We start from the raw sequence: 54,323 nt of genomic DNA on the forward strand, positions 1-54,323 counted from the left end.
TCAAACTTTTCCTTAGCCATTGCTTAGGCGCCCTTTTGAAATGAGGGGTCGCTTGCCGACCCGGTTTCCTCTGCGCCGGCGGATTATTTGGTTTGCCGGCAAAAATCAACCCGTTCCTGCTTGACAGGGGCGGTTTTCGCGCGCCTCAGCCAGCCGGTTGCGTCTCTGCCGCAGCCGCGTCTGCGCCGGCGCTGGATTCCGCCGCTGCACGCGGGGCAAACCAGCCTTCCGCCTCGTGCTGCTCGGCCATCCACTCCTCGACCTTGTCGGCGATATTGATGGCAAGGCCCTGGATCTGCTCCTGCTTGGTGCGGGCATGGCCGGAGCCCAGCACCGCGCTTTCGCCGGTGGTGCTTTCGAAGATCTGCATCTGGTGCTTCTTGGCGAGGAATTTCTTCTGCGCCACGTCATAGACAAAAACGTTCACCACCACCGCGCTTTTGGGGGAGAACAGCACCGGCACGCCGGGGGGGGCCAGCATGAAACCTTCGAGCGTCACCGCGACGTCGTACTGCTGGGCGCCGTCATAGCGGCGCAGGCGGGTGTTCAGCGCGTTTTCGATCGGCGCAGTCCATTCGCTGTGCTCGGCGTCGCGCGACAGCGGCCATTGCAGCGCTTTCTCGGTGTAGACATGGGTGACGCGGGCCTGGAAGGCGCCCAGATCCTCCGGCGCTTCGTTCAGCTGGGTTTCGCCGCAGGCGGCGAGCAGGGCCAAAGAGGCAAGCACGGAAAGTACGCGGATCATGGAAGTCCCCCAAGAGAAAGTCGGTCCCGCCCAGATAGCCGGGGGCGGCGGCCAGGGTAAAGAGGCGGAAACAGCAACCCCCGCGCGGGTGGCGCGGGGGGCACAGGCAGGCGGCAGGTTTCTGCTGCCTTACTTGAACTTGTAATTGCGCGGGAAGCCGTGCGGCGGGCGCTTGCCCACCCCGGCGCGCTTGCCGAGCCACTGGGTGAGGTCGGCCTCGTGGCGGGTCTTGCCGCCGCCCATTTCCCAGCGCAGGCCGTCATCCCAGTTGAAGGTGGTGATGTCGGAGAGGCCGCCGTCCAGTTCCAGCGAGCCCTGCTTGCCGCGGGCCATGTTGTACTTTTGCAGGCGCACGCCCTTACCGCGGGTCAGCTCGGGCATTTCCTCGACCGCGAAGACCAGGAACTTGCCGTTCTCGGAGACGATGGCGACGTGGTCGCCCTCCACCGGGATGCAGATCTTGGCGCGGTCGTCGTCCTTGACGTTCAGCACCTGCTTGCCGCTGCGGGTCTGGGCAACGATTTCCTTCTCGGCGCAGATGAAGCCGTTGCCGGCATCCGAGGCCACCAGCAGGCGGCCGTCGGGGTTGTGGATCATCAGGTCGACGATTTCAGCCTCATTCGGGAGGTCCACCATCAGGCGCAGGGGTTCGCCCATGCCGCGCCCGCCGGGCAGATTGGCGGCCGACAGGGTGTAGAAACGGCCGTTGGAACCGAACACCAGCAGGCGGTCGGTGGTTTCCGCGTGGAAGATGAAGCGGGGGCCGTCGCCGTCCTTGAACTTCAGCTCGCGGTTCAGGTCGATGTGGCCGGTCATCGCCCGGATCCAGCCCATCTGGGAGCAGACCACGGTGATCGGCTCGCGGTCGATCATTGCCTCCAGCGGCACGTCTTCCACTTCGCCAGCCTCAGCAAACAACGTGCGGCGCGCGCCGCCGGCGTAGTCCTTGCCAAACTGCTTCTTGGTGTCCTTCAGCTGCTCGGAAATGCGGGACCATTGCAGGTCCTCGGAGGCCAGCAGTTCGACCAGCCCGGCGCGTTCCTCGCGCAGGGCGTCGCGTTCGCGGGTCAGCTCGATTTCTTCCAGCTTGCGCAAAGACCGCAGGCGCATGTTGAGGATCGCCTCAGCCTGGACCTCGGTCAGCTCACCCGTGCCGGGGGCCGGGGTGACATATTCAGCCTCGGTGAAGGCGCGGGGATGGTCCTTGCTCCAATCCTCGCGGATCAGGGCGGCCTTCGGGTCCTCGTCATAGCGGATGATGTCGATCACCCGGTCGAGGTTCAGGAAGGCAATGATGAAGCCTTCGAGCACCTCCAGCCGGTGGTCGATCTTTTCCATCCGGTGGCGCGAGCGGCGCTGCAGCACGTCGCGGCGGTGGTCGAGGAAGGCGCGCAGCACCTCCTTCATTGAGCAGACCTTGGGGGTCACACCGTCGATCAGCACGTTCATGTTGAGGCTGAAGCGGATTTCCAGGTCCGAATTGCGGAACATCATGTTCATCAGAACCTCGGGGTCCACGTTCTTGGACTTGGGTTCCAGGATGATGCGGATGTCGTCCGCCGATTCGTCGCGCACATCGGCGAGGATCGGAACCTTCTTGGTCTGGATCAGCTCAGCGATCTTCTCGATCAGCTTGGACTTCTGGACCTGATAGGGGATCTCAGTGACCACGATCTGCCACTGGCCGCGGCCCAGGTCCTCGACCTCATGCTTGCAGCGCAGGCGGAAGGAGCCGCGCCCGGTGCTGTAGGCCTTGGCTATGTTTTCCTTGGGCTCGACGATAATGCCGCCGGTGGGGAAGTCCGGGCCGGGCACGTAGTTCAAGAGCGTGTCGTCGCGCGCATCCGGCGTCTTGATCAGATGCAGGCAGGCGTCGATCAGCTCGGCAATGTTGTGGGGCGGGATGTTGGTCGCCATGCCCACCGCGATGCCGGCGGCGCCGTTGGCCAGGATGTTCGGGAAGGTCGCGGGCAGCACGGCCGGCTCAGTCAGGCGGCCGTCGTAGTTGTCGCGGAAATCAACCGAATCTTCGTTGAGGCCTTCCAGCATCGCCTCGGCCACGAAGGTCATCCGCGCCTCGGTGTAGCGCGAGGCCGCCGGGTTGTCGCCGTCGATGTTGCCGAAGTTGCCCTGGCCGTCGACCAGCGGGTAGCGGACGTTGAAGTCCTGCGCCAGGCGCGCCATCGCGTCATAGATCGCGGCGTCGCCGTGGGGGTGGAAGTCACCCATGGTGTCGCCGGAAATCTTGGCTGACTTGAGGAAGCCGCCGGTGGAGCTGAGGCGCAGGCGGTTCATCGCATAGAGGATGCGCCGGTGCACCGGCTTCAGCCCGTCACGCGCGTCGGGCAGCGCCCGGTGCATGATGGTGCTGAGCGCATAGGTCAGATAGCGCTCGCCAATGGCGCGGCGCAGCGGTTCCAGGATTTCACCCTGTTCGGGGGCAGACGGCATGTCGGGATCTTCTACCAGGTCGGTCATGCATCGGTGATACTTCCGCCGCCGGAATTGGTAAAGCGGGCGCACGCGAAATTCGCACAGTGCAGCGGCGCGCCCACGGGGTTCGGGGGAAGCTTGGGGGAGAATAAGCCGGACTCTCCCCTGTTTCCCCGCCGTTAACTTGCCCTAGATAGAAAGGAACCAGGCAGCCGCGCCGCGCGTTTCTTTTTCAAACCAATGCAATTCAGTGCAGCTGCCCGTGTGGTGGTACTAGGGGGACCGGTTATGTCGCGTTTTATTTTTGTGTCTTTCGCTTTTCTGGGCTGGGGCTTTTACGAACTCAGCGGGGGTGCAGATTTTGAGCCGCGCCAGGAGCGCTCTGAAGCGCTGGAAATTGCCAAAGCAGCATTTTCCGCACCGGATGAAACCCGGCAGGCCAACCGCAGCAGCCGGGCCGGCGAAGACGCCAAATCCCTGATCCGAAACGTGACTTTCCAGCCTGCAGGCAGCGCGCAAGAGGCCGCCCGGCCTGCGCGCCCTGCAGCCGACCCGCAGCTGCGCTCGCGGGTGGCGCTGCGGCAGATCACCCAGGCACGCCTGGCCATCAGTGACAGCACAAACGTGTTTCCGGCAGTTGCAGACCAGGGCGCCCAACTGCAGCTGGCATCGCTGGAGGGCGGCCTTTCCAGCATTCAGACAGCCGCTGCCGGAACTGAGGTTCAAAACGATGCGTCCGAACCTGCGGGCGCAGCCCTGGCCGAGCCGCAGCCTGAACCGGAGAAGGACATCCGCCGAATCAGAGCGTCCCGCGTGAACATGCGGCAGGGGCCGGGCACCAATTACCCGGTGATTGCGCGTCTGCTGGGCGGTGACGAGGTTGTCGTGTTCGAGGACAGCGGCACCGGCTGGCTGCACCTGCGCGCGCCCGGCAAGGGCAAGGTGGGCTGGATTGCCGCTTCCCTGGTGAGCAAGAAACGCCCATAACTGGTCCCGGAGACTTCCGGGCAGAGGGGCACTCTCTTGAAGAAAACGATTCTGATTACAGGCTGTTCCTCCGGGATCGGCCTGGATGCGGCCCGCGGCATGCGGGAGCGCGGCTGGCGGGTGTTTGCCTCCTGCCGGCAGCAGCGCGACTGCGACCGGATGCGCGCCGAAGGGTTTGAGAGCCCGCGCATTGATTACACCGACCCGGAAAGCATCACCGCCGGCCTGGGTGAAGTGCTGGAGGCCACCGGTGGCACCCTGGATGCGCTATTCAACAACGGTGCGCACGGGCTGCCGGGCGCAGTGGAGGATCTGCCGACCGAAGGCCTGCGTGCGATCTTCGAGGCCAACTTCTTTGGCTGGCATGAGCTGACCCGGCAGGTGATTCCGGTGATGCGCAAACAGGGGCACGGGCGGATCGTGCAGAACTCCTCAATCCTGGGGTTTGTGACCTTCCCCTGGCGCGGCGCCTATGTGGCGACGAAATACGCGCTGGAGGGGCTGACGGACACCTTGCGAATAGAGCTGAAGGGCACCGGCATCCACATGGTGCTGATCGAGCCGGGACCGGTGACGTCGAAGATCCGGGAAAAGTCGATCCCGCATTTCGAGCGGTTCATCGACTGGAAAATGTCGCCGCTGCGCGATCTGTACGAATCCCGCCTGCTGAAGCGGCTCTATGAGGGCAGCAACGGCCCGGACCGGTTCGAACTGCCGGCCTCCGCCGTCACCGCCAAGCTGGCGCATGCCTGCGAATCCCGCCGCCCGCATCCGCGCTATTACGTCACCACCCCAACCCATATCGCGGGCTTTCTGCGGCGCATCCTGCCGACCCGGGCAATTGACCGCATCCTTGTGCGGCTCGGATAGGGTCGCCATCTGCGCGCGCGCAGGCTAGATGGGAGCGACAGAATTGATGGGCCTTTGGGGGACAGGATGAGCGATCCGCTGTATTATCTGGGACTGGCAGCCGTGGCGGCCGTGGTTGTGGCGCTGGTCATCGGCATCGGCGGCTTTGGCAAGGGCGGCGAGTTTAATCGGCGCAATGCGAACAAGATGATGCGGCTGCGCATCCTGTTTCAGTTCATTGCAGTGGTGATCCTGCTGGCCTACGTCTATCTGCGCAGCCAGGGAGGATAAGTGGCGATGGTCGTTCTGAACAAGATTTACACCCGCACCGGCGACAAGGGCGAGACCGCGCTGGGAAACGGCGAGCGGGTGGCCAAGCATTCGGCGCGGGTCAATGCCTATGGCACCTCGGACGAGCTGAACTCCTTTGTCGGCGTCGCGCGGCTGGAAGCCGACGGCGAGATGGATGCGGCGCTGGCGCGCATCCAGAATGACCTGTTCGACCTGGGTGCCGACCTGTGCCGGCCCGAGATGGAAAAGGACGCCGAGGCCGAATACCCGCCGCTGCGCATTGCGGTGGCGCAGGTCGAGCGGCTGGAAGCCGAGATCGACGTGATGAACAAGGAACTGGAGGCGCTGCGCAGCTTCATCCTGCCGGGCGGATCCAAGCTGGCGGCGCATCTGCATGTCTGCCGCACCGTGGCGCGGCGCGCCGAACGGCTGGCCACCGACCTCAGCACGGCTGAGGACGTGAACCCGGCGGCGGTGAAATACCTGAACCGCCTGTCGGATTGGTTTTTTGTTGCCGCCCGCACCGCCAACAACGGCGGCAAGGACGACGTGCTGTGGGTGCCCGGCGCCAACCGCTGAGGCGACCTGCCCCGGTTTGCCCGGTCTGATTCGCCCCTTGGCGCCGGATTTTTGCGAATCCGGCGCCAAACGCGTCATGCGGGACTCCCGCGCCCTGCCGTCGCGGCAGGCGGATTTCCCACCGGAAACATTCTTGCAAAAATGATGTTCCAAATGAGCAAACGCGACGTCGGCGTGCGCTAACGTGACGATTTTGCCCTGTTGCAGGCGCACACCAGCCGGTATCAACGCTGCGAGAGCATAGAGGGGGAGTCGCCCTGGGGCGGCTTGCCGTTTGTTAAGGAGAGAACGCAAAATGAAGGTACTCGTGCCTGTCAAACGCGTGATTGACTACAACGTGAAGGTCCGCGTCAAAGCGGACGGCAGCGGTGTCGATCTCGCCAACGTGAAAATGTCGATGAACCCCTTCGACGAAATCGCTGTCGAAGAAGCCATCCGCCTGAAAGAAGCCGGCAAGGCTGATGAGGTGGTTGCGGTTTCGATCGGCGTCAAGCAGGCTCAGGAAACCCTGCGCACCGCCCTGGCGATGGGTGCAGACCGCGCCATCCTGGTGGTTGCTGCCGACGACGTGCACACCGACATCGAGCCGCTGGCCGTTGCGAAAATCCTGGCCAAAGTGGTCGAGGAAGAGCAGCCGGGCGTCGTGCTCTGCGGCAAGCAGGCAATCGACAACGACATGAACGCAACCGGCCAGATGCTGTCGGCGCTGCTGGGCTGGTCCCAGGGCACCTTTGCATCCGAACTGGACATCGAAGGCGGCAACGCCAAGGTGACCCGTGAGGTCGACGGCGGCCTGCAGACCATCTCCGTGAAGATGCCCGCCATCATCACCGTGGACCTGCGCCTGAACGAGCCGCGCTATGCGTCGCTGCCGAACATCATGAAGGCGAAGAAAAAGCCGCTGGACGAGAAAACCGCCGCCGACTACGGCGTCGACGTCACCCCGCGTCTGGAAATCGTCAAGACCGAAGAGCCGCCGGCACGTGCCGCAGGCATCGTGGTCGGCTCTGTCGACGAGCTGGTTGAGAAACTCAAAGAAGCGGGGGCTGTGTAATGGCTGTTCTTCTCCTTGCTGAAGTGACCGACGGCGCGCTGGCGCTGGACGCGACCGCAAAAGCCGTTGCCGCTGCCTCCAAGCTGGGCGACGTGACCGTTCTGGCCGCTGGCGCCTCTGCTGCTGCGGCTGGCGAAGAAGCCGCCAAGATCGCAGGCGTTGCCAAGGTTCTGGTTGCAGAGGACGCATCCCTGGGCCACCGCCTGGCGGAGCCGACCGCGGCGCTGATCGCTGGCCTGGCGTCCGACTATGAGCACATCGTTGCTCCGGCCACCACCGACGCCAAGAATGTTCTGCCGCGCGTTGCAGCACTGCTGGACGTGATGGTGATCTCGGACGTCTCCGGCGTTGTCGACGGCAACACCTTCGAGCGCCCGATCTATGCCGGCAACGCGATCCAGACCGTGAAGTCCAGCGACGCCAAGAAAGTCGTCTCCTTCCGCACCGCGTCCTTTGACGCAGCTGGCGAAGGCGGTTCCGCTTCCGTGGAAACCATCTCGGCAGCCGCAAACCCGGGCCTGTCCGAGTGGGTTGAAGACAAGGTTGCCGCCAGCGACCGTCCCGAGCTGACCTCGGCCGGCATCGTTGTCTCCGGCGGCCGCGGCGTTGGCTCCGAGGAAGACTTCAAACTGATCGAGAACCTGGCCGACAAGCTGGGCGCCGCTGTTGGCGCCTCCCGCGCGGCTGTCGACTCGGGCTATGCCCCGAACGACTGGCAGGTGGGTCAGACCGGCAAGGTTGTTGCACCGGACCTGTATGTCGCTGTCGGCATCTCCGGCGCCATTCAGCACTTGGCCGGTATGAAGGACTCCAAGGTCATCGTGGCGATCAACAAGGACGAAGAAGCACCGATCTTCCAGGTTGCGGACTTTGGCCTGGTTGCCGACCTGTTCGAAGCCGTCCCGGCCCTGACCGAAAAACTGGGCTGAGCCCAGCCGGACAGCTGACCAATAGGAAGGCCCGCCAATTGGCGGGCCTTTTTCCGTTCTGATGGTAAGGGGGATTTGACGCTCAGGCGCGCAGCAGCGGTTCCAGGTCGCCGGCCAGCGCCTCTGCGATTTTCATGTGCTCCTTGGGGCCGATCATGTGGCGGGCAGCCGGCAGCTCCATCGGGCCGAAGATCATGCCGGAAATATCCTGCGCCGCGGCAGCGGAGGATGCCTTGATCTCGAGGATGCCCTGCACCTTGGGGCGCAGCGCCTCAGCCATGGCGCGGTCGACCAGCACCGGCTCCTCCGGGAAGCCGGCCTCGGCGTCGAGCGCATAGCGCAGCCACAACAGCAGGACACGGCCGTCCAGTTCATCGACCAGCCTGGTCATCCGGTCGATCCAGCTGCGCTGCAGCTGTTCGCGGACCTGCTCAAACCGCTGCGCGGAGATCTCTCGCAGGGAGCACAGCAGGTGCTTGTTGAAGTGGAACTCGGTGAAGTCGACCTCAGGATACAGGGTCTTGAGCGCTGGCTGGGCGGCAAGGAAGCGGTCGTTGCGGCGCGGATGCACCCGGTAATAGGGGTTGGAGATATTCTGCGCGCCCAGCATCTGCACCACAGTCAGCCGGGCGTTGCGGGCAACGCCGATCAGGCTGTCGTCATGCGCGAAACTGTCCAGCCCCGCGTTCACGCTGCCCAGGTTGACGCAATCCATGCCCAGCCGGGCCTGCAGCGAGTCGACAAAGGGAAATTCAACGAATCGCCCATAGACTTCGGTTCCGCCAAGGAAAGCGACATAAGGGTCATCCAGGGACCGTCGCGGCCCCCGCACCAGCAGTCTGGATTGACCATATCTGACTGGTTCCCCCGCAAGCGCCCCCGCGCTTTTGAGTTCATAGCTCATACTACCACCAAATTTTTCACCCGAGACTCACCCTGGCGGGCAACCATTGCAATTTCCCTAAAGTGAGAATTTGCCTCAAATCCGGGTCAGCTGCCCTTGTGCCTGCCCGCGCCCGGCCAGTATGGTTGCCGCAGCTATTTCAGGAGCCTGAGGCATGGAAATTCAGAAGGTTGGAGTGATCGGCGCGGGTCAGATGGGCAATGGCATTGCCCATGTCATGGCGCTGGCCGGATACGAGGTCGTGCTGAATGACGTCAGCCAGCAGGCGCTGGACGGCGCGCTGAGCCTGATTCACAAGAACATGGAGCGCCAGGCCAGCAAGGGGAAGATTTCGGAAGACGATGTGAAGGCCGCATTGGCGCGCATCGTGCCGTCGCTGAAGCTGGCCGACGTGGGTGCAACCGACCTGGTGATCGAGGCGGCGACCGAGCGGGAAACCGTGAAGCAGGCGATCTTTGAGGACCTGCAGCCGCATTTGCAGCCGCATACGATCCTGACCTCCAACACCTCGTCGATCTCGATCACCCGGCTGGCCAGCCGCACCGACCGCCCGGAGCGCTTCATGGGGTTCCATTTCATGAACCCGGTGCCGGTGATGCAGCTGGTGGAGCTGATCCGCGGCATTGCCACCGACGAGCCGACCTTCAAGGCGTGCCAGGACGTGGTGGCACGGCTGGGCAAAACCTCTGCCAGCGCCGAGGATTTCCCGGCCTTCATCGTCAACCGCATCCTGATGCCGATGATCAACGAGGCGGTCTATACGCTCTATGAGGGCGTGGGATCGGTGAAGTCGATCGACGAGTCGATGAAGCTGGGCGCCAACCATCCGATGGGGCCGCTGGAGCTGGCGGATTTCATCGGGCTGGACACTTGCCTCGCGATCATGAACGTGCTGCACGACGGGCTGGCGGACACCAAATACCGCCCCTGCCCGTTGCTAACCAAATACGTCGAGGCCGGCTGGCTGGGCCGCAAGACCCAGCGCGGGTTCTATGACTACCGCGGGGAAACCCCGGTGCCGACCCGGTAACAGACGGCACAAACAAAGAAGCGCCCCGCGGGGCGCTTTTTCGTTTCCGGCAAGATGGAGAGCGCAGGCTCAGCCCTGCTTGCCGAGGTTCAGCGTGTGCTCGCGCAGCCAGGCCATGAAGCCGCGCGGATCGGTTTGCAGCTGTTCCATCTGCTCATCGGTCAGCGGTTTGCCGACCACCGGCGCCTGCGGCTTGTTGCAGGAACGGACGATCTCATGCAGCAAGAGGCCCTGGCGCAGGATCGGGGAAATTTGGCAGGCGATCTGGTACCAGCGCGAGTTCGAGCCGGGATAAAAGATTGGCACCACCCGGGCCCCGGAGCGGCGGATCAGCTGGGCAGTAAAGACGTTCCATTCACGTTCAACCGCGGGGCCGAACCAGCTGTCGGACGACATCACAACGCCGGAGGGGAACAGTGCCACGGCCCCGCCCTCCTTGAGGAAGGCCATGGTCTTGGCGCGCATGTCGACCATCTTGCGCTGCGCTTCGGGGTCATGCGGGAAGGGCACCGGGATCATGAAGGAGGTTGCGGCCTCGTCCAGGCCGGTCAGCACCGAGCGGGTCAGGATACGGTAGTCGAGGCGGCGGCGGCCGATCAGGTCGGCAAAGATCATGCCGTCGACCATGCCGTGCGGATGGTTGGCGACAATCACCACCGGGCCGTCGGCGGGGATATTGTCAATCTGCTCCTGCGGGGTCTGCAGGTCGATGCCCATGGTGTTGAGCGCACCGCGCCAGAACTTCTGGCCGCGGTATTCGGCGTTGTTCTTCTCGAACTTGTTGACCATGCGCAGGATCGTCAGCTTGCCGGTCAGCCATTCGATGGTCTTGATCGCAAGTGAGGTCCAGCGGTCGTCAAAGGAGTTGGCATAGGTCAGCGTGCGGCGGTCATAGACCTCGCCCGTTGTCTGCTCAGCGGTGTCCGGCGCGATGCCGGTATTCCTGTCTTGTGCGGTATCCGCCAATGTGCCTTTTCCCGTCCCGTCGCCGGCGCGGGCCTAGTAGCCCTCGCCGAACTTGTCGGCCACCAGAGCCTCCAGCGCATGCGCCAGCGCGTCAGCATCAGGCCCCGAAGTCTCGACGTCAATAGTCGTTCCTTTCGAGGCTGCCAACATCAAAAGCCCCATAATGCTGTCGCCTGAGGCCGACATTCCGTCCTTCAGCACCTCTGCCGTGGCGTCAAACGCTTCGACCACCTCCACCAGCTTGGCAGAGGCGCGGGCGTGCAGCCCCTTTTCGTTGATGATTTTCAGCGTCTTCAGAGCCATTTAATGTGCCTGCTCCCCGTCAGGGTTTACGTTCTGGGCGTTGATATACTTGCGCCCGGCCTCCATTGCCTGCCGCACTGCATCGGCAACCGGCAGGTGGCGGGATTTTGCCAGTTTGATCAGCATCGGCAGGTTGGCGCCATAAAGAATGCGGCGGTCCGCGGGCGCGCAGGCCTTGAGGCTGAGGTTGGAGGGCGAACCGCCGAAGAGGTCCACCACCACAACCACGCCGCCGCCGCTGTCGACCTTATCGGCTGCAGCGGCGATTTCCTTCTGCTTGGCACTGCGGTCGTCTTCAGGGCCGATGCCAATGGCCACAAGGCTGGGCTGCGGACCCACAACGTGTTCCACTGCGGCAAGGTATTCCTTTGCCAGTCCGCCATGCGCTACGATCACAATCCCGATCAACCCGGCCTCTCACTTCTTTTGCTGGCCTTGCAGCTCGCGGTGTCTAATTGACACTTGCAAGCCGTCCTCCGCAAGGGCCTTGGCCAGGGTTTCCGCCATTGTCACCGATCTGTGCTGGCCGCCGGTGCAGCCGAAGGCGATGGAAAAATGCGATTTCCCCTCATCCCGGTAGGCTGGCAGCAGCAGCCGGGTCAGGTCCAGCACCCGGTCAAAGAACGGCTGGAACCGGTCGTCGGCACGGACATAGTCCTGCACCGCCGGATCCTGGCCGTTCAGCGCACGCAGGCCCGGGTCCCAATAGGGGTTGGCCAGGAAGCGGCAGTCGAACACCATGTCGATCCCGTGCGGCATGCCGCGCTTGTAGGAGAAGCTTTGCACCGACAGCGCCAGGGTGCGGCCGCCGGGGGCGAACCAGCGCTCGATCTCCGCCTTCAGCTGGTGGACGTTCATGCCCGAGGTTTCCAGCAAGATGTCGGCCCGGTCGCGGATCGGTCCCATCAGGTCCAGCTCGCGGCGCACGCCCTCGCCCGGGGATTCTGCCGGTGCCAGCGGGTGGCGGCGGCGGGTTTCCGAGTAGCGGCGCAACAGCACATCGGGCTGGGCGTCGAGGTAGAGCACGGTCAAGTCCAGCTCGCGGCGGCCCGACAGCATGTCGATCACATCCAGCAGCGCGCGCGGCGAGAAGTCCCGGTTGCGGCTGTCCAGCCCCAGCGCCATCGGGCGCGGCGCTGCGGCGGCATCAAACAGACCGGGCAGCAGGCGCAGCGGCAGGTTGTCAATTGCCTCGAAGCCAAGATCCTCCAGCACGTTGATCGCGGTGGTCCGGCCCGCGCCGGAGGGGCCGGTGACCAGAACCGCCGGGACTGCCTGTTTTTTCTGTTCAGGCATCCGGGTCCAGCGCCCCGCATCTGAGGTATTGCATCAGGGCCGGGGCGAAATGGGCGCCGTCCACGCGTTTGACCCGGACAATCTCCTGCCCCAAGAGCTGGGTGGTGTGGCGCACCGGCAGGCGTTCGGTCTCTGCCTCGTCCAGATCAACCAGCGCCGTCACCGGCACCGGGCTGCGGATCTGCGCTTGCAGAAGGCCCATATAACGCGCCTCGATCAAACCGCGGATCGGTTCCGGCGCGCTGGCGACCAGTTCCCCGTGCAGGAGCTGCACCAGCACCCGGTCATCCGCCACCAGCTGGGCACCGAACGCCATCAACTGCAGCGCCAGCGCGGATTTTCCCTGGCCGGAGGTGCCGGTGATCAAAAGCCCCTGCCCCTCCAGCGCGACGCAGGAGGCATGCAGGATGAGGCTTTGTGTTTCAGACATGGGCTTGAACCGGGATCAGACAGGCAAGCCTACCACAAAACGCGCGCCGAGTGGCTCGGAAGTGACATCGGCCTCGGTCGGGCGGATGTTTTCGGCCCAGATCACCCCGCCATGCGCCTCGACAATCTGCTTGGAGATCGCCAGGCCAAGGCCGGAGTTATTGCCGAAATGCTCCACCGGGCGCTGCGAATAGAAGCGTTTGAAAATCTTGGAAAGCGCCTGGTCGGGGATGCCGGGGCCGGTGTCCTCGACCACGATCAGCACCCGGTTTGCGCGACGGCGCGCCCAGACGCGGATGGCGTCGCCCTCCTCGCAGAAGGAAATCGCATTGGTGATCAGGTTCACGAAGACTTGCGCCAGGCGCGCCTCCAGCCCCTGCAGCTGGATTGGTTGGGCCGGAAGGTCGGTGATGTAGTCGATGCCCTTGGCGCGGGCATCCTCGCCCAGGTACTGGTTCAGGTTGCCCAGCATGGACAGGAGGTTGAACTCTTCCTCCTCCTCCTTGACCAGTTCGGCGTCCAGCCGCGAGGCGTTGGAGATGTCGCTGACCAGCCGGTCGAGCCGGCGCACATCGTGTTCGATCACGTCCATCAGCTTTTCGCGCTGGTCATCGCGGCGGACCATCCGCAGGGTGCCAACCGCGGATTGCAGGCTGGCGAGCGGGTTCTTGATCTCATGCGCCACGTCCGCTGCAAATTGCTCATTGCTGTCGATGCGGGAATAAAGCGCCTTGACCATCCCGCGCAGGGCACGGCTGAGGCGGCCAATCTCGTCAGGGCGGGCGGACAGGTCAGGGATGCGGATCCGGCCCGGGTTGGATTTACGGCTGCCGCGGTCGCGGCCCAGTTCCGCCGCCTCGGCCAGATCGGCCAAGGGGTTGGCGATGGTCGAAGCCAGCACCAGGCTGAGGCCGACGGAAACCAGAAGCGCCACCACAAACATCTGCAGAACCCGTTCCTGCTCGCCGCGAACGAGCGCGTCCACCTCGCCGGTGGGCGAGGTCAGCGCGATCACCCCGACGGCGGTGCCGTTGTGCATGATCGGGGTAGCCGCGGAGATCACCCGGCTGCCGCTGGTGTCCACCACGGTTTCAACCCCGGTGCCGCGATTCATCGCACGGTCCACAAGGCCGCTGAGCCGTTCCTCCAGCGTCGGGCCAGAAGCCGCATTGGGTGTTTCATCGCCTTCCGTCAATCCCCAGAGCACAGAGAGCGCGTCGCTGATCAGGGTGCGGCTGCGGCCGCTGTCGTTCAGCACGTTCAGCGCATCGCTGCGGTCCACACCCTTGATGCTGGAAATCAGGTTGCCGGTGGTGTCGAACACAAAGGCCTCGACCCCGCCGCGCAGGCTGAGGCGAGCCAAGGTATCTTCCACCTGAATGCCATCGCCGGCAGCAAAGCTGACGGCGCCGGCCGCGGGCATCTCAGCCTCGAACACATCGGCGGCCAGCATCGCCTCGGAGACCAGCGCGCCGGCCCGCTGCTGAACCAGGCTCTGGCGGGAAGAGTTCAGGTAGAGGATGCCGGTGACCATGATGGTCAGCGCAATCAGGTTGAAAGTGATGATCCGGCGGGTCAGCGGCGAGCCCTTGAGCGGCAGGAGCCCGCGGCGGGCGCGCTTGACCTGCATCTCGCGCGTGACCGACTGGTCGGGGGTGACCCAGTCTTCCCCCAAAACCACATCGCCGTCCTGCTGGCGTTGCACTATGCTGGTATCGCGCATCCGCGCCACTCCCTTGGCCGGGGGCAAGAAGCCCCGCTTAGATGTGCCGCTTATTCTTCATTGTAACGGTAACCGATTCCATAAAGGGTCTCGATTGCCGCAAAATCCGAATCCGCGCTGCGCATCTTCTTGCGCAGGCGCTTGATGTGGCTGTCGATGGTGCGGTCGTCCACATAGACCTGATCGTCATAGGCCACATCCATCAGCTGGTCGCGGCTTTTGACGAAGCCGGGCCGCTGGGCCAGCGCCTGCAGCAGCAGGAATTCGGTCACTGTCAGCGACACGTCCCTGCCCTTCCAGCTGACCGCGTGGCGCAGCGGGTCCATCCGCAGGTTGCCGCGCTCCATCACCTTGGCCTCGGGCGAGGCGGTGCCTTCGGCGTCGCTGCTGATGGCCTCCTGGCGGCGCAAGAGCGCCCGGATGCGTTCGACCAGCAGGCGCTGCGAAAACGGCTTCTTGACGTAATCGTCAGCCCCCATGCGCAGGCCCAGCACCTCGTCGATCTCATCATCCTTGGAGGTCAGGAAGATCACCGGCATCTGGGATTTCTGGCGCAGCCGCTGCAACAGGTCCATGCCATCCATGCGCGGCATCTTGATGTCCAGCACCGCCATATCCGGCAGTTTCTTGTTGAAGGCGTCCAGCGCCGCCTGCCCGTCATTATATGTTTCGACCTCAAAGCCCTCGGCCTCAAGCGTCATGGAAACCGATGTCAGGATGTTCCTGTCATCGTCAACCAAAGCAATCTTCGACATCGGAATTGCCCCTAATCTGCTCTGTTATGTTTTGTTTTTACCATGTTCATCGCCGTTCTAGTGCCCCGAATCAATCCCATTTGAAGAATCGGGACAATCTTTGGACACAATTGGGGCAAAAATACCTTAGCGTTCACTGAACAGCCGGGCACATGCCGCGGTGCAGAACAATGGTTGCGCTAAACATTGCCTTGATGGCGCTAACTGGTTGAAACCGGCCTGTTCACCCCCCAAAACGCCATGTTAAGACCGCGCCACCGGCAGCGATGCCGTTTCTATTGCCCCAATGGCGCAGCCGCGCAGCCTGCGTGCCGCCCGCGCCGCCACAGGAGAAAAAACGCATGACATCTGGACGGGTTAACCCGCAATTCCGCCTCGAGGATCAGGGCATCGAGGGTCTGGGCAATGTCTATTACAACTTCATGGAGCCTGCGCTGATCGAAGCCGCGCTGAAGCGCGGCGAAGGCACGCTGGGCAATGGCGGCGCCTTCCTGGTCACCACCGGTAAATTCACCGGCCGGTCGCCCAAGGATAAACATGTCGTGAAAACCGAAAGCGTGCGCGACACCATCTGGTGGGACAACAACGCCGCGATGAGCGCCGAGGGCTTTGACGCGCTCTACGCCGACATGCTGGAGCACATGAAGGGCAAGGACTACTACGTCCAGGACCTGGTGGGCGGCGCCGATCCGGCACATGCGATCAACGTCCGCATGGTGACCGAGCTGGCCTGGCACAACCTTTTCATCCGCACCATGCTGCGCCGTCCCGACCGTGAAGACCTGGATGATTTCATCGCCGATTTCACCGTCATCAACTGCCCGAGTTTCCAGGCCGACCCCAAGAAGCACGACTGCCGCAGCGAGACCATCATCGCGATGAACTTCGACCGCAAGATGATCCTGATCGGCGGCACCGAATACGCTGGCGAAAACAAGAAATCGGTGTTCACCCTGCTGAACTACCTGCTGCCGGAAAAAGGCATCATGCCGATGCACTGCTCCGCCAACCACGCCAAAGGCAACCCGGTCGACACCGCCGTGTTCTTCGGCCTGTCGGGCACCGGCAAGACCACCCTGTCGGCCGACCCGGACCGCGTCCTGATCGGTGATGACGAGCACGGCTGGGCCGACAACGGCACCTTCAACTTCGAAGGCGGTTGCTATGCCAAGACCATCAACCTGAATGCCGAGGCAGAGCCGGAAATCTACGCCACCACCTCCAAGTTCGGCACCGTGATCGAGAACATGGTGTTCGATCCGGAGACCAAAGAGCTGGATTTCAACGACGACAGCCTGACCGCCAACATGCGTTGCGCCTACCCGCTGCATTACATCTCCAATGCATCGGCCAGCGCCCGAGGCGGCCACCCGAAGAACATCATCATGCTGACCTGCGATGCCTTCGGCGTGCTGCCTCCGATCGCGCGGCTGACCCCGGCGCAGGCGATGTACCACTTCCTGTCCGGCTTCACCTCCAAGGTGGCAGGCACCGAGCGCGGCGTGACCGAGCCGGAGCCGACCTTCTCCACCTGCTTTGGTGCGCCCTTTATGCCGCGCCGCCCGGAGGTTTACGGCAATCTGCTGCGCGAGAAGATCGCCCAGCATGGCGCCACCTGCTGGCTGGTGAACACCGGCTGGACCGGCGGCGCCTATGGCACCGGCTCGCGCATGCCGATCAAGGCAACCCGCGCGCTGCTGACTGCTGCGCTGGACGGTTCGCTGGCGGATGCGGAATTCCGCAAGGACGCGAACTTCGGCTTTGACGTGCCGGTGAACGTGCCGGGCGTGCCGGAGCTGCTGCTGGATCCGCGCCGCACCTGGGACGACAAGGACGCCTATGACACCCAGGCGGCCAAACTGGTGCAGATGTTCTCTGACAACTTCGAGCAGTACCTGCCGTTCATCGACGAGGACGTGAAGGCCGCCGCCATCGGCTGAGGCCGTCACTCGCAGTAAGCAGAAACCCGGCCGTTGGCCGGGTTTTTTCATTCGATCTCCAGGATCAACCCAGTCCGCCAGGTGCTGTCTGATGAATCATCCCAAAACTGCGGGCGGGAAAAAGATCTGCGCATCTTCCGTTTCAAATAAAAGCGGGCATAGTGCTGCTTCTTCAAGTGATTGTCCGGATTTCCCGGACTCCAGTTCCGGTAAGTGAACGGCTCGCCTGTCACCCAGACCCAGCCACCTGAGGGTTCCGAGCGGCGGTCCGCCTGGTACAACCCGATGGTAGGTCCATACAGAGTTCCGCCTTCGTCATGTGTGAAGCGGGCGTCGCGGCTGAACAGGTTGACGAGAAACTGGTTTTCAGCAGGCGACGAAATGGTGACAAGATGCCCACCCGCGTCAGATGCAAGCTGGTTGATGCTGTGCCATCGCGACTCCGTAACATGCACCGCGAGATACAGGTTCCCCTGAAAGTAGTCGAACATGACCGGATATGTGCCGAGAGCGCTCAGCGCCTTGCGCAGCCGAGGTTCCAGATCGTCAGGCAGGGTGCTTGGGTCGATCCGCTGAGCCTGTTTTGGCATCAGCTCACGTATCCGCGGCGCATTGGGCAGCACGCGCAGCAACGAATGATCTATACCCGAGCCGCCGGACAGGTTGGCCTTGAGGCGCGCCTGTGCAATTGCGTGCCGGGTCCTGGGACCGAACTGACCGTCAATGCCGCCAGTATCAAATCCCATCATGTTCAGCCCGTCCTGGAGCTGACGCCGTTCTAAGGCCGTAAGTACAGTGTTGCCAGATGCGTCTTGTCCCGGCTTCAGCCAAGGCTCTGCAACCCGGTAGCCCCGGCGCAGATCCAACTCAAGAGACAGCGCGTCACGCCGCTTTGCCGCCAGCGCAACCAGCCGGTGCTCCGGGTAGTCTTCGTATTTCTTCAAAAACCGCTTCCAGCTCCAAACCGTGTTATACCCCGCTGCCTCGGTGAATTCCTCAATCATCTCCTGATCGATTCCCTGAGGCCGCGGGACCGGGGCAGGAGCGGCAACCGGTTGCGGTTTGGGCGGCACCAGAAAGATGTCGTGGCCCGGCAAAGATCCATAGACAAAGGGTTCCTGCTCTCCCTGCGTCGCTGCAAACACTGTGTCGCGGACTTGACGGAACAGCTTGCCAAGCTCAAGCCCCGGGGTTTCGATATGCCGCAGCAGCGCCGCCGCATAGGGGCTGTTGCGTCCGGAACCGTCCAGGGCAAGCGTGCCTCCCTTTGCCGAATATCCAACAAGAACACCGCTGGGTTCAATTATAGCCAGACCGCGGCCGATGGATCTGGTTGCCCCGGCCACTTTCATCTGCTGCTGGAACGGATTGTCCCGGCAGGCATCTACCAGCACGATTTTCAGGCCGCCGGATGACTCCACAGCTGACAGAACGCCGCTCAGCCGGATCGCTTCGAATTCGACGTCCCGGCTGCTTTTGAGTTCCGCATTGACGGGGATCAGGAAATTTGTGTTTTCAATTTCGATGCCGTGTCCTGCGTAATAAACCAAGACCACATCCGCCTGTTCAGCGGTTGCTGAAAAGTCGCGCAGCGCGAGCCGCATACCGCGGTAATCCAGGTTCTCGAATTCAGAGACGTCAAACCCGATCCGCCGCAGGGCGCTTGCAAGATCCGCGGCATCGCGACCCGGGTTTCGGAGTTTGGGAACTGCTGCGTAGTCGGAATTGCCAATGATCAGTGCCACCCGCTTTTCCGGATTTGCCTTCGCGTTTGCGGTGCCGGCTGCAAGCAGCCACAAAGCTATCAGAACCAGCTGCGTGAAAACACGGAAAACGCGCATATCAGTCCCCCCTGAACCTGCACAATCCAAGGTAGCACATTTCCGAAAAACTTCTAACCCGGCGGCTTAGGCCGGATATCCGGCCTAAAGACTGCCTGTCACCATGTCCCGCACCTTAACCGCGTAGCGGTCGGTCATGCCGGAGACGAAATCCGCCAGCGAATGCATGGCTGTACAGGCATCCTCCACCCCGCGCAGGTCCAGGTCGACGGCGCGGATCAGCTGTGCCCAAGGGGGATGCTCCTTGGCGAAGGCGGACTGGTCCCAGCCGCAAGCGGCCAGATCGGAGTAAAGCCCGCTAAAATGGTCGAGGATGCGGTGCAGCACCTGGCGGCCTGCGACCTCCAGCTCTGTCTTGCGGCGCGCGGCAAAGATGCGTTCCACCGACAGGCGCTGCAATTCGGCAAAGGCGTCCGCCTTGGATGATGCGCCGATCAGGTCACCGTCGAATTCGCCGCTCATGATGGCGTCGTAATTGTCCAGGAAGGCCTGCACAGCGGCGCTGGTGGCGGCACCGATGGAGAGCGCGCGCAGAAGGGCGACACGCTCGCCCAGCGGCATGGCGGCGTCTTCCTCACGGTTGCGCTTGCCGGTGATGTCCTCGAGCACAGCAGCCACATCACCCCGGTCCAGATCGCCCACGGCGCCTGCGTCCTCGATATCCATGATGCGGTAGCAGATGTCGTCCGCGGCCTCGACCAGGAAGGCGAGCGGGTGGCGGCGGAACCAGCCCCCTTCTTCGCGGATCATGCCGGTGGCGGAGCAGATTTCATCGAGCAGCGCGGTGTCAGCGGCAAAGACGCCGAATTTCTTGAGGCCTGCATAAGGCGCCGGGCCATCGCCGCAAACGGCATCGCGCACCTGGCGGGTACAGGGGTATTTCAGGAAGGCGCCCAGCGTTGCGTAGCTGAGCCGCATGCCGCCCTCGCGCCGGGCCATTTCCAGACGCCCGGCGATGCGCAGACCTTGGGCGTTGCCTTCAAAATGCGCGAACTCAGCCTGCTGGGCTGCCGGGACCTCGGCGGCGAGCCCTGCACCTGCCTTGAATTGCGCGGCAAACCAGCCGCCGATGCTGTCCTCGCCGGAGTGGCCAAAGGGCGGGTTGCCGATGTCATGCAGCAGGCAGGCGGATTGCACATGGCCCGCGATGCGCAACACCTGATCCGGGGTGATGCGTCCGTCCTTCAGCAGGGCCTGCCCAACGCCAGCGCCAAGCGAACGGCCGACGCTGCAGGTCTCCATGCTGTGGATCATCCGGTGGTGCACATGGTCGTGGCTGTAGAGCGGGTGCACCTGGGTTTTCTGCGCCAGCCGCCGGAACGGCTCGGAGAACAGGATGCGGTCATAGTCCTGCAGATAGGCCTCGCGCCCCGGGGCTTCGGGGAAGTCCGGCCGGCACAGCCGCCCCGGGTTCAGCAGCCTGTTCCACTCCATCGCCATGTGCCTGCTCCTTTGCCTGTCTGAGGGCGGTTAAACGGGAGGCGGCGGGGAAATGCAAACGCTTCAGTGCGGTTCGATGCCGGCAGGCTCCAGCTTGTGCTCCGGCTCCACGTGAATCACCACCTGCGCCTCCGGCAGGGCATCTTTCAGGGCGATCTCAATCATGTCGCAGATGCCGTGGGACGCCCGCACCGTCATGGCGCCGTCCACCACCATATGAAACTCAATAAACAGCGCACGGCCGGCCCGGCGGGTCTTGAGGCCATGCACCTGCAGTGCGCCTGCTGCCATGCGCTGGATGACCTCTTCGATTTTCCGGCGTTCCTCCGCCGGGGCGGCGGTGTCCATCAGGCCGTTCACGGAGGCTGCGATCACCAGCCAGCCCTCGCGCAGAATGTTGACGCCAACCAGCAGCGCCAGCAGCGGATCGAGCACCGCCCAGCCGGTGACAAGTGCCAGAACCAGCCCAGCCAGCACCCCGGCAGAGGTCCAGACATCGCTCATCAGGTGGCGTCCGCCAGCCGACAGCGCCGGGGACTTCAACCGTGTGCCCGCGCGCAGCAGCACCCGCGCCCAAGCAAGGTTCACCAGCATCGCCAGCGCGTTCACCAACATGCCGGCAGCGCCCCAGGCGGGATCGCCTGCGCGGGTCAGCGCGCTGATGGCTTCGTGCAGGATCACCAGGGCAGCGATCACGATCAGGATGCCCTCGATCACCGCCGAGAAATACTCGGCCTTGTGGTGGCCGTAGGGGTGGCCCGCGTCCGGCGGCCGCTGGGCATAGCGCACCGCGAACCAGGCCATCACCGCGCCGCCGATGTTCACCAGCGATTCCAGCGCATCCGACAGCAGCGCCACGGAACCGGTCATCATCCAGGCAGCAACCTTCAGCGTCATGACCGCCAGCGCGACCAGGATGGAGCCGGTTGCCAGCTGTTCTGCGCTGAGCCGTTGATGCATGACGCCCTGCCTTTCCCCGCTACATCAGCACGCCGCGGCGCAACAGGTTCAGGCCTGCGATCAGCAGCACCACCAGCGTTGCGCGGCGGAACAGCACCTGGTCGATCCGGTCATGCAGCTGCCCGCCGATCCACATGCCCGCCACCGCCGGCACGATCAGCGCCAGCGAGAACGGCGCGGTCTCAGTCCGGATCACACCCGATCCCACATGCGCCACCAGCAGCGCCACCGCACCCAGGCCGTAGATCACCCCCTGCACCCGGATCTGTTCTGTCTTTTCGGTATTCAGGGCCGTCAGATAGGCCACCGTCGGCGGCCCCCAGACGCCGGACACGCCGCCGATCAGACCCGCAATGCCCCCCACCATCGCCTCGCTGCGGCGGGAAGGATTGGCGATGGTGAATGTTTTGCCCATCAGTTGAATGCAGGCAAAGACCGTGACCGGCAGGCCGATAACCAGGAGCAGAGCCTGCTGCGGCAGCAGCCGCACGGACTGGGCGCTGAGCAGCAGGCAGACAAGCCCGATCAGCAGGAACACGCGGAACTTGCGGATCGAGGCCATGGCCGCCGCGGGCCCCTGCCGCAGCGCCTGCATGCCGTTAGTTACCAGCGTAGGCAGAATCAGCCCGGCCAGCGCCAGGTCCGGCGCCAGGAACATGCTGAGGCCGGAAATGAAGATCATTGGCATGGCAAAGCCCACCAGGCCTTTGACCGTGCCCGCCAGCAGCGCGATGCCAAAGGCCGCTGCCAGCTCAGCCGGGGAAAGAAGCGAAAACAATGCGGTCATGCCTCCGCTCTATCACATCCGCAGCGTGCTGCACGGGCAAAATCAACACGCAAGATTTGATCCAAATGACGCACCCGTGAGTATTTTTGTTGCGCTGCACCTGCAAAATGATTTACCACCGGGCGACCGAAGAAGGATCTGATTCATGGCCCACGACGGACAGGACTTGCATATGAAACCGACTCTCATTCCCGACCTGCTGGCGCTGACCGGCGCAGCGCTGGAACCGCTGGACCAGCTGCTTGAGGCCGCACGGGCCTCCGTCAAGGACATGGTGAGCAGCGAGGGCCGTGTCTCCGGCAAGCTGATCGAGGAAAACCAGGTGGCGGCGCATGGTCTGTCCTGGCTTGCCACCTATGTCTACTCGCTGCGGCAGATGCAGAAATGGGCCGAGAAACTGCAGGGTGAAGGCAAGTTCGGCGAGATGGAGCAGCTGCTGCACCAGATCGGCTTTGGCGAATACCTGTGGCAGGTCTACGGCGGCATCCAAATGAACCAGGGCGAGATCATCCGCTTGCAGGATCTGGGCCTGAGCCAGGACGCCCAGCGTGGGCTGATGGTGCCTGCAGTGATGACGCTGCGCGAGCAGGGCAACAGCCAGGCCGCCCGCAGCCGTCTGGTGGAGCTGATGGAGGAACAGGCTGGTTCCACCATGTTCGGCGCCTCCGGCCTGGAGGAAGAGCTGGAAATGATCCGCGACCAGTTCCGCCGCTACGCGGTAGAGAAGGTCGAGCCGAATGCCCATGATTGGCACCTGAAGGATGAGCTGATCCCGATGGAAGTCATCGAGGAGCTGGCCGAAATGGGTGTCTTCGGGCTGACCATTCCGGAGGAATACGGCGGGTTCGGCCTGTCCAAGGCCTCGATGGTTGTGGTGTCCGAGGAACTGTCGCGCGGCTATATCGGTGTTGGTTCGCTGGGCACCCGGTCCGAGATTGCGGCGGAGCTGATCCTGTGCGGAGGCACCGAGGAGCAGAAGGCCAACTGGCTGCCGAAACTGGCCAGCGCCGAGATTCTGCCGACCGCCGTGTTCACCGAGCCGAACACCGGCTCTGACCTCGGGTCCTTGCGCACCCGCGCGGTGAAGGATGAGAACGGCGATTACAAGATCACCGGCAACAAGACCTGGATCACCCACGCTGCCCGCACCCATGTGATGACGCTGCTGGCGCGCACCGATCCGAACACCACCGATCACCGCGGGCTGTCGATGTTCCTGGCGGAGAAGACCCCGGGCACCGACGAGGCGCCCTTCCCCACCCCCGGCATGACCGGCGGCGAGATCGAGGTGCTGGGCTACCGCGGCATGAAGGAATACGAGCTGGGCTTCGACAATTTCCACGTGAAGCAGGAAAACCTGCTGGGCGGCGAGGAAAACAAGGGCTTCAAGCAACTGATGGAGACGTTTGAATCGGCCCGCATCCAGACCGCGGCCCGCGCCATCGGCGTGGCGCAGTCGGCGCTGGATATTGCCATGCAGTACGCGCAGGAGCGCAAGCAGTTCGGCAAGTCGCTGATCAACTTCCCGCGCGTCTCCGGCAAGCTGGCGATGATGGCGGTGGAGATCATGATCGCCCGCCAGCTGACCTATTTCTCAGCCTGGGAAAAGGACCACGGCCACCGCTGCGACCTGGAGGCCGGGATGGCCAAGCTCCTGGGCGCGCGGGTTGCCTGGGCGGCGGCCGACAATGGCCTGCAGATCCACGGCGGCAACGGCTTTGCGATGGAATACAAGATCTCCCGCGTGCTGTGCGACGCCCGTATTCTGAACATTTTCGAAGGCGCCGCAGAGATCCAGGCGCAGGTCATCGCCCGCCGCCTGCTGGGCTGACCGCTGTCAGAGACCACCGCAGGGGAGCAATCCCCTTCTTGCCCGGCGCTCGCGCCGGGCTTTTTTCCGGGTGGCTGAAAACCGCAGCTTATGCGGCCCGCCTGCAACCACGGCGCGGAATAAGTCTGTTTCCAATACAGGTTCTTCGATCCTTAACGATTCATGGTTAACAAGAGTGCATGACACTCTTTCGCTGCCTCCTTCTGCCCGTTCTGTTTTTGATCTCCGCCTGCGGCGGCGCCGTGCCGGAGGGACAATCCCCCCGTATTCTGGCGATGGGCGATTCGCTTCTGGCCTGGCACAGCCTGGCCGGCAAATCCATTTCGGACACAGTGGCCCGCGAATTGCAGGAACCGGTCGTTGACCGTTCCGTTTCCGCCGCGCGGATCATCTATAAGCTGCCCATTTCCGGCGCTGCTGGGATGAACATCCGCAAGCAGTACACGCCCGGCGAATGGGACTGGGTGATCGTCAACGGCGGCGGCAATGACTTGTGGCTTGGCTGCGGCTGCTTTGCCTGCAACCGCAAAATGGACAAGCTCATTGCCTCTGACGGGCGCAAGGGTGCAATCCCCGGGATGCTGGCAGAACTGCGCGCGTCCGGCGCCAAGGTGATCTATGTCGGCTACCTGCGCAGCCCCGGCGTGGGGTCGATGATCGAACATTGCCGGGATGAGGGCAACGAGCTGGAGGCCCGTATTGAGCGGCTGGCGGCGCTGGATGAGGGGATCTTCTTCCTGTCAAACAAGGACTTGGTGCCTTACGGCGACCGGTCCTACCACGCGCTGGACATGATCCACCCGTCAGTCAAGGCGAGCAGCGAGATCGGCCGCAAGGTGGCCGAGATTATCCGCACGAACTGAGAGAACCCCGGCCCGAACGCGCGGTTTTCCCGCCCGAATGCTTGCACTTGCGACCTTGCGCTGACTGCTGCACCCCTTCAGTGTGGCATCAGAAACTGCCGCCGGAGGTCTAGATGCTGCGTGCTGCCCTGATCGCGTCCCTGCTGCTGCCAACCGCCTGCACCGGAGATGAAAGCCTGTCTGCCTATGGCGCCGCGGGCAAAGAGTGGAAGTTGCAGAGCATTGATGGCAGCGCCTTTGCCGCCGCTGCGACCCTCATCTTTCCGGAGCCGGGCAAGATCGCCGGGCGCGGGCCTTGCAACAATTTCCTGGGCAGCCAGACCGCGCCCTATCCCTGGTTTGAAACCGGGCCGCTGGCGGTGACGCGGATGGCCTGCCCCGAACTGGAGGCCGAGGACGCCTTTCTGAAAGCCCTGCAGGAGATGACGCTGGCTGAGGTTTCCGGCGATGTGCTGATCCTCAGCAATGACGCGGGCCGGGAGATGCTGTTCAAAGACGGCGGCTAAGCAAGTCCATGAGCCGATTGCGCGCCTCCGGCGGTGGGTGATTGCCCAGCGACGGGGCCAGATGCGCCTCGAGGAAATGACCTGTGGTGCGCAGGGCCTGGAGGATTTCGGCGTCGTTTGCATCGCCCTGCCCCAGCATCACCGGCGGCAGCGGCAGCAGCCGGTCTGCCCAGTCACCGGCCCCTTCATGTGAAACAGCCCGACCCGTTTTCGGCGACACATAGGCCAGCCCGAACCGGCTGCCGGTCACGGCGCAAACCGTGAGGTCGAGGCCAAATCCCATCTCCTCCAGGAGCGTCAATTCCCAGCGCAGGTAGGCGAGCGGCCAGAGGTCTTCGTTGCCCAGAAGATCCAGCAGCTGTTCACTGCGGGTATAGAGACCGGCGTGCGGTTCGCGCTCTGGCAGACAAAAGGACAGCATCGCCGTCACTGTGTTGAGCCCGGCCAGCGCCAGCCGGCCAGAGAGCGCTGCGGCGGCGCGGCTGCGCAGGGGTTCGGCGTGATAACTGCCCAAATGGTCCTCGAGCCTTGCTCGCCAGGTCACATCCAGCTGTGCACCGGGTTGCAGGATCGGTGCCATCCGGCGGCCGGCCCCGCCGCGCACCACGCCTGCGTGGCGCCCGTGTTCTTCGGTGAAAACGTCGATGATGGCCGAGCTTTCGCCGTGGCGGCGCACCGAAAGCAATATGCCGTGATCACGCCACTCCAAAGCCGGCCCCCCCTGTTCTGCGGTCCGCCCTACCAGAGCGTATTGCCGGACGGGCTGCAAGCGGCGGGGTCATTCCAGGCCGGGTTCGTCCAGCAGGTGGCGGCCCTGGCGGTCCTCGACCTCGATCACCCAGAGGTCAGGGTCAAAGCTCCGCTGCCGGTTTATTGAAGCATCGACGTCCGTCTCCGCCCCCTCGGCCAGCGCATCCCATTTGCGGTCGCCGCTCATCAGGTCATAGGTGCGGTGAAAGGCGCGGGCCTGGCCGTCCAGCGTGTTGAGCTTGACCAGCACTGCGCCCGCAGTGTCGTCGCCATGGGAGGTGATGAAGGCCGGAATATCCTGGAACCGAAGGCGGGCCAGATAGGCGTCGACCCAGAAGCGGGCGGTGAGGCGGGTCATGCCGCCCCCCCGCCTGCGTCAGCGCTCAAGGAGCCTGCGGGAGCCTCCGGCGGGAGTATTTTCACAAAGGTGAAAAGCACGGGGCGCTTCAATTGCCGTCCTTGAAGTCGAGGCCCATTTCGGAATAGCGCTCTGCTTCTTCCAGCCAGTTCGGGCGCACCTTCACCTGCAGAAACAGGTGCACCTTGCGGCCCAGGAATTCCTCCAGCTCGGCGCGGGCGGCCTGGGAGACGGATTTGATGGTCTCGCCGCGCTTGCCCAGCACGATGCCCTTGTGGCCGTCGCGGACCACATAGATCATCTGGTCGACGCGGGCGGAGCCATCCTTGCGCTCTTCCCATTTTTCGGTCTCGACGGTCAACTGATAAGGCAGCTCCTGGTGCAAGCGCAGGGTCAGTTTTTCGCGGGTCATTTCCGCCGCGATCATCCGCATTGGCAGGTCGGCGATCTGATCCTCGGGGTAGAGCCAGGGGCTTTCCGGCAGCTTGCCCGCCAGCCACTGGCGCAGATCGTCGACGCCATGGCCGCGCTCTGCCGAGATCATAAAGGTTTCGGCAAATGTGTAGCGGCTGTTCAGGTCCTGGGTGAGGCCCAGCAGTTTTTCGGCCGGCACCTTGTCGATCTTGTTGATTGCCAGCGCCACGGTGCGGCCCTCGCCGATTTCGGCAAGGCCTTCGAGGATGGTCTCAACCCCTTCGGTGATGCCGCGGTGGGCCTCCACCATCAGCACGACGACATCGGCGTCCGCGGCACCGCCCCAGGCGGCGGCAACCATGGCGCGGTCCAGGCGGCGGCGGGGTTTGAACAGGCCGGGCGTGTCGACAAACACCAGCTGCGCGTCGCCCTCCATCGCCACGCCGCGGATACGGGCGCGGGTGGTCTGTACCTTGTGAGTCACGATTGAGACCTTGGCCCCGACCATGCGGTTCAGAAGGGTGGACTTGCCCGCGTTGGGCTCTCCGATCAGGGCAACGAATCCGGCGCGTGTGGTCATTTCAACTGGTCCTGTTTGCAGATCAGTGCCTCTACAGGAATTTACCCACAGGGGCCAGAGGCGTTTTCATTGGGCTTCGGCCAGCTTGCCCTATGTCAAAGACCTGTGGCAAATCCCGTGAAAGAACCACCGCGCCGAGCCAGTTCCACAAGCCAGGCCTTTATTCGAGTGCACATAAGGGGCCTGCCTGATGAACCGCCGGGATTTTCTGATTAGGACTGCTGCATCTGCCGGGGCGCTTGGCGCAGGCAGCTGGGGTTTGGCGGGTACCGGCGGGGCGCAGCAGTTGACCATTCAGCCTGCCAGCTTTGCCTTCCGTGACACGCCGACCGAAGGGCTGGTGAGCCTGTCGCCGGATGCGCCGCCGCCGGTTCTGTTTGGCACCCAAGGCACCCCCATGCGGCTGCGGGTGGAGAATGGCACCGAAGATTACACCGCGATGCACTGGCACGGGCTGCGGATTGCCAACGCGATGGACGGGGTGCCGTACCTGACCCAGATGCCGATCGCAGGTGGCGAAAGCTTTGACTACACGTTCACGCCGCCGGATGCCGGCACCTACTGGTATCACCCGCATTGCATGACCATGGCGCAGATGGCGCATGGGCTGACCGGAGTGATGGTGATCCGCGAAACGGAGGAGCCCGGGTTCGACGCCGATCAGGTAGTTAACCTGCGGGACTTCCGGCTGGATGATGCGGGCGCGTTCCTGCCCTATTACACTGCACGCGGCGCGGCCCGCGGCGGGACGCACGGCAATGTGCTGACTGCAAACTGGCTGCAGGCGCCGGTTTATGATCACCCTGCGGGCGGGTTGGTTCGGCTGCGGGTGGTGAACACCGACACCACGCGGATCTACAAGCTGCACCTGAGCACCGCTCAGTCGCTGATCATTGCCTGGGACGGGCATCCGGTGGCGGTTGAACTGCCCCTGCCCTCGGCCAAGGAGCCGTTGCTGGTCGGCCCCGGACAACGGGTGGAATTTGCAGTGCGGATGCCAGCAGACGAGGGGCAGTCGGCGGAGCTGCTTGCAGAACTTCCAGGTCAGCCCACCCGCACCATGGCGCGGCTGCGGTCTGTTGGCGCGGACCTGGCACGGGACTTGCGGGAACTGAAACCGCTGCCTGCCAATCCGGTTGCCCGGCCTGATCTGGCAAAGGCGGAGGTGCATGATTTCGTCTTTGGCTGGACGCCGGAGGGCGGGCCGCCGAATGATGGCTACTGCGGCTCCATGGGCTACAGTTTCTGGTCGATCAACCGCACGCCCTGGGCCGGAGATGCGGCCAAGGGTACTGGGCCGCTGGCCGTGCTGGAACGCGGCAAGAGCTATGTTTTGCGGCTGCGGAATGAATCGCCGAACCTGCATCCGATCCATCTGCACGGGCTGGCGTTTGTTCCGATCCGCTCCAACCTGCGGACACTGCCGCCGCTGGTGACCGATACACTGCTGCTGTTGAAGGATGAGGTGGCCGAGATTGCCCTGGTCGCCGACAATCCCGGCGAATGGGCGTTCCATTGCCATGTGATCGAGCATCAGAAAACCGGTCTGGCCGGTTACATCCGGGTGGTCTGACGGATCAGCCGAGTTGTTCCAGCAGCGCCTTGGCGGCGGCCTGTTCGGCCTGCCGCTTGGAGCCTGCGGTGGCCTGCGCCTCGGTGCCGTCTTCAAGACGGGCGGCAATGGTGAAGACCGGTGCGTGGTCGGGGCCGCTGCGGGAGACCTCCACGTAGGTAGGCACCTTCTGTCCGCGGGCCTGCGCCCATTCCTGCAGCGAGGTCTTGGCGTCACGTGCGTCGGTTTCGACCTGGTGGATACGGTTGCCCCACAGGCGCAGGATCACCTCCGCAGCAGCGTCAAAGCCCGCGTCCTTGTAAACCGCGGCAATCACCGCCTCCATCGCGTCGCCCAGCAGCGCCTGCTTGCGGCGCCCGCCGGACATCATCTCGGAGCGGCCCAGTTTCAGCACCGCGCCCAGGTCGATTTCCTTGGCAACATCGGCGCAGGCCTCCTTGCGCACCAGCGCGTTGAAGCGCGGTGCCAGCTGGCCCTCAGTGGCGGTCTTGTCATGCTCCAGAAGTGCGGTAGCCATCACCAGCCCCAGCACCCTGTCGCCCAGAAACTCCAGCCGCTGGTTGTCCTTGCGGGTGGAGGAGGAGACGGAAGCGTGGGTCACGGCACGCTGCAGCAGGTCGGGGCGGGCAAATTTGTGCCCGATCCGCTCCTCGAACGCGCGCAGTTCCTTGGACAGTTTCACTGGATCCCCTTGAAGAAACGGTCGCTGCGCCAGGTCCAGAAGTAGAGCATCGAGCGCCCGGCGGAGGAGAACATGATCCGGTCGGCGCGGCCGATCAGGTTTTCGTACGGCACGAACCCAACCCCGCCCGCGGACTGCGGCAGGCGGCTGTCCGAGGAGTTGTCGCGGTTGTCGCCCATGAAGAAATAATGGCCCTCGGGCACTTGATAGACGCTGGTGTGGTCTACGCCCTGGTTGGTGATGTTGAGCACAGTATGCTCATTGCCGCCGGGCAGGGTCTCGATCTGGCGCGACTTCTTGCAGACAGCGCCCTGACCCACCGGAGCGTTTTCACAGCGCGGCATCGAGCCTTGCGGGCCCTGCCGCTCCATCACTTCCTCGAACTCGCCTGCGTCCTGCAGCTTCACCGCTTCGCCGTTGATGAACAGCACGCCGTTCTTCATCTGAATCTTGTCGCCCGGCAGGCCGACCAGACGCTTGATGAAGTCGTTGCCGTTCACAGGGTGGCGGAACACTGCGACATCGCCGCGCTCTGGTTCGCTGCCAATCAGGCGGGTGTTGTCGCCATCCAGAAACGCACAGATTTTCTTGGCGTCGATGTTCACCCCGACCGCCGGGAAGCGGAGGCTGGGGCAAGAGGCGTAGGAATAGCCATAGGCCATCTTGTTCACGAACAGGAAATCCCCGATCAGCAGGGTTTCCTTCATCGAGCCGGACGGAATCCAGAAGGGCTGGAAGAACAGGGTGCGGAAAACACCGGCAATCAGCAGCGCGTAGACGACGGTCTTGATCGTCTCGATGATCGAACTGCTGGTCTTTGCTTTGGCCGTCATCAGGCTCTCCGGTTTGGTAACAGGGTCCGGGGCTACATGCGGGCCTGAGGGGGGCAAGTCAAGTTCCGGCGGATGATTCCGCCGGGTTCGCCGGGATCGGGCGTGCTTCGATCAGCACAAAGGCCTGCGCCCAGGGGTGATCATCGGTCAATGTCACGTGAATCACCGCCTCATGGCCGGGCGGGGTCATCTGTTGCAGCCTGTCGGCGGCCCAGCCGGTCACATGCATCACCGGCTGGCCGCTCCGCAGGTTGCTGACCGCCATGTCCTTCCAGGCGATCCCCATGCGCAGGCCGGTGCCCAGTGCTTTGGAACAGGCCTCCTTGGCGGCCCAGCGTTTGGCATAGGTGCCGGCCACATCGCGGCGGCGCTCGGCCTTGCGCTGCTCCACCTCGGTGAAAACACGGTTGCGGAAACGGTCGCCGAACCGGTCCAGCGTGCGTTGAACGCGTTCGATATTGGCGAGGTCGGTTCCGATGCCCAGGATCATTCTTCCAGCCGTTTCAGACCCAGTTTGATGCCATGGCCCAGGAACAGCCGGTTGACCATCAGGATGACCGCCAGCAGCAGCAGGAAGATCCCGGCGAGGAAAACAAACGGAATTGTCTGCCGCGCTTCAGTTACCATCGGACTGTTCCAGTAGAGCGGCAGCTGGATAATGGTCAGCAGTGCCACAACCGCGGTCATCGCCGCCGCACAGACCCAGGCATCCCTGCCCGGCAGGGGCGCGCGGGTGGCCTGGGCGATGCGCATGCCCTCCACGACCGACGCCACCATCGGCGGCAGCACCGTTGCCAGCCCAGCTGGCATGCCGATACCGAATTGCGCCAGCAAAAGACCTGCCAGCAGCATCGCAACAGAGGCCCCCATCCACCAAAGACCGTAACGGACTAGATTGACCTGCATATTCACTCCCCCCCGGCATCACAGCCATCCGGCCGCGCCTTTTCCGTCCTGCCCGGCTCATGCTCCTGGCAGATCTGTGTTGTTTCCTCGTCCCGAAGCGGCACATCCAGCAGCGCGCAATGGGCGCCCTGAGCAGACGCCCGGTGATGCCGGCAGCTGCGGCACAGACCGAAACTGCGCCCGCCGCGGGCCGCGATCATGCCCCTGACCAGCTGCTGCAGCGCATCCCGGACTTCTTCCATCTGGCTGGCTGGCAGGTCCACTTGCGGTGCAGCGTCCAGGGCCCCGGCCACGGCTTGGCCTTGCGGCGTGAGATCATAGCGCCGCGAGCGCCGGTCGCTGCCGCCTGGCCCTTCTTGCGCCAAACCCTTGGCAGCCAGCGACTTCAGCGTCTGGGAGACCGTGCCGCGGGTTGCTGACAGGTAGTCGGCCACCGCCGACGGGGTCCGGGAGAACCGGTTGGCCCGCGCCAGATAATCCAGCGCCGACGCCTGCGCCGGGTTGAGCCCGGCAGCCCGGCGCCCGGTGCCATGCAGGCGCGAGAGCCGGTCGAGCAGGCTGGCGATTTCATGTGCCGCAGTCATGCAAGCTTGATAGCGAGTCAAAATTACCATTGCAATACTTTCGACTCGATACTATCAAATGACATCGAGTCGACATCAAGGAGGTTGAAATGAAATTCGCATATTATCTGGCGGCGATTGCCGCTCTGGGTGCGGGGCAAGCGGCACAGGCCGGCGGCAGCCACGCTGCAACCGATGCAGAACCGCTGCTGTCGGACGCCAAGGAGGGGATAGCGCCGGACACTGACATCCGCAGCGTTCATGCCAGCCGCACTGGCGGGCATGTCACGTTCCGGATGGAAACCGGGGGAGAGGCCGGCAGCTCCGTGCCACCTGCCACAGGTTCCTTGAGTGGCGCCGGGGTACAGGCTTATGTCTGGCCGCTGTCGCTGGATCCCTCAGCCGCGGGTTTTGAAGCCGGCAGCGGCACGCTGGCGCTGGTTGCCACCGCGCATCCGGACTTTGACGACACACCGCTGTTCGACGAAAACGGCGATGGCGATCTGGCCAACGATGGTGCCGGCTGGCACAGCCATTGGGTGGTGCTGACCCCCAACGATGGCTGCGGCGAAGGCATGCTGTCGGTCAAGGACATCCCCGAAGGCGCAACGCCTGCGCTGCCGCCAACCTGGCCGGGACTGCCGCTCTACATCGACAGCCCCGGCTATTCTCCGGTCCTGAACGGCAAAGAAGTCAGCCTGGCGGTTCCACTGACAGAAGAGGCGCTGGCATTTGACGGGGTGACGGCCGGGTTGAAGGTCAATGCGAACATCCACGAGCCGCTGTTGTGCGTGACGGATGTGTTCGATATCGCTTCTGGCGACCTGAGCCTGCCCGGCAAGCTGGAATGACCTGATCTGCGGGAGTTAATCTGGCCCGGGGCAGTGGTATGCCTTGCCCCGGCCCCTTTCTGGCTGATCGTTGTCAGCCGCGCGCGGCGTCCATCAGGCGGCGCATTTCCTGCACTGCCGGGGTGAGCCCGCGAAAGATCGCCTCGCCGATCAGGAAGTGGCCGATATTCAGCTCGCGCACTTCCGGGAAGGCCGCAACCGGCTGCACGGTGTCATAGGTCAGCCCGTGACCCGCGTGCACTTCCAATCCCAGCGAATGGGCATAGGCGGACATCTCCCGCAGCGCCTCCAGCTCGCGGTCGCGGTCTTCAAACCGGCCCTCAGCGTGATAATCGCAATAGGCTCCGGTGTGCAGTTCGATTACCTCCGCGCCGATGCGGTGTGCGGCGTCGATCTGTTTCCGGTCAGCGGCGATGAAAATCGACACGCGGCAGCCGGCATCCCGCAACGGAGCGATGAAATGAGCGAGGCGGTTTTCCTCGCGCGCCACTTCCAGCCCGCCTTCGGTGGTACGCTCTTCGCGCTTTTCCGGCACAATGCAGACTGCGTGCGGTTTGTGGCGCAGGGCGATCTTCTGCATTTCCACCGTCGCAGCCATCTCAAAGTTCAGCGGTACGGTCAGCGCCTCCATCAGCGCATCAATATCGCTGTCGGTGATATGGCGGCGGTCTTCACGCAGATGTGCGGTGATGCCGTCAGCGCCGGCATCTTCGGCCAGCTTTGCGGCGCGGACCGGATCCGGATAGGCGCCGCCGCGGGCGTTCCGCACGGTGGCAACATGGTCGATGTTCACGCCCAGGCGCAGCTGATTGTCTGTCATGAGAGCACTCTCATCTGTCTGAAGTCAAAGCCTTGTCTCAAAGACTAGACAGACAAACTGCAAGAGCAAGCCTGCAGGCAATAATGGTACAATCAGGCAGGCGCTTTAAAGCCCGGTGTCGACCTCGGCGCGTTTCTTGATGGCCTCGAACTTGGCCTTGATCTTGGCCCGGCGGCGCTGCTGGTAGACCCGGATCACCGGCAGGCTGAGCACATAGCAGACAGTTGCGCAGATGATGCCCGGAATCACCCCGCCGATCATGTAGGGATAGAACACCTCATTGTAGAACAGGTGCAGCCCTTGCCAGTCGGCAGGGCGGTCCATGAACAGCGCAATCAGGTTGTCCTTCAGATCACCGCCAGCAGCCAGGAACTTGCCCACCAGGGATTTGTCGACTTCCTGGTCAAACTCCGTCCCCAACAGCCAATGCCCGGTCTGCAGCGACGCGACGCCAATCGGCACATAGGTCAGCGGATTGCCAAAGAACGTGGCGCTGAGCGAGGCCAGGATATTGCCGTTCATCATCCGCGCAATGATTGCAGCGACAAAGAAATGCAGGCCGTAGAATGGCGTGAAGGTGGTGAACACCCCCGCCCAGATGCCGCGGGCGATGCGTTCGGGCGAATCGGGCAGGCGCCGGACCCGGTGCTTCACATACAGGAACGCCCGCCCCCAGCCGCCGCGCGGCCAGAGGAAGTCCGCCAGCGCCCGGAGGGGCGGACGTCTGTCCCGGCGCCTGAATACCAAAGTTGTCCGTCCTTCCCAGTTCCCGGCCCAGTTCCCGGCTCAGAGTTTCAGCGGTTTACCCCGGAAAGTGGCGCTCTTCCGGCTTTTCCCGGAACCGCGCCACCGCGGCGACATCGCTTTCTGCTTCGAGCGTCAGCATCAGCGAGTGCAGCTGCTCCACATCCCGCAGCTCCACATTGATCATGAGCCGGTAAAAGTCTGGTTTCCTGTCTACAAATTCCAGGTCCGAGATATTGGCCTTTTTCTCGCCAATCAATGTGCAAATGCGTCCCAGCACGCCAGCGTCATTGCCGATGGTCAATTCCAGCGTGGTGCCATAGGCGGCCGGGTGGGTGCCGCTGTGCCACTGGACGTCCATCCAGCGCTCCGGCTGGTCCTCGAATTCGCCCAGCTTGTCGCAATCAGCGGCGTGCACCACCACCCCGCGGCCGCGGTAGGTGATGCCAATGATGCGCTCGCCCGGCAGCGGCTGGCAGCAGGTTGCGCGCTCAAAGCTCTGGCCTGGCTCAAGGCCGATCACTGCACGGCGCGGAGAGATTTCGTCGCCATCGCCGGTTGTGGTCAGTTCCGGGTAGACCGACTGCACCACATCATGCGCAGTGATTTCCGCGGCACCAAGCCGCGCCAGAAGCTCGTCCACGCCGCTGGCACGCAGGGCGCGGGCGGCGGTTTCCAGGGCCTTGTCGGTGGCCTTCTTGCCGACGTGCTCAAAGGCGGAGCGCGCCAGCTCGTGGCCCAGCTTGACGAACCGCGCCCGGTCCGCCTCGCGCAGGGCGCGGCGGATGGCGGTGCGGGCCTTGCCGGTGGTGGCAATTTCCAGCCAGCTGACCTGCGGGGTCTGCCCCTCAGCGGTGATCACATCGACCGACTGGCCATTGCGCAGCCGGGTCCACAAGGGCACCCGGATACCGTCCACCTTGGCGCCGACGCAGGAGCTGCCGATACGGGTGTGGATGGCATAGGCAAAGTCGATCGGCGTCGCGCCCTTGGGCAGCTTGATCACGTCGCCCTTGGGGGTGAAGCAGAACACCTGGTCCGAATACATCTCAAGCTTCACAGCTTCGAGGAATTCGTCGTGATCGTCCTCAGCGTCGAACTGTTCAGTCAGCGAGGCGATCCATTTTGCCGGGTCGACGGCAAACGGGTTCTCGGTGCGCACGCCGTCCCGGTAGGACCAATGCGCCGCCACGCCTGTTTCCGCCACATCATGCATCTGGCGGGTGCGGATCTGCACCTCCACCCGTTTGCCATCACGGCCCGACACGGTGGTGTGGATCGACCGGTAGCCGTTGGATTTCGGCTGGCTGATGTAGTCCTTGAACCGGCCCGGCACGGCCCGCCAGCGCTGGTGGATGGCGCCCAGCGCGCGGTAGGCATCCTCTTCGGACAGGGTGATCACCCGGAAGCCATATATGTCCGAAAGCCGCGAAAAGCCCTGATCCTTGGCCTGCATCTTGCGCCAGATCGAATAGGGTTTCTTGGCGCGGCCAAAGACCTCTGCCTCTATGCCCGCTTTTTCCAGTTCCAGCCGCATATCACCGGTAATCCGGTGGATCACGTCGCCGGTTTCACGTTGCAGGGTCACAAAGCGGCGGATGATCGACTGGCGGCCTTCCGGGTTCAGCACGCGGAAGGCCAAGTCCTCCAGCTCTTCGCGCATCCACTGCATACCCATGCGGCCTGCCAGCGGCGCATAGATGTCCATCGTCTCGCGCGCCTTCTGGGCCTGTTTCTCCGGGCGCATCGCCTTGATGGTGCGCATGTTGTGCAGGCGGTCGGCGAGCTTGACCAGAATGACCCGCAGGTCCTTGGACATCGCCATGAACAGTTTGCGGAAGTTCTCCGCCTGCTTGGTCTCACGGCTGGAAAGCTGCAGGTTGGTCAGCTTGGTGACACCATCGACCAGCATCGCCACCTCTTCGCCGAAACGGCGGGAGACTTCCTCGTAGTTGGCTTTGGTGTCTTCGATGGTGTCGTGCAACAGCGCGGTGATGATGGTTGCATCATCCAGGCGCTGTTCGGTCAGGATGGCGGCCACCGCCACCGGATGCGTGAAATACGGCTCGCCCGAGTGGCGGAACTGCCCGTCATGCATCTGCTCGCCAAACGCAAAGGCGTCCGCGATCCTGTCCGCGTTTGTTTTGGGATTGTAGTTGCGGACCAGAGCAATCAGGTCGTCAGGGGAAATCATGTCCGGTCCGCAGCCTCAATAGTCCAGACGCGCGCCTCAGCCCTGGCCCTGGGCCTCCATCAGTGCGCGCAGCAGTTTCTCTTCCGACATGTCATCGTCAGCCGGTTTGTCGTTGTCAGCGCCCATCAGCAGAGCCATGGAATCTTCTTCCGGCTCGTCAACTTCGATCTGGGTCTGGTTGCTCTCGATCAGGCGCTCGCGCAGGTCGTCGGCGCTCTGGGTCTCGTCGGCGATTTCACGCAGGGACACAACCGGGTTCTTGTCGTTGTCGCGCTCGACGGTGATCGGGGCACCTGCCGAGATCTCGCGGGCACGATGCGCAGCCAGCATCACCAGCTCAAAGCGGTTGGGCACTTTATCTACGCAATCTTCAACCGTCACGCGGGCCATCAGCGACTCTCCATATCATTCCTGGTCCAGAAGGCAGACATTTACGCCCATATCTTTCTCTTGACAAGGGCGGAAAACAACGCATTGCGCGGCTCAGAGCGGGGTCACTTCGGCCACGTCCTGCGCTGGCAGCTCCGCCAGCATCTCTGTCACGGTTTTCTGCAGCACCGGGTGGCGCCAGCGCGGCGCGATGTCGGCCAGCGGCACCAGCACAAAGGCCCGGTCCTGGATGCGCGGGTGCGGCAGGATCAGCTGCCCCGGTGCTGCCTGCATCTGGTGCTCCAATGGCAACCCCTGCCAGCGGGCATAGGCCGCCGCATCGGGCAGCACGGCGCCGTCATAGTCCATCAGGTCCAGATCCAGCGTCCGCATCCCCCAGCGCTGCTCCCGCACCCGCGCGAACTGCGCCTCGACCTGATGCAGCCGCGCCAGAAGGTCACCCGCGGACAGCGCGGTTTCCAGGGAAACCGCAGCGTTCACATAGTCCGGCCCGGCGCCGGCCGGGAAACAGGGGGTTTGAAAGAACCGCGACACGCAGCGCAGGGAAATCTCCTCCGACTGCAGCGCCCGGATGGCCTTTGACAGGGTGATCTGAGGCGCATCAGCGTCAGCTGGCAGGTTGCCGCCAAGAGCAATCAGCGCCGTTTTGCGGTTTACGGCCATCTTTGACCCTATTCAAACGGACAGTATACTTGCGGCAAATGACAAATAACTTACATTAAGTCTACCCGTTTCGCCGATTTCAAGCATTCACTCACGGAACCCCCGGCCGAGACGGATATACCGGAAGGAAAATTTTGATGTTTTACAAGGACGAACGGCTCGCGCTGTTCATAGACGGGTCAAACCTGTACGCCGCGGCCAAGGCGCTCGGGTTTGATATCGACTATAAGCTTCTGCGGCAGGAATTCATGCGCCGCGGCAAGCTTCTGCGGGCCTTTTATTACACCGCTCTGCTCGAGAACGACGAGTATTCACCGATCCGGCCTCTAGTCGACTGGCTGCATTACAACGGCTTCACCATGGTCACCAAACCGGCCAAGGAATACACCGACAGCATGGGCCGCCGCAAAGTCAAAGGCAACATGGACATCGAATTGACCGTCGATGCCATGGAGCTGGCACCGCGGGTGGACCATATCGTGCTGTTCTCGGGCGATGGGGACTTCCGCCCGCTGATTGCCAGCCTGCAGCGCCAGGGCGTGCGCGTTTCGGTGGTCTCGACCATCCGCAGCCAGCCGCCGATGATCTCTGACGACCTGCGCCGCCAGGCCGACAATTTCATCGAGCTGGAAGAGCTGCGCGACGTGATCGGCCGCCCGCCGCGCGAGCAGAGCGAACCGCGTTCCGCAACAGCCGCCCACGGCTGACCGGAGACGCTGGAAACAAACCGGAACAGGCATCAGATGGGGTGGCGCCTGTTCCGGAAACACTTAGTCGTGCGCGTGACCCTGGCTGTTGATCTGGTTGTGGCGCGCGATGACATCTGCGGGCCAGCGGCTTTTGACATAGGCAAGCACTTGACGCAGTTCCGCGTCGCTCAGCACGCCACCGAAGCCCTCCATGCGGCTTTTGTAGCCACCGCCAGCAATTGCCGCCACGCCTTTCCTGACCACTTCAAGCAACTGCTCATCCGGATGGTGCCACGCATGACCGGTCCCGTCCAAGGGCGGCGCGGGCAGATAGCCCTCGCCGTCCCGCGTCTGCCAGTCAGCCTCCCCCTGCAGGTCGCCCCCATGACAGCTGGCGCAGTTTTCCTCATAAACCGCACTGCCTGCTTCAACCTCAGCCGGATCATCATACGGCAGGATACTTGCAGGCGTGGCACCTGCGGAGGCAATGCCAAAACCCGCTTCGCCCGCTAGAACCAAAACCGCAGCCCGCGTGAATGCCCGTATCATTTCTGCCTCCCGTCCTGGCGTGCCGTAAAACTATCTGCCGCCTTCCGGCGCTGGAAGCTGAAATCACACTCGCGTGAAGCGCCCGCGGCACTGGACCTTGCCGCTCGAAGCGCTTACCTCTGGCGCGCAAGGAGACGCCCATGACCAAGCCAGCCCTGACCCTCTACCTCGCCGCGCCGCGCGGCTTTTGCGCCGGCGTGGACCGCGCGATCAAAATCGTTGAAATGGCGATCGGCAAATGGGGCGCGCCGGTCTTTGTGCGCCATGAAATCGTGCATAACAAATTCGTGGTCGACAGCCTGCGCGAAAAAGGCGCGGTGTTTGTCGAGGAGCTGGATGAATGCCCGGATGACCGCCCGGTGATCTTCTCCGCGCACGGGGTGCCGAAATCTGTGCCCGCCGCGGCCGAAGCACGCGAGATGATTTATGTCGATGCCACCTGCCCGCTGGTCTCCAAGGTGCACATCGAAGCCCAGCGCCACGCCGAGGCCGGGCTGCAAATGATCATGATCGGCCACAAGGGCCACCCGGAAACCATCGGCACCATGGGCCAGCTGCCTGAGGGCGAGGTGTTGCTGGTTGAGACCGCCGCAGACGTGGCGACGGTTGAGGTGCGTGATCCGGACCGGCTGGCTTATGTAACCCAGACCACCCTGTCGGTGGATGACACCAAGGGCATCGTTGCAGCGCTGGAAGAACGGTTTCCCAACATCATCGGCCCGCACAAGGAAGACATCTGCTATGCCACCACCAACCGTCAGGAGGCGGTGAAATCGGTGGCGCCCAAGGCCGACGCCCTCTTGGTAGTCGGCGCGCCGAATTCCTCCAACTCCCGCCGCCTTGTCGAAGTCGGTGCCAAGAACGGCTGCGAGTATGCCCAGCTGGTGCAGCGTGCCGAGAACATCGACTGGCGCGCGCTCGAAGGCATCCGCTCGGTTGCCATCACCGCCGGCGCTTCGGCCCCGGAGCTGCTGGTCAACGAGGTGATCGACGCTTTCCGGGAGCGCTATGAGGTGACCGTGGAAGTCGTGGAGACCGCGGTGGAAACAGTGGAATTCAAGGTGCCCCGCGTGCTGAGGCAGCCTGCGTGAGCGCACAGACCAGAGTGCATACTAAGTGACAGAAATTACACCCGCTTCAGGCGAACCGTGGTACGCCTAAGGTCCCGGGCATTATTTCTGGAGCCGTTTTCATGATCACGCTGCACTTTCTGATTACCGCCTTTGTCGTCGTCCTCGCACCGGGCACGGGTGTCATCTACACGCTGGCGCTTGGTCTCGGCCAGGGCTGGCGCGCTTCCATCTGGGCCGCAATCGGCTGCACCTTCGGTATCCTTCCGCATCTGGCCGCGGCCACGCTGGGGCTGGCGGCGGTGCTGCACAGCTCTGCTCTCTTGTTCCAGATCGTCAAGGCCGCGGGCGTGGCCTATCTCCTGTACCTCGCCCGGCAGGCGCTGCGCAGCGGCGGCGCGCTGGCTGTGTCCTCGAAACGCACCAGCCAGCCCGGTTGGAAAATCGCCTGGCGCGGCGCGCTGATCAACATCCTGAACCCCAAACTGTCGGTGTTCTTCCTGGCCCTGCTGCCACCGTTCCTGAGCGGCAATCCCGCCAGCGCCACGCTGGAAATGTCGGTACTCGGACTGGTGTTCATGGTGATGACCTTTGCCATCTTCGTGCTCTACGGGCTGTTTGCCGCCCAGGCCCGCACTTACCTCTTGAACAGCGAGCGGGTGCTGAAGTGGCTGAACCGCGGCTTTGCGGCCGTCTTTGCAGGCCTTGCCGCCCGGCTGGCCATGGAACGCGCCTGACCCTGCCCAGGAGAGATCCAGATGAGTGATGACAGAACCATCAGCGTCTACGACGACCGCGCGGCGGATTACGCCGAGCTTTTCACCGGCAGAACGGACCCGGGGGAGGAGGCTGATTTTCAGGCCTTCACTGCACGACTGCCCGAAGGCGGCACATTGCTGGACCTTGGCTGCGGCCCCGGCCATTGGGCTGCGCGTTTCCGGGATGCCGGCTTTCGGGTAGCTGCGCTTGATGCCTCGCCGGAAATGGCAGAGGCGGCTCGCGCGGCCTATGGGATTGAGGTCATTACCGCCGGGTTTCACGCGCTGGATGCAGAGGCGGTGTTTGACGGCATCTGGGCCTATTTCAGCCTGCTGCATGTGCCGCGGGAGGAACTTTCCGTTCACCTGACCGCCCTCCGCCGGGCGCTGACCGAAGGCGGCACGCTATGCCTGGCAATGAAACTGGGCGAGAGCGAGGGCCGCGACGAGCTGGGCAGGTTCTATGCGTACTACAGCGAGGACGAGCTGCGCGAAAAACTCGAAACCGCCGGCTTCACCCTGCTCGGCGCCCGCCGCGGCGAGGGCAAAGGACTGGCTGGCACTGCCCAGGAGTTCGTAGTACTGACGGCGCATGCCTGAATTATTTGCTTATACCGACGGCGCCTGCTCTGGAAATCCCGGCCCCGGCGGCTGGGGTGTTCTGCTGCGCGCCATGGACGGTGACAACATCGTCAAAGAAAAAGAACTGAGCGGCGGCGAGGCGGAGACCACCAACAACCGGATGGAACTGCTGGCCGCAATCAACGCGCTGGAAAGCCTGGCGCGGCCGTCCACCATCACCGTGGTCACCGACTCGGCCTATGTGAAGAACGGCGTCACCGGCTGGATCTTCGGCTGGAAAAGGAACGGCTGGAAGACGTCCAGCAAGAAACCCGTGAAGAATGTCGAGCTGTGGCAGCGCCTGGACGAAGCGCAAGCCCGCCACAAGGTGACCTGGGAATGGGTCAAGGGCCACGCAGGCCACCCTGAAAACGAGCGCGCGGATGAGCTGGCGCGCGCAGGCATGGCGCCCTTCAAGAAGAAGAAAAGCGCCTGATGCGCAGGGTTGCCGTATGACCTTTCTGGCGCTGCTGGACTATGCCTCGGTGCTGGTCTTTGCCCTTTCCGGCGCGCTGGTCGCCAGCCGGGCGCAGCTGGATATTGTCGGCTTTGCCTTTGTTGCCTGCCTGACCGCGCTGGGCGGCGGCACGTTGCGCGATCTGCTCTTGGACCGCAACCCGGTGTTCTGGATCGGCAACCCCAACTACATCCTGCTGGCCGCGCTGGCCGCCGTGGCGGTGTTCTTCACTGCGCATCTCTTGGAAAGCCGCCTGCGCTGGGTGGTCTGGCTCGACAGCTTTGCCCTTGCCATTGCTGTACCTGCCGGCACCGGTGCCGCGATCTCGCTGGACAGCCCGCCGGTGATCGTCGTGCTGATGGGTATGGCCACCGGCACCATGGGCGGGCTGATGCGCGACGTGGTCTGCAACGAGGTGCCGCTGGTGCTGAAACAGGGCGAGCTTTACATCACCTGCGCCATGGCAGGCGCCATCACTGCCGTTGCGGCCATCTGGCTGGGGTTTGAGCTGAAGTTCGCGCTGCTGGCCTGCGCCGGGGTCTGCTGGGTGCTGCGGGCAGGTTCCATCCTGTTTGGCTGGCACCTGCCGGTCTACAAAAGCCGCCCGCCGCGCAGCTAGGAAAGGCGTCTAGCGCTGTACGTATTTCTGCCAGAGCCAGATCAGCACCAGGGCGCCCAGCACCGCGCCTATGAAACCGGCCATGAAGCCCATCACCGCCAGCAGCGCGCGCAGCACCAATCCGCCCACCAGCGCCCCGGCCATACCGATGCAGACTGTGGTGATGATATCGGTTTCGAGTTTCATCAGCCTGGTTGCCAGAAAGCCTGCCGCGGCGCCGATGATGATCAGGGCAATGATGGGCATCAGACCCTCCGGTTACAGGCGGCTGCCCTTGGGAACCGGGAAGCCGCGCAGGAATACATCGGGATCCTGCGCGCTTTTGCCCGCCCGTTGCAAGCGCAAGAGCTGCACTGCTCCCTCGCCGCACGCCACGATCAGGCTGTCGTCCAGCACCTCTCCGGGCGCGCCCTGCCCCTCCGCCAGCCGTGAGGCCAGCAGCTTGATCCGCTGGCCTTCGATCTCGCACCAGGCGCCGGGGAAGGGCGACAGGCCGCGGATCTTGCGGTCCACCTCCGCCGCCGGACGCGTCCAGTCGATCTGCGCCTCTGCCTTGTCGATCTTTTCGGCATAAATGACACCATCTTCCGGCTGCACTTCGGGTGTCAGCTCCGGCAGGCGGCTCAAGGCTTCGGTGATCAGCGCTGCACCCATTGCAGACAACCTGTCGTGCAACTGCGCGGTGATTTCTTCCGCACCGATGGCAGTGGCCTCGCGCAACAGCACCGGACCTGTGTCGAGCCCCGCCTCCATCTGCATGATGCAGACGCCGGTTTCGGCGTCGCCCGCCATGATGGCGCGGTGAATCGGCGCCGCACCGCGCCAGCGCGGCAAAAGGCTGGCGTGGATGTTGAGGCAGCCATGCGCGGGCGCGTCCAGCACCGCCTGCGGCAGGATCAAGCCATAGGCCACGACCACCGCCACATCTGCATTCAAAGCGGCAAAGGCCTCTTGCTCCTCCGCGCCTTTCAGCGAGACCGGGTGGCGCACCTCCAGCCCCAAGGCCGCGGCGCGGGCGTGGACAGGGGTTGGACGGTCCTTCTTGCCGCGGCCCGCAGGCCGGGGCGGCTGGCAATAAACGGCGGCAACCTCGTGCCCGGCCTCCACCAGCGCATCCAGCACCGGCACTGAGAAGTCAGGCGTTCCCATGAAGATAATGCGCATCAATGCCTCCGTAGGGTGGGCAATCTGCCCGCAAATCCCTGCCCCGATTGCCCGGCAGCCTGCTGCCAGGGCGCGAACCGGACCGCAGGCGATCCGGGAATTTAGATCAGCCTCAGCCGTTCAGCTTCTTCGCCTTGCGGATCAGCATGTCGCGTTTCACCTTGCTGAGGCGGTCAAAATACATCTTGCCATTCAGGTGGTCGATCTGGTGCTGCACCGAGGTCGCCTCGATACCGACGAAATCCTTGCGGTCCACCGTGCCCTGCTCATTGATGAAGCGGACGGTCACCGCCCGCGGACGTTTGATCTTGGCGGAGACGCCGGGCAGGTTCGGGCTGGCCTCGTCATGCTCGCGCAGCTCGACCGAGGCGTGCAGGATCTCCGGGTTCGCCAGCTTCACCGCGCGGCCGCGCTCGGTGGAGCCGTCCACGACGGCCAGCCGCAGCATCACGCCAATCTGATTGGCGGCCAGACCCACACCCGGCATTGCCTCCATCGTGTCGACCATGTCGTTCCAGATTTCGCGGATCTCGTCGGTGATCTCTGTCACCTCATCAGCCTTGGTGCGCAGGCGCTTGTCGGGCCAGGGCAGGCAGGTGCGGACGGTCATGTCTGGTATTTCCTCAGGCGCGGGCGCGTTCGCGCTTCAGCTTCTGCATCTTGCGGGTGATCATCTGGCGCTTCAGCGGCTTCAGGTAATCGATGAACAGCTTGCCGTTCAGATGGTCGATCTCATGCTGCACGCAGGTCGCCCACAAGCCGTCAAAGGTTTCGCGCTGCGCGTTGCCGTCGCGGTCCATCCATTCGACCTCCACCACCTTGGGGCGGGTGACCTCGGCGTATTGATCCGGGATCGACAGGCAGCCTTCCTCATAGACGTTGGTCTCGTCCGAGGAAGAAATGATCTGAGGGTTGAACATCACCAGAGGGCGCGGGTCGCCATCCTCTTCCTTGACGCAATCCAGCACGATCAGCCGCTGCAGGATGCCGATCTGCGGCGCTGCCAGGCCAATGCCGGGCGCGGCGTACATGGTTTCCAGCATGTCGTCCGCCAGCACGCGCAAGTCATCGCTCAGGTCCGGCACGGGCACGCAAACCTTTTTCAGGCGGGGATCGGGATGGATCAGGATCGGTCGTTTCATGCGCTTCATTTATGCGATTGCAGGCCCCATCGCAACGCCCCCCTTGCGCACGCTGCCGCAGTGGTTAGCTTCGCATCCAACGATACGGGAGTTCACAGATGAATTTTGACAAACCCACAGACCGCCGCGGCACCCACAGCTCAAAATGGGACAAGATGGAGCAGCTGTTCGGCGTGTCCCCTGAGGATGGCCTGGCGATGTGGACGGCGGACTCCGACTATGAAACCGCGCCCTGCGTGATCGAGGCCGTCAAAAAGGCCGCGGAGCATGGCGTGTTCGGCTACTCCTGGCAGCACCCCGAGTATCTGCAGGCGGTGCAATGGTGGATGAAGAACCGCCACAGCTGGGACATTGAGACCGATTGGATCCTGACATCCCAAGGTCTCGGCAACGCCATCGCGCTTTGCCTCGATGTCTGGAGCCAGCCAGGCGACGGCGTGGTGATCTTCTCGCCCGTTTATCACGAGTTTGCCCACAAGGTGAACAAGGCGGGCCGCAAGGTGACCGAATGCCCGCTGGCACGGGACGGCGACACCTACAATCTGGACCTGGACGATGCACAATCGCGCCTGAACGGGACGGAGAAGCTGCTGCTGTGGTGCTCTCCGCAGAACCCCTCGGGCCGGGTCTGGACGCCGGAGGAACTGCGCGCGGTGGCCGAATTCGCCAAGCGCAACGGGCTGATCCTGGTCTCGGATGAAATCCACCACGATCTGGTCTATCCGGGCAGCACCTTTGTGCCGATGGACGTGGCCGCGCCGGACGCTCGGCCCTGGACTGTGACCCTGACCGCGCCCTCCAAAACCTTCAACATCGCAGGCCAGCGCACCGGCAACATGATCATCCCCGATCCGGACCTGCGCGCAGCCATGCGGCACCGCCAGGCCACGCTGGATTATGATCCCAGCGGCCTCGGCGTGGCGATGATCATGGCCGCCTATTCGCCCGAAGGGGCAGAGTGGGTCGATGCACAGATCGCGCATTTGGAAGGCAACCGGAAACTGTTTGACGAAACCGTCAACGCGCTGCCGGGTCTGAAATCGCTGCCTCTGCAGTCCACCTATTTGGCCTGGCTCGACTTCTCCGGCACCGGCATGAACCGCGAGGAATTCATCAAGCGCCTGCGCGAAGACGCCAGAATCGCCACCTCACCCGGTGACGGCTTTGGCACCGGCGGCGAACTCATGGAGCGGTTCAATCTGGCGACCCAGCGGTCGCGGGTGGAGGAAGCCTGCCGCCGGCTGACCGCAGCCTTCTCGGACCTGCAATAAGCATGAAGCGCCTGCTGCGCCTCTTGGCGCTGGTTGCTTTGACCGGCGCCGCCTGGATGGCCTGGCAGGCCTTTGCCCCGCGTCCCGTGCCGCCGCCGCAATCTGCGGCGGTGGACCGGATCGACCGTATCCTGATCGAGAAATCCGCCCGCCGACTGACCGCCAGCCGGGATGGCGAGATGGTCCTGGAGTTCCCTATCGCGCTTGGCTTTGCCCCTGCTGGCGATAAGGAACAGGAAGGCGACGGCAAGACGCCGGAGGGCATCTTTCGGATCGACCGGCGCAATCCTAACAGCGCCTATCACCTGTCGCTGGGAATCAACTATCCGCAGCCCGATGACCGTGCCCGCGCGCAGGCGGCAGGTGTTAGCCCGGGCGGCGATATTTTTATCCACGGGCAGCCCAATGCAGTGGGCAATCTGGTCACCCTACCCGGCGACTGGACCGCCGGATGCATCGCTGTCAGCAATGAACAGATGGAAACGCTCTGGCGCCTGGCAGAGATAGGAATTGAGGTTGAAATCCGCCCCTGAACCGCTTCAAATCTTGCCCTGCGACTGGTCGAAAGGGATAAGCCCCGCAGGCGCATCCGGCGACTTGTAGAAATCCACCGGCGCCTTGTCGGCGGCAGGGGTGGAGCGCTTGAATTCATAACGCATCTCGCCGCCCTCTTCCTCGCCAGCCACGATCAGGCATTGCGACACATGACGGGCGCCGTCGTAGATATCAACCAGCCCGCGCAGCATCGGTGCGGTTTCCGCCTCGACCGAGAAACCGGTCTTCCACAGCCGCAGCACCGGATAGAGCTCATTATCCGCCATCACCCGCAAACGGCTCTTGCGCCGCATCCCCTGCAGGCGGGCGGTGTCCAGCGCTTCCTGCACGGCTTTGGGTACGTAGGTGTTCATGTCAGCGGCCTTCCAAATGCTTCGGTTTACACGGGTCCTTCTTTCAACGGTGCGTCACAAATATATAAAATCAAGTGAACATTTTCGAAAATTTGACGGCCGCGCAATTTTGTTGCTGCTGTGCAGGAGTGCAGAAGGCCTGCGCGCTGGCCTGCATAGGCGCACGCCCCTTGCCCGCATATGTTTGCCCTGCACAGCAGCAGGAGCAGACGCGATGGGCCTTTTGATCGACGGGAAATGGCACGACCAGTGGTATGACACCGGCTCTACCGGTGGCGCCTTCAAGCGCAGCGAATCGCAGTTCCGCAACTGGATCACCGCCGACGGCAGCCCGGGCCCGTCAGGCAAAGGCGGCTTCCCGGCGGAAAGCGGGCGTTACCATCTTTATGTCTCGCTTGCCTGCCCCTGGGCGCACCGCACGCTGATCTTCCGCCAGCTGAAGGGGCTGGCAGAGCATATCTCTGTCTCTGTCGTGCACCCCGACATGCTGGGCGAAGGCTGGACCTTTGAAACCGACGAACATGGCGCCACCGGCGACGGCCTGTTCGGCAATTCGCATATGCATCAGATCTACACCCGCGCCGATGCGGAATACACCGGCCGGGTGACGGTGCCGGTGCTGTGGGACAAGGCGCAGAACACCATCGTCTCCAACGAAAGCGCCGAAATCATCCGCATGTTCAATTCGGCCTTTGACGCGATCACAGGCAACAGTGACGACTATTGGCCGGAAGAGCTGCGCGAGCCGATTGAGGCGGTAAACGCCCGCGTCTACAGCACCATCAACAACGGTGTTTACAAATGCGGGTTTGCCACTTCGCAGCAAGCCTATGACGAGGCCGTCGCGCCGCTGTTCGAAAGCCTGGACTGGCTGGAAGATCTGCTGTCGCAGCACCGCTACCTGCTGGGTGAGCGCATCACCGAGGCTGACTGGCGTCTGTTCACCACCCTGCTGCGCTTCGATCCGGTCTATCACACCCACTTCAAGTGCAATCGCAAACGGCTGATGGATTACCCGAACCTCTGGGCCTACACCCGCGAGCTGTACCAGTGGCCGGGTGTGGCGGAGACGGTCGGAGTGAAGCACATCGTGCGCCACTATTATTACAGCCATGACACCATCAATCCGCATCGGATCATCCCCACCAACCCGGATATCAACTGGCAGGAACCGCACGGGCGCGGCTGACTCACGCGATTGCGTCTGCACCACCGTAAATAGGGAGTTCACGCCCCGCACAGCATAGTTTAATACGCGCAGTGCCTCAGATGGCAGCCGGCCCTGGCCGGTGTGAACTCTCACCGGTGGCGACTGCGATGCATGACCTCTCTCACGACCCCGCAACCCAGCCCCGCGATCACGGCGGCAATCTGAGCGCCGCCATTGCCGAATTCGGCGGCAGCCGCGATGGCTGGATCGACCTCTCCACCGGCATCAACCCGCACCCCTATCCGCTGCCGCAGTTCAGCGCCGGTGACTGGGGCGCGCTGCCGGATGCGGATGCGCTGGCCGGTCTGGAACAGGCCGCCCGCAGCTTCTGGAATATCCCGGAGGAGGCCGCTGTTCTTGCCGCCCCCGGCGCCTCTGCGCTGATTGCCGCCCTGCCTGCGCTGGCCGAGCCGCGCTGGGTGCAGATCACCAAGCCCACCTACAACGAACACGCCGCCGCATTTGAGGCCCGCGGCTGGATTGTCCGGGTGCATGGGCCTGCGGAGGCCAAGGTGGCTGTGCATCCCAACAACCCGGATGGCCGGATGTGGCGCGAGGACGAGCTTACCGCACCGCTGACGATCATCGACGAAAGCTTCTGCGATGTGTGTCCGGGTGAAAGCCTGATCCGCATGGCTGCCCGCCCCGGCGTTGTCGTGCTGAAGAGCTTTGGCAAATTCTGGGGCCTGGCCGGGATGCGGCTGGGCTTTGCCATCGGCGACCCCAAGCTGATTGCGCAGCTGGCCACCTGGCAGGGCCCCTGGGCGGTCTCCGGCCCGGCCCTGCGCACCGGCACATTGGCCTTGCAGGACAATGCCTGGGCCGAAGCCACCCGCACCCGGCTGCATCAGGATGCCGCCCGGCTGGACGAACTTGTGCTCGCCAAGGGTGCCAGCTTGGCCGGCGGCACCGACCTGTTCCGGCTTTACCATGTGGATGATGCCGCTGCCTGGCAGCAAAAGCTGGCCAGCGCCCATATCTGGAGCCGCATTTTCCCCTATTCCAAGACTTTCCTGCGCCTTGGCCTGCCGCCTGCGGACGGCTGGGACCGTCTGGAGGCCGCGCTGTGACCACCGCCGGAATGCTTGCCGTGGCCCTGCTGCTGGACGCCGTCCTGGGCGAGCCGAAATGGCTGTGGTCGCGCCTGACCCACCCTGCGGTGCTGATGGGCAGGCTGGTCGGTTTCCTTGACCGTAAGCTCAACACCGGCCCCAGCCGCCGCCTCAACGGCGTGCTTGCGGCAGCGGCCCTGGTTCTGGCAGGCCTCATCGCGGGCAAGCTGCTGGCCCTGCCCGGTACACTGGTCGAAATTCTGGTGGCGGCCGTCCTGATCGCCCAGCGGTCCCTGACCGAACATGTTGCCGCGGTTGCCAAGGGCCTGCGCAGCAGCCTGGAGGAGGGCCGCCAGACCGTGGCCATGATCGTTAGCCGCGACACTGGTGCCATGACCGCACCGCAGGCCGCGCGCTCCGCCATCGAAAGCGGTGCTGAGAACCTGTCGGATGGCGTCATTGCGCCTGCCTTCTGGTTTCTGATCGCCGGGCTGCCGGGGCTGATCATCTACAAGATGGTCAACACCGCCGACAGCATGATCGGCTACCGCAACGACCGCTACCGGGACTTTGGTTGGGCCGCCGCCCGGCTGGACGACCTGCTGAACCTGATCCCGGCCCGGCTGACCGGGTTGATGATCGCCGCCGCCGGCGGCCAGTTGCGCCACTGGCGTGCCATTGCCGGGGATGCCCGCAAGCACCGCTCTCCCAATGCCGGCTGGCCGGAGGCCGCGATGGCGCGGGCGCTGGATACATCGCTGGCAGGCCCCCGCTCCTATGACGGCGAAATGCGCGATTTCGCCTGGGTGCACGCCAAGGGCACCAAAAGCGCCAGCGCCGAAACCATCACCCGTTCCGTTGCGCTCCTTTGGCAAACCTGGGCGCTTGCGCTGGCCCTGACGGTTGCCATCGCCGCAGTTTTCTAGCACATAAGTTCCTGTGGGAGCGGTAAGACCAAGGAGCGCCAGAACCATGCGCCTATTGCCCTTTGTCCTCGCAGCGGCCCTGCTGCCTGCGGCAGCGGCGGCCCAATGCGGCGGCGGCTTTCAGAATTTCGTGAAACTGATGAAGGACGAGGCGGTTCAGGCCGGGTATGACAACGCCACGGTCAATGCTTTCTTTGCCGGCACCCGTCAGGACCCCCGCGTGCTCAAGGCCGACCGCGGCCAGGGCGTGTTCCAGAAACCCTTCATCGACTTCTCCCGCCGCCTGATCTCGCAAAACCGGCTGAAAACAGGCCGCCAGATGGCGCAGAAACACGACACCACCTTCCAGCGGATCGAAAGCACCTATGGCATCGACCGCGGCGTGCTGCTGGCCTTCTGGGCGTTCGAGACCGACTACGGCGGCTATCAGGGCGATTTCAACACCCGCGACGCGCTGGTCACCCTGGCGCATGACTGCCGCCGCCCGGAACTGTTCCGCCCGCAAGTGTTTGCCGCGCTGGAAATGTTCAAGCAGGGCAACTTCGACCCGAAACGCACCACCGGCGCCTGGGCAGGCGAGATCGGCATGGTGCAGATGCTGCCGGGAGACATCCTGCAGCACGGCGTTGATGCCGATGGCGACGGCAAGGTCAGCCTGAAATCCTCTGCCCCCGATGCGCTGATGTCCGGCGCACGGATGCTGTCGCACTTGGGCTGGCAACCGGGCCAGCCCTGGCTGCAGGAAGTCACCATCCCCGAAGACCTGGACCTGTCTCTCAGCGGCACTGCACGAAAAAAGTCGGTTGCCCAATGGCGCAAGCTGGGTGTCTCCGCCCGCGACGGCAGCCTGCCGGATCCGTCGATGCGCGCCTCGCTGCTGCTGCCGCAGGGCCACAAGGGGCCGGCCTTCCTCGCCTATCCGAATTTCGACGTCTATTTCGAGTGGAACCAGAGCTTCACCTATGTGCTGACCGCCGCCTATTTTGCCAACCGGCTGCAGGGCGCGGATGTCTATGAGGCCGGCAGGCCCGACAATGGGCTGAACGGCGCCCAGATGAAGCAGCTGCAGCAGAAACTGCAGGCCCGCGGCCACAATGTCGGCGACATTGACGGCATCCTTGGCGCCCGCACACGGGTTGCGGTGCAAAAGGAGCAGCAGCGCCTCGGCCTGCCTGCCGACGCCTGGCCCACGCCCGCGCTGCTGAAGAAGCTTTAACGCACCGGGAACCTTTCGCCCTTTTCGGTGATCAGGATGATCCGGCTGCCGTTGCGGACAAACAGGTCGCAGCGCCCGAACCCGTTGGTAAAGTCCACGCAGATGCTGCCATCGCCGGCAATCCGGTAGGTGCCCCAGGCGGTGCCGCCGCCGTTCTCCGAGGAGTAGGTATAGGCATAGGCCCCGCCGCTGCCGTATTGCGACTCGCCCCCGTCAAAAAAGCGGAAGGACTGTCCAGGCAGCGCGTCCAGCTCCGCTTGCGCAAAGGGCGTGTCGCCGGGGCGCAGCTGCCAGGTATCCGCCGCGGCGGTCCCTGCGGGCAGGCAAAGGAAAAGGGGCATGATCCATTTCATGCCCCCACCCTAGCGATTGATCCTGCAATCCGCTGTCACGATCCGGTGACAGGCCGGTTTACCAGTCGATGAATTCTTCAAACTCCTGCAACGCCCGGTTCCATTTTCCGACGGCCAGGGCAAAATCATCCGAAGTCATGCCGTCATTCCCAAGCAGCACATCCATCTCGATCCGGGCAGAGCCTTCCTCGGACACATAGGCACGGGCAAAACGGTTATTGGTGTTCCATTCGTTGATCTTGGACAGGCGCACGCTGCCGTCTGTCTGGTAGCCGGAGAAGAACTGGATCGCATCGCAGTTGGCGTTGTCCTCGCAGCCGTAGTAGTAGACGGAAAAATCGTTGCCGTAATATTCGACTTTCAGGTTCGGATCACCAACGCTGTCGGTGGTCACTTCGACCTTGGCGCCTTCGTCCTTAAAAAAGTTGGCGACGCTGTCGCCTGTCTTGGCCACCACATTGCCAGCCATCGCGGCAGCCGGGGTCATCAGCACCGCAGCAGCGGCAATTGCTTTGAGCATATTCATTTGTCACTCCACAAAACTTTGTCTTTGCAAACAGGCCCCGGCACAGATCCCCGCTGCGCCAGACCTCAGGCCACCATCGCCTCTGCCTTCTTGAGGTCAACCGAAACCAGCTGGCTGACACCCTTTTCCTGCATGGTGACGCCAAAAAGACGATCCATCCGCGCCATCGTCACCGCATGGTGGGTGATGATCAGGAAGCGGGTGTCGGTCTGGCGGCACATCTCGTCCAGCAGATCGCAGAAACGGGTGACGTTGGCGTCATCCAGCGGCGCGTCGACCTCGTCCAGCACACAGATCGGCGCCGGGTTCGACAGGAACACCGCAAAGATCAGTGCCATCGCGGTCAGCGTCTGCTCGCCGCCCGACAGCAGAGACAGTGTCGACAGCTTCTTGCCCGGGGGCTGGCACATGATCTCAAGCCCCGCATCCAACGGGTCGTCGCTTTCGACCATCACCAGATTGGCCTCGCCGCCGCCGAACAGATGGGTGAACAGCATGGCAAAGCTGTTGTTCACCTGCTCAAACGCGGTCAGAAGCCGCTCGCGGCCCTCTCGGTTGAGGCTTGAAATGCCGTCACGCAGGGTCTTCACCGCGCCTTCCAGGTCCAGCTTTTCAGCCACCAGCGTGTCATGCTCGTTCTGCACCCCGCGTGCGTCTTCCTCGGCGCGCAGGTTGACCGCACCCAAGGCGTCGCGCTGACGCTTGTAGCGGTCCACATCGTGCTCCAAATCATCCGAGGCCGGCATCTCATCCGGCGACACGCCCAGCTTCTCCAGCAGTGCCTGCGGGGTGATCTGCTGCGCTTCGATAATCCTGCCCGCCGCTTGCGTGACGGCTTCCTTGGCCGCATCGCTGCGCGCCTCGGACCGTGCCCGCGCTTCGCGTGCTTCCGACGCCAGCCGCTCGCATTCGCGCTCCTTATGGACAGCCTCGCGCAGTTCTGCCTCAGCTGCGATCAGCGCCTCGGTCGCTGCGGACTTGCGCGCTTCAGCCTCAGAGATTGCCTCGTTCAGCTCTTCGCGTTTCTCGGCAATTTCCGCCGGGACCGCATTGGCCTCTTCCAGTTCCTCCTGCGAGGCCTCGCGACGCTCCGCCAGCTCCTCGATCCGCGCCTCGGCGCTTTCCAGGCGGTGGCGCCAGCCGGACAGCTCCTTGGTCACTTCCTGCCCGCGCTTGGTGCGGGCCTCGCCCTCGCGGCGCAGCTCGTCATGGCTGGAACGGTGGGTCAGCATGGTGATCCGCGCCGCCTCAACCGACTGCTTGATATCCTCAACCGCAGTGCGGGCCTGGTCCAGATTCCCCAGCTCTCCCAGTGCCTTCTCAGCCTCTTTCAGCTGCAGGCCGGCGCTCAGCGCGTCTTCCTCGTGGCGCGACACCGCAATGCCCAGGGTTTCCAGCCTGCCTTCTGCCAGGTTGCGATCGGCCTCGGCCCGGCTGAGCGCACGGGCCGCCTCGGCCACCCGCTGATCTGCCACCCGGCGCGCCTGGCGGGCGTTCTGATCGGCCAGCGTCACCTCTTCCAGCTTGCGCAGCAGCATCTCATGCGCGGCGCGGGCACCGTCGGCAGTGGCGCTGACACGCTCCATTTCCTGCTTCAGCGCTTCCAGCTTATTGAGCTGTTCCAGACGCAAGGCAGCGGCACTCGGCGCATCTTCGGCCCAGGCGCGGTAGCCGTCCCAGCGCCACAGATCGCCTTCCAGGGTCACCAGCCGCTGTCCGGGCTGCAACTGCGCCTGAAGGCCCGCTGCTGCATCGCCATCCACCAGTCCGATCTGCGCCACCCGGCGCGACAGGGCATCGGGACCGGAGACAAACAGTGCCAAGGGCTGCACACCCTCCGGCAGTGCCGCGTCGCGGTCATAGCCCGGCAGGGACAGCCAGCCGGTCGGCCCGTCGGCATCCGCCAGCGGCGCGCGCAGATCATCCGCCAGCGCTGCGCCCAAAGCCTTCTCATACCCCGGCGAAACAGTCAGCTCATCCAGAACCTGACCGCCCTCGGCGGTGTCACGCTCCACCAGCTTGGCCAGCGC

General features: G+C 63.6%; 61 protein-coding genes (1 of these 61 running past the window's edge). 25 read left to right on the top strand and 36 right to left on the bottom strand.

Going from position 1 to position 54,323, the window contains the following annotated elements; translation table 11 throughout:
- Positions 1-145: 145 nt before the first annotated feature.
- Together RA21_RS05190 and RA21_RS05195 are read right to left on the bottom strand one after the other, a co-directional pair.
- Positions 146-745, bottom strand: a complete 600-nt coding sequence (locus RA21_RS05190) for a hypothetical protein (protein WP_019296569.1) — start codon at positions 743-745, stop codon at positions 146-148.
- A 129-nt stretch (positions 746-874) separates the two neighbouring features.
- Complete coding sequence (locus tag RA21_RS05195; protein ID WP_039147081.1) at positions 875-3,223, bottom strand: DNA topoisomerase IV subunit A; 2,349 nt, start codon at positions 3,221-3,223, stop codon at positions 875-877.
- Between the two features lie 243 nt (positions 3,224-3,466).
- Here RA21_RS05195 and RA21_RS05200 point away from each other — a divergent pair, with 243 nt between their 5' ends.
- The 6 genes from RA21_RS05200 (at position 3,467) to RA21_RS05225 (ending at position 7,867) form a co-directional block, all read left to right on the top strand.
- Entirely contained in the window at positions 3,467-4,165 is a 699-nt protein-coding gene (locus RA21_RS05200; protein WP_039147086.1) for an SH3 domain-containing protein, read from the top strand.
- A 36-nt stretch (positions 4,166-4,201) separates the two neighbouring features.
- The gene (locus tag RA21_RS05205; protein WP_039147087.1) at positions 4,202-5,035 is read left to right on the top strand and encodes an SDR family NAD(P)-dependent oxidoreductase; all 834 of its coding nucleotides are present in this window, start codon (positions 4,202-4,204) and stop codon (positions 5,033-5,035) included.
- 66 nt (positions 5,036-5,101) lie between these two features.
- Positions 5,102-5,305: a twin transmembrane helix small protein gene (locus RA21_RS05210; protein WP_019296573.1), complete on the top strand. Its 204-nt coding sequence runs from the start codon at positions 5,102-5,104 to the stop codon at positions 5,303-5,305.
- Between the two features lie 6 nt (positions 5,306-5,311).
- Positions 5,312-5,884: a cob(I)yrinic acid a,c-diamide adenosyltransferase gene (locus RA21_RS05215; RefSeq protein ID WP_039147093.1), complete on the top strand. Its 573-nt coding sequence runs from the start codon at positions 5,312-5,314 to the stop codon at positions 5,882-5,884.
- A 295-nt stretch (positions 5,885-6,179) separates the two neighbouring features.
- Positions 6,180-6,938, top strand: coding sequence for an electron transfer flavoprotein subunit beta/FixA family protein (locus RA21_RS05220; RefSeq protein WP_019296575.1), 759 nt, complete (start codon positions 6,180-6,182; stop codon positions 6,936-6,938).
- Positions 6,938-7,867: an electron transfer flavoprotein subunit alpha/FixB family protein gene (locus RA21_RS05225; protein ID WP_019296576.1), complete on the top strand. Its 930-nt coding sequence runs from the start codon at positions 6,938-6,940 to the stop codon at positions 7,865-7,867. Before RA21_RS05220 ends, RA21_RS05225 begins: the two co-directional genes overlap by 1 nt.
- 82 nt (positions 7,868-7,949) lie before the next feature.
- On the opposite strand, the gene RA21_RS05230 is transcribed toward RA21_RS05225, so the two are convergent.
- The gene (locus RA21_RS05230) at positions 7,950-8,771 is read right to left on the bottom strand and encodes a DUF6473 family protein (protein ID WP_039147095.1); all 822 of its coding nucleotides are present in this window, start codon (positions 8,769-8,771) and stop codon (positions 7,950-7,952) included.
- 154 nt (positions 8,772-8,925) lie between these two features.
- Here RA21_RS05230 and RA21_RS05235 point away from each other — a divergent pair, with 154 nt between their 5' ends.
- Entirely contained in the window at positions 8,926-9,801 is an 876-nt protein-coding gene (locus RA21_RS05235) for a 3-hydroxybutyryl-CoA dehydrogenase (protein WP_019296578.1), read from the top strand.
- A 69-nt stretch (positions 9,802-9,870) separates the two neighbouring features.
- Here the strand turns inward: RA21_RS05235 and RA21_RS05240 are convergent, their stop codons facing one another.
- Genes RA21_RS05240 through RA21_RS05270 form a run of 7 tightly spaced genes read right to left on the bottom strand, consistent with a single transcriptional unit; the run spans position 9,871 to position 15,273 of the window.
- Positions 9,871-10,767, bottom strand: a complete 897-nt coding sequence (locus RA21_RS05240) for a lysophospholipid acyltransferase family protein (protein WP_039147096.1) — start codon at positions 10,765-10,767, stop codon at positions 9,871-9,873.
- 33 nt (positions 10,768-10,800) lie between these two features.
- A complete protein-coding gene (locus RA21_RS05245) occupies positions 10,801-11,070 on the bottom strand; it encodes an HPr family phosphocarrier protein (RefSeq protein WP_019296580.1) in 270 nt (89 codons plus the stop codon).
- Positions 11,071-11,478 (bottom strand): PTS sugar transporter subunit IIA, encoded by a 408-nt coding sequence (locus RA21_RS05250; RefSeq protein ID WP_019296581.1) that lies wholly within the window; start codon positions 11,476-11,478, stop codon positions 11,071-11,073.
- A gap of 9 nt (positions 11,479-11,487) precedes the next feature.
- Positions 11,488-12,366, bottom strand: a complete 879-nt coding sequence (rapZ, locus tag RA21_RS05255; protein ID WP_019296582.1) for an RNase adapter RapZ — start codon at positions 12,364-12,366, stop codon at positions 11,488-11,490.
- Complete coding sequence (locus RA21_RS05260) at positions 12,359-12,796, bottom strand: HPr kinase/phosphorylase (protein ID WP_019296583.1); 438 nt, start codon at positions 12,794-12,796, stop codon at positions 12,359-12,361. The genes rapZ and RA21_RS05260 overlap by 8 nt, the downstream gene beginning before the upstream one ends.
- Positions 12,797-12,811: 15 nt before the next feature.
- Entirely contained in the window at positions 12,812-14,518 is a 1,707-nt protein-coding gene (locus RA21_RS05265) for a sensor histidine kinase (protein ID WP_019296584.1), read from the bottom strand.
- Positions 14,519-14,568: 50 nt separating this feature from the next.
- Complete coding sequence (locus RA21_RS05270) at positions 14,569-15,273, bottom strand: response regulator transcription factor (RefSeq protein ID WP_019296585.1); 705 nt, start codon at positions 15,271-15,273, stop codon at positions 14,569-14,571.
- 341 nt (positions 15,274-15,614) lie between these two features.
- Here RA21_RS05270 and RA21_RS05275 point away from each other — a divergent pair, with 341 nt between their 5' ends.
- Positions 15,615-17,213, top strand: coding sequence for a phosphoenolpyruvate carboxykinase (locus RA21_RS05275; RefSeq protein WP_019296586.1), 1,599 nt, complete (start codon positions 15,615-15,617; stop codon positions 17,211-17,213).
- A 47-nt stretch (positions 17,214-17,260) separates the two neighbouring features.
- On the opposite strand, the gene RA21_RS05280 is transcribed toward RA21_RS05275, so the two are convergent.
- The 4 genes from RA21_RS05280 to RA21_RS05295 all read right to left on the bottom strand — a co-directional run bounded on the left by RA21_RS05280 (position 17,261) and on the right by RA21_RS05295 (position 22,241).
- Positions 17,261-19,054, bottom strand: coding sequence for a caspase family protein (locus RA21_RS05280; RefSeq protein ID WP_039147097.1), 1,794 nt, complete (start codon positions 19,052-19,054; stop codon positions 17,261-17,263).
- A gap of 84 nt (positions 19,055-19,138) precedes the next feature.
- Entirely contained in the window at positions 19,139-20,494 is a 1,356-nt protein-coding gene (dgt, locus tag RA21_RS05285) for a dGTP triphosphohydrolase (protein WP_193748051.1), read from the bottom strand.
- Positions 20,495-20,557: 63 nt separating this feature from the next.
- A complete protein-coding gene (locus tag RA21_RS05290) occupies positions 20,558-21,454 on the bottom strand; it encodes a cation diffusion facilitator family transporter (RefSeq protein ID WP_039147101.1) in 897 nt (298 codons plus the stop codon).
- 19 nt (positions 21,455-21,473) lie between these two features.
- A complete protein-coding gene (locus tag RA21_RS05295) occupies positions 21,474-22,241 on the bottom strand; it encodes a sulfite exporter TauE/SafE family protein (RefSeq protein ID WP_039147105.1) in 768 nt (255 codons plus the stop codon).
- A 145-nt stretch (positions 22,242-22,386) separates the two neighbouring features.
- On the opposite strand from RA21_RS05295, the gene RA21_RS05300 reads away from it, so the two are divergent.
- The 3 genes from RA21_RS05300 to RA21_RS05310 all read left to right on the top strand — a co-directional run bounded on the left by RA21_RS05300 (position 22,387) and on the right by RA21_RS05310 (position 25,441).
- Positions 22,387-24,072 carry an acyl-CoA dehydrogenase family protein gene (locus tag RA21_RS05300; protein ID WP_039147107.1) on the top strand — a complete coding sequence of 562 codons (1,686 nt, stop codon included), beginning with the start codon at positions 22,387-22,389 and terminating at the stop codon, positions 24,070-24,072.
- A gap of 179 nt (positions 24,073-24,251) precedes the next feature.
- On the top strand, positions 24,252-24,935 hold the full coding sequence (locus RA21_RS05305; protein WP_039147109.1) for an SGNH/GDSL hydrolase family protein: 684 nt from the start codon (positions 24,252-24,254) through the stop codon (positions 24,933-24,935).
- Positions 24,936-25,048: 113 nt separating this feature from the next.
- Positions 25,049-25,441: an META domain-containing protein gene (locus RA21_RS05310; RefSeq protein WP_039147111.1), complete on the top strand. Its 393-nt coding sequence runs from the start codon at positions 25,049-25,051 to the stop codon at positions 25,439-25,441.
- Here RA21_RS05310 and recO read toward each other — a convergent pair.
- The 3 genes from recO to era all read right to left on the bottom strand — a co-directional run bounded on the left by recO (position 25,425) and on the right by era (position 27,543).
- Positions 25,425-26,150, bottom strand: coding sequence for a DNA repair protein RecO (gene recO / locus RA21_RS05315; RefSeq protein WP_039147113.1), 726 nt, complete (start codon positions 26,148-26,150; stop codon positions 25,425-25,427). The two genes, RA21_RS05310 and recO, sit on opposite strands and share 17 nt — an antisense overlap.
- A 69-nt stretch (positions 26,151-26,219) precedes the next feature.
- On the bottom strand, positions 26,220-26,549 hold the full coding sequence (locus RA21_RS05320) for a DUF1491 family protein (protein WP_019296595.1): 330 nt from the start codon (positions 26,547-26,549) through the stop codon (positions 26,220-26,222).
- A gap of 88 nt (positions 26,550-26,637) precedes the next feature.
- Complete coding sequence (gene era / locus RA21_RS05325) at positions 26,638-27,543, bottom strand: GTPase Era (protein ID WP_019296596.1); 906 nt, start codon at positions 27,541-27,543, stop codon at positions 26,638-26,640.
- A 190-nt stretch (positions 27,544-27,733) separates the two neighbouring features.
- Here era and RA21_RS05330 point away from each other — a divergent pair, with 190 nt between their 5' ends.
- Positions 27,734-29,116 carry a multicopper oxidase family protein gene (locus RA21_RS05330; RefSeq protein ID WP_039147116.1) on the top strand — a complete coding sequence of 461 codons (1,383 nt, stop codon included), beginning with the start codon at positions 27,734-27,736 and terminating at the stop codon, positions 29,114-29,116.
- A 4-nt stretch (positions 29,117-29,120) separates the two neighbouring features.
- Here the strand turns inward: RA21_RS05330 and rnc are convergent, their stop codons facing one another.
- From rnc to RA21_RS05355, 5 genes are read right to left on the bottom strand one after another with little or no spacing between them, the layout of a single operon-like run.
- Entirely contained in the window at positions 29,121-29,798 is a 678-nt protein-coding gene (rnc, locus tag RA21_RS05335) for a ribonuclease III (protein WP_039147118.1), read from the bottom strand.
- Positions 29,795-30,631, bottom strand: coding sequence for a signal peptidase I (gene lepB, locus RA21_RS05340; protein ID WP_019296599.1), 837 nt, complete (start codon positions 30,629-30,631; stop codon positions 29,795-29,797). Before lepB ends, rnc begins: the two co-directional genes overlap by 4 nt.
- A gap of 58 nt (positions 30,632-30,689) precedes the next feature.
- The gene (acpS, locus tag RA21_RS05345; protein ID WP_039147120.1) at positions 30,690-31,121 is read right to left on the bottom strand and encodes a holo-ACP synthase; all 432 of its coding nucleotides are present in this window, start codon (positions 31,119-31,121) and stop codon (positions 30,690-30,692) included.
- On the bottom strand, positions 31,118-31,537 hold the full coding sequence (locus tag RA21_RS05350) for an ABZJ_00895 family protein (RefSeq protein ID WP_152610496.1): 420 nt from the start codon (positions 31,535-31,537) through the stop codon (positions 31,118-31,120). The genes acpS and RA21_RS05350 overlap by 4 nt, the downstream gene beginning before the upstream one ends.
- 2 nt (positions 31,538-31,539) lie before the next feature.
- Positions 31,540-32,121: a MarR family winged helix-turn-helix transcriptional regulator gene (locus RA21_RS05355; RefSeq protein WP_019296602.1), complete on the bottom strand. Its 582-nt coding sequence runs from the start codon at positions 32,119-32,121 to the stop codon at positions 31,540-31,542.
- 89 nt (positions 32,122-32,210) lie between these two features.
- Here RA21_RS05355 and RA21_RS05360 point away from each other — a divergent pair, with 89 nt between their 5' ends.
- Positions 32,211-32,951 carry a hypothetical protein gene (locus RA21_RS05360; protein ID WP_039147128.1) on the top strand — a complete coding sequence of 247 codons (741 nt, stop codon included), beginning with the start codon at positions 32,211-32,213 and terminating at the stop codon, positions 32,949-32,951.
- Positions 32,952-33,024: 73 nt separating this feature from the next.
- Here RA21_RS05360 and RA21_RS05365 read toward each other — a convergent pair whose 3' ends face one another.
- The 5 genes from RA21_RS05365 to folK form a co-directional block, all read right to left on the bottom strand.
- Positions 33,025-33,771: a pyridoxine 5'-phosphate synthase gene (locus tag RA21_RS05365; RefSeq protein WP_039147130.1), complete on the bottom strand. Its 747-nt coding sequence runs from the start codon at positions 33,769-33,771 to the stop codon at positions 33,025-33,027.
- Positions 33,772-33,876: 105 nt separating this feature from the next.
- The gene (locus RA21_RS05370) at positions 33,877-34,518 is read right to left on the bottom strand and encodes a DUF2062 domain-containing protein (RefSeq protein ID WP_019296605.1); all 642 of its coding nucleotides are present in this window, start codon (positions 34,516-34,518) and stop codon (positions 33,877-33,879) included.
- A gap of 55 nt (positions 34,519-34,573) precedes the next feature.
- A complete protein-coding gene (locus RA21_RS05375; RefSeq protein WP_019296606.1) occupies positions 34,574-36,709 on the bottom strand; it encodes a RelA/SpoT family protein in 2,136 nt (711 codons plus the stop codon).
- Positions 36,710-36,745: 36 nt separating this feature from the next.
- The gene (gene rpoZ / locus RA21_RS05380; protein WP_019296607.1) at positions 36,746-37,099 is read right to left on the bottom strand and encodes a DNA-directed RNA polymerase subunit omega; all 354 of its coding nucleotides are present in this window, start codon (positions 37,097-37,099) and stop codon (positions 36,746-36,748) included.
- 93 nt (positions 37,100-37,192) lie between these two features.
- Complete coding sequence (gene folK / locus RA21_RS05385) at positions 37,193-37,762, bottom strand: 2-amino-4-hydroxy-6-hydroxymethyldihydropteridine diphosphokinase (protein WP_039147132.1); 570 nt, start codon at positions 37,760-37,762, stop codon at positions 37,193-37,195.
- Positions 37,763-37,899: 137 nt separating this feature from the next.
- Between folK and RA21_RS05390 the strand changes: the two genes are divergently transcribed.
- Positions 37,900-38,469 (top strand): LabA-like NYN domain-containing protein, encoded by a 570-nt coding sequence (locus tag RA21_RS05390; protein ID WP_019296609.1) that lies wholly within the window; start codon positions 37,900-37,902, stop codon positions 38,467-38,469.
- 63 nt (positions 38,470-38,532) lie between these two features.
- Here RA21_RS05390 and RA21_RS05395 read toward each other — a convergent pair whose 3' ends face one another.
- A complete protein-coding gene (locus tag RA21_RS05395) occupies positions 38,533-39,000 on the bottom strand; it encodes a c-type cytochrome (protein ID WP_039147135.1) in 468 nt (155 codons plus the stop codon).
- Positions 39,001-39,140: 140 nt separating this feature from the next.
- Between RA21_RS05395 and ispH the strand changes: the two genes are divergently transcribed.
- The 5 genes from ispH (at position 39,141) to RA21_RS05420 (ending at position 42,525) form a co-directional block, all read left to right on the top strand.
- Entirely contained in the window at positions 39,141-40,091 is a 951-nt protein-coding gene (gene ispH, locus RA21_RS05400; protein ID WP_019296611.1) for a 4-hydroxy-3-methylbut-2-enyl diphosphate reductase, read from the top strand.
- A 101-nt stretch (positions 40,092-40,192) separates the two neighbouring features.
- Positions 40,193-40,807, top strand: coding sequence for a LysE family translocator (locus RA21_RS05405; protein WP_039147137.1), 615 nt, complete (start codon positions 40,193-40,195; stop codon positions 40,805-40,807).
- A 21-nt stretch (positions 40,808-40,828) separates the two neighbouring features.
- Complete coding sequence (locus RA21_RS05410) at positions 40,829-41,428, top strand: class I SAM-dependent DNA methyltransferase (RefSeq protein ID WP_039147139.1); 600 nt, start codon at positions 40,829-40,831, stop codon at positions 41,426-41,428.
- On the top strand, positions 41,421-41,885 hold the full coding sequence (gene rnhA, locus RA21_RS05415; protein WP_039147142.1) for a ribonuclease HI: 465 nt from the start codon (positions 41,421-41,423) through the stop codon (positions 41,883-41,885). Before RA21_RS05410 ends, rnhA begins: the two co-directional genes overlap by 8 nt.
- 16 nt (positions 41,886-41,901) lie before the next feature.
- Positions 41,902-42,525, top strand: coding sequence for a trimeric intracellular cation channel family protein (locus RA21_RS05420; RefSeq protein WP_019296615.1), 624 nt, complete (start codon positions 41,902-41,904; stop codon positions 42,523-42,525).
- A 9-nt stretch (positions 42,526-42,534) separates the two neighbouring features.
- Here RA21_RS05420 and RA21_RS05425 read toward each other — a convergent pair whose 3' ends face one another.
- The 4 genes from RA21_RS05425 to def (RA21_RS05440) form a co-directional block, all read right to left on the bottom strand.
- A complete protein-coding gene (locus RA21_RS05425) occupies positions 42,535-42,771 on the bottom strand; it encodes a GlsB/YeaQ/YmgE family stress response membrane protein (RefSeq protein WP_039147144.1) in 237 nt (78 codons plus the stop codon).
- 12 nt (positions 42,772-42,783) lie between these two features.
- A complete protein-coding gene (gene fmt, locus RA21_RS05430; RefSeq protein WP_039147146.1) occupies positions 42,784-43,689 on the bottom strand; it encodes a methionyl-tRNA formyltransferase in 906 nt (301 codons plus the stop codon).
- Positions 43,690-43,801: 112 nt separating this feature from the next.
- Positions 43,802-44,299 carry a peptide deformylase gene (gene def / locus RA21_RS05435; protein ID WP_019296618.1) on the bottom strand — a complete coding sequence of 166 codons (498 nt, stop codon included), beginning with the start codon at positions 44,297-44,299 and terminating at the stop codon, positions 43,802-43,804.
- Positions 44,300-44,312: 13 nt separating this feature from the next.
- On the bottom strand, positions 44,313-44,831 hold the full coding sequence (gene def, locus RA21_RS05440) for a peptide deformylase (protein WP_029204849.1): 519 nt from the start codon (positions 44,829-44,831) through the stop codon (positions 44,313-44,315).
- A 98-nt stretch (positions 44,832-44,929) separates the two neighbouring features.
- On the opposite strand from def (RA21_RS05440), the gene RA21_RS05445 reads away from it, so the two are divergent.
- A complete protein-coding gene (locus RA21_RS05445; protein ID WP_039147149.1) occupies positions 44,930-46,102 on the top strand; it encodes a MalY/PatB family protein in 1,173 nt (390 codons plus the stop codon).
- A gap of 2 nt (positions 46,103-46,104) precedes the next feature.
- Complete coding sequence (locus RA21_RS05450) at positions 46,105-46,635, top strand: L,D-transpeptidase family protein (protein ID WP_019296621.1); 531 nt, start codon at positions 46,105-46,107, stop codon at positions 46,633-46,635.
- A 6-nt stretch (positions 46,636-46,641) separates the two neighbouring features.
- Here the strand turns inward: RA21_RS05450 and RA21_RS05455 are convergent, their stop codons facing one another.
- A complete protein-coding gene (locus tag RA21_RS05455; protein ID WP_039147151.1) occupies positions 46,642-47,010 on the bottom strand; it encodes a hypothetical protein in 369 nt (122 codons plus the stop codon).
- Positions 47,011-47,224: 214 nt separating this feature from the next.
- On the opposite strand from RA21_RS05455, the gene RA21_RS05460 reads away from it, so the two are divergent.
- From RA21_RS05460 to RA21_RS05475, 4 genes are all read left to right on the top strand, one after another.
- Positions 47,225-48,199 (top strand): glutathione S-transferase family protein, encoded by a 975-nt coding sequence (locus tag RA21_RS05460; protein ID WP_039147153.1) that lies wholly within the window; start codon positions 47,225-47,227, stop codon positions 48,197-48,199.
- A 128-nt stretch (positions 48,200-48,327) separates the two neighbouring features.
- The gene (locus RA21_RS05465; protein WP_019296624.1) at positions 48,328-49,290 is read left to right on the top strand and encodes a threonine-phosphate decarboxylase; all 963 of its coding nucleotides are present in this window, start codon (positions 48,328-48,330) and stop codon (positions 49,288-49,290) included.
- Complete coding sequence (gene cbiB, locus RA21_RS05470) at positions 49,287-50,198, top strand: adenosylcobinamide-phosphate synthase CbiB (RefSeq protein WP_019296625.1); 912 nt, start codon at positions 49,287-49,289, stop codon at positions 50,196-50,198. The genes RA21_RS05465 and cbiB overlap by 4 nt, the downstream gene beginning before the upstream one ends.
- Positions 50,199-50,244: 46 nt before the next feature.
- The gene (locus RA21_RS05475) at positions 50,245-51,414 is read left to right on the top strand and encodes a lytic murein transglycosylase (protein ID WP_019296626.1); all 1,170 of its coding nucleotides are present in this window, start codon (positions 50,245-50,247) and stop codon (positions 51,412-51,414) included.
- Here RA21_RS05475 and RA21_RS05480 read toward each other — a convergent pair.
- From RA21_RS05480 to RA21_RS05490, 3 genes are all read right to left on the bottom strand, one after another.
- The gene (locus RA21_RS05480) at positions 51,411-51,755 is read right to left on the bottom strand and encodes a hypothetical protein (protein ID WP_241483477.1); all 345 of its coding nucleotides are present in this window, start codon (positions 51,753-51,755) and stop codon (positions 51,411-51,413) included. The two genes, RA21_RS05475 and RA21_RS05480, sit on opposite strands and share 4 nt — an antisense overlap.
- A gap of 70 nt (positions 51,756-51,825) precedes the next feature.
- A complete protein-coding gene (locus RA21_RS05485) occupies positions 51,826-52,293 on the bottom strand; it encodes a YbjN domain-containing protein (RefSeq protein ID WP_019296628.1) in 468 nt (155 codons plus the stop codon).
- A gap of 65 nt (positions 52,294-52,358) precedes the next feature.
- On the bottom strand, positions 52,359-54,323 hold the 3' portion of the coding sequence (locus RA21_RS05490; protein ID WP_039147157.1) for a chromosome segregation SMC family protein. Its footprint extends 1,491 nt past the window's final position; only the last 1,965 of its 3,456 coding nucleotides appear in the window; its start codon lies off the right edge, out of view — the gene reads right to left on this strand; its stop codon occupies positions 52,359-52,361.

This window comes from Leisingera sp. ANG-DT, from assembly GCF_000813785.1.
Classification (GTDB): domain Bacteria; phylum Pseudomonadota; class Alphaproteobacteria; order Rhodobacterales; family Rhodobacteraceae; genus Leisingera.

Excerpts from the sequence above, each read along its gene's own strand:
- RA21_RS05275 (WP_019296586.1), top strand. The coding sequence starts at position 15,615 with ATGACATCTGGACGGGTTAACCCGCAATTCCGCCTCGAGGATCAGGGC.
- RA21_RS05210 (WP_019296573.1), top strand. The coding sequence starts at position 5,102 with ATGAGCGATCCGCTGTATTATCTGGGACTGGCAGCCGTGGCGGCCGTG.
- def (WP_029204849.1), bottom strand. The coding sequence starts at position 44,831 with ATGAAACGACCGATCCTGATCCATCCCGATCCCCGCCTGAAAAAGGTT.
- RA21_RS05200 (WP_039147086.1), top strand. The coding sequence starts at position 3,467 with ATGTCGCGTTTTATTTTTGTGTCTTTCGCTTTTCTGGGCTGGGGCTTT.
- RA21_RS05330 (WP_039147116.1), top strand. The coding sequence starts at position 27,734 with ATGAACCGCCGGGATTTTCTGATTAGGACTGCTGCATCTGCCGGGGCG.
- RA21_RS05215 (WP_039147093.1), top strand. The coding sequence starts at position 5,312 with ATGGTCGTTCTGAACAAGATTTACACCCGCACCGGCGACAAGGGCGAG.
- RA21_RS05445 (WP_039147149.1), top strand. The coding sequence starts at position 44,930 with ATGAATTTTGACAAACCCACAGACCGCCGCGGCACCCACAGCTCAAAA.
- RA21_RS05350 (WP_152610496.1), bottom strand. The coding sequence starts at position 31,537 with ATGCAGGTCAATCTAGTCCGTTACGGTCTTTGGTGGATGGGGGCCTCT.
- RA21_RS05260 (WP_019296583.1), bottom strand. The coding sequence starts at position 12,796 with ATGTCTGAAACACAAAGCCTCATCCTGCATGCCTCCTGCGTCGCGCTG.
- ispH (WP_019296611.1), top strand. The coding sequence starts at position 39,141 with ATGACCAAGCCAGCCCTGACCCTCTACCTCGCCGCGCCGCGCGGCTTT.
- RA21_RS05245 (WP_019296580.1), bottom strand. The coding sequence starts at position 11,070 with ATGGCTCTGAAGACGCTGAAAATCATCAACGAAAAGGGGCTGCACGCC.
- RA21_RS05420 (WP_019296615.1), top strand. The coding sequence starts at position 41,902 with ATGACCTTTCTGGCGCTGCTGGACTATGCCTCGGTGCTGGTCTTTGCC.
- lepB (WP_019296599.1), bottom strand. The coding sequence starts at position 30,631 with ATGACGGCCAAAGCAAAGACCAGCAGTTCGATCATCGAGACGATCAAG.
- rpoZ (WP_019296607.1), bottom strand. The coding sequence starts at position 37,099 with ATGGCCCGCGTGACGGTTGAAGATTGCGTAGATAAAGTGCCCAACCGC.
- RA21_RS05355 (WP_019296602.1), bottom strand. The coding sequence starts at position 32,121 with ATGACTGCGGCACATGAAATCGCCAGCCTGCTCGACCGGCTCTCGCGC.
- RA21_RS05310 (WP_039147111.1), top strand. The coding sequence starts at position 25,049 with ATGCTGCGTGCTGCCCTGATCGCGTCCCTGCTGCTGCCAACCGCCTGC.
- RA21_RS05195 (WP_039147081.1), bottom strand. The coding sequence starts at position 3,223 with ATGACCGACCTGGTAGAAGATCCCGACATGCCGTCTGCCCCCGAACAG.
- RA21_RS05465 (WP_019296624.1), top strand. The coding sequence starts at position 48,328 with ATGCATGACCTCTCTCACGACCCCGCAACCCAGCCCCGCGATCACGGC.
- RA21_RS05225 (WP_019296576.1), top strand. The coding sequence starts at position 6,938 with ATGGCTGTTCTTCTCCTTGCTGAAGTGACCGACGGCGCGCTGGCGCTG.
- RA21_RS05320 (WP_019296595.1), bottom strand. The coding sequence starts at position 26,549 with ATGACCCGCCTCACCGCCCGCTTCTGGGTCGACGCCTATCTGGCCCGC.
- dgt (WP_193748051.1), bottom strand. The coding sequence starts at position 20,494 with ATGGCGATGGAGTGGAACAGGCTGCTGAACCCGGGGCGGCTGTGCCGG.
- def (WP_019296618.1), bottom strand. The coding sequence starts at position 44,299 with ATGACCGTCCGCACCTGCCTGCCCTGGCCCGACAAGCGCCTGCGCACC.
- RA21_RS05220 (WP_019296575.1), top strand. The coding sequence starts at position 6,180 with ATGAAGGTACTCGTGCCTGTCAAACGCGTGATTGACTACAACGTGAAG.
- RA21_RS05305 (WP_039147109.1), top strand. The coding sequence starts at position 24,252 with ATGACACTCTTTCGCTGCCTCCTTCTGCCCGTTCTGTTTTTGATCTCC.
- RA21_RS05395 (WP_039147135.1), bottom strand. The coding sequence starts at position 39,000 with ATGATACGGGCATTCACGCGGGCTGCGGTTTTGGTTCTAGCGGGCGAA.
- fmt (WP_039147146.1), bottom strand. The coding sequence starts at position 43,689 with ATGCGCATTATCTTCATGGGAACGCCTGACTTCTCAGTGCCGGTGCTG.
- RA21_RS05405 (WP_039147137.1), top strand. The coding sequence starts at position 40,193 with ATGATCACGCTGCACTTTCTGATTACCGCCTTTGTCGTCGTCCTCGCA.
- RA21_RS05450 (WP_019296621.1), top strand. The coding sequence starts at position 46,105 with ATGAAGCGCCTGCTGCGCCTCTTGGCGCTGGTTGCTTTGACCGGCGCC.
- RA21_RS05475 (WP_019296626.1), top strand. The coding sequence starts at position 50,245 with ATGCGCCTATTGCCCTTTGTCCTCGCAGCGGCCCTGCTGCCTGCGGCA.
- era (WP_019296596.1), bottom strand. The coding sequence starts at position 27,543 with ATGACCACACGCGCCGGATTCGTTGCCCTGATCGGAGAGCCCAACGCG.
- folK (WP_039147132.1), bottom strand. The coding sequence starts at position 37,762 with ATGGCCGTAAACCGCAAAACGGCGCTGATTGCTCTTGGCGGCAACCTG.
- acpS (WP_039147120.1), bottom strand. The coding sequence starts at position 31,121 with ATGATCCTGGGCATCGGAACCGACCTCGCCAATATCGAACGCGTTCAA.
- RA21_RS05460 (WP_039147153.1), top strand. The coding sequence starts at position 47,225 with ATGGGCCTTTTGATCGACGGGAAATGGCACGACCAGTGGTATGACACC.
- RA21_RS05365 (WP_039147130.1), bottom strand. The coding sequence starts at position 33,771 with ATGACAGACAATCAGCTGCGCCTGGGCGTGAACATCGACCATGTTGCC.
- RA21_RS05425 (WP_039147144.1), bottom strand. The coding sequence starts at position 42,771 with ATGCCCATCATTGCCCTGATCATCATCGGCGCCGCGGCAGGCTTTCTG.
- RA21_RS05295 (WP_039147105.1), bottom strand. The coding sequence starts at position 22,241 with ATGACCGCATTGTTTTCGCTTCTTTCCCCGGCTGAGCTGGCAGCGGCC.
- RA21_RS05290 (WP_039147101.1), bottom strand. The coding sequence starts at position 21,454 with ATGCATCAACGGCTCAGCGCAGAACAGCTGGCAACCGGCTCCATCCTG.
- RA21_RS05480 (WP_241483477.1), bottom strand. The coding sequence starts at position 51,755 with ATGCCCCTTTTCCTTTGCCTGCCCGCAGGGACCGCCGCGGCGGATACC.
- RA21_RS05235 (WP_019296578.1), top strand. The coding sequence starts at position 8,926 with ATGGAAATTCAGAAGGTTGGAGTGATCGGCGCGGGTCAGATGGGCAAT.
- RA21_RS05360 (WP_039147128.1), top strand. The coding sequence starts at position 32,211 with ATGAAATTCGCATATTATCTGGCGGCGATTGCCGCTCTGGGTGCGGGG.
- RA21_RS05280 (WP_039147097.1), bottom strand. The coding sequence starts at position 19,054 with ATGCGCGTTTTCCGTGTTTTCACGCAGCTGGTTCTGATAGCTTTGTGG.
- RA21_RS05190 (WP_019296569.1), bottom strand. The coding sequence starts at position 745 with ATGATCCGCGTACTTTCCGTGCTTGCCTCTTTGGCCCTGCTCGCCGCC.
- RA21_RS05410 (WP_039147139.1), top strand. The coding sequence starts at position 40,829 with ATGAGTGATGACAGAACCATCAGCGTCTACGACGACCGCGCGGCGGAT.
- RA21_RS05270 (WP_019296585.1), bottom strand. The coding sequence starts at position 15,273 with ATGTCGAAGATTGCTTTGGTTGACGATGACAGGAACATCCTGACATCG.
- RA21_RS05485 (WP_019296628.1), bottom strand. The coding sequence starts at position 52,293 with ATGAATATGCTCAAAGCAATTGCCGCTGCTGCGGTGCTGATGACCCCG.
- RA21_RS05455 (WP_039147151.1), bottom strand. The coding sequence starts at position 47,010 with ATGAACACCTACGTACCCAAAGCCGTGCAGGAAGCGCTGGACACCGCC.
- RA21_RS05375 (WP_019296606.1), bottom strand. The coding sequence starts at position 36,709 with ATGATTTCCCCTGACGACCTGATTGCTCTGGTCCGCAACTACAATCCC.
- rnhA (WP_039147142.1), top strand. The coding sequence starts at position 41,421 with ATGCCTGAATTATTTGCTTATACCGACGGCGCCTGCTCTGGAAATCCC.
- RA21_RS05390 (WP_019296609.1), top strand. The coding sequence starts at position 37,900 with ATGTTTTACAAGGACGAACGGCTCGCGCTGTTCATAGACGGGTCAAAC.
- RA21_RS05300 (WP_039147107.1), top strand. The coding sequence starts at position 22,387 with ATGGCCCACGACGGACAGGACTTGCATATGAAACCGACTCTCATTCCC.
- RA21_RS05230 (WP_039147095.1), bottom strand. The coding sequence starts at position 8,771 with ATGAGCTATGAACTCAAAAGCGCGGGGGCGCTTGCGGGGGAACCAGTC.
- rapZ (WP_019296582.1), bottom strand. The coding sequence starts at position 12,366 with ATGCCTGAACAGAAAAAACAGGCAGTCCCGGCGGTTCTGGTCACCGGC.
- RA21_RS05265 (WP_019296584.1), bottom strand. The coding sequence starts at position 14,518 with ATGCGCGATACCAGCATAGTGCAACGCCAGCAGGACGGCGATGTGGTT.